Consider the following 57,671-nt stretch of genomic DNA (forward strand, 5'->3'; position numbering starts at 1 on the left):
GCCCCGTACGGGAGTGCGACGGCGCGAGGCGCGCGTCGGACAGGCGTGCGCCCCGGGCCAGAAAGTCACTCAGCGAAACAAGTCGATGACGCAATGGACTGGCGCCCGGCCGTCCGTGTCGTTTACTGTCGCCCGCACCGACCGGCCGGGCGCCCGACGGCTCCGGTGCGGGGGACTTCGTGTCGGACGGACACGCGCACGGCGAGGTGCGAGGGGGAGGACTGTGTTGCGGAGCGTCGAGCAGAAGCGGCAGGGGCCTGTGACCGGCGGTGGCGAGGACCCGCGCGTGACGGAGCTGCGCTCCGCCGTGTCCCGGTTGCGCCGCCGACTGGCCGCCCATCCCGGCGAGTTCGCCGACCGGACCATCGCCGAGGAGGAACTGGCCGCGGTGGCCGTCATGGCCGCCGACGGCATCCCCGAGATCCCCCGTCTGCGCCGCTCCCTCCTGCTCATCGCGGGCGCGATCGGCTCGGTGAGCGCGCTGTCCGCCGAACTGACGGAGGTCCGGCGGGCGGTGGATCTCTTCGGAGGGCCGGTCCGGGGCCAGGGCTAGGGTCCCACCCACGTCGATTCGCCCGCGTCGCGCGGGCGCGTGCCCCTTGCGCGGAGCCGGGTCGGCGAGCGCGGGGCAGGGGCAGGGGCCGGTGCGCCCGCTGCCCCGGGTTCACCCCGTCACGCGGGGCTCTGGCTGGCGAGCGCCTCGGACAGTTCCCCGGCGACCTGCTGGAGCACCGGCACGATCTTGTCCGTCGCCGCCTCCGTGACCCGCCCCGCCGGGCCGGAGATGGAGATGGCCGCGGCGGTGGGGGAGTCGGGTACGGGAACCGCCAGGCAGCGCACCCCGATCTCCTGCTCGTTGTCGTCGATGGCGAAGCCCTGCCGGCGCACGTCCTCCAGTGCCGCGAGGAACCCGTCGGGCGTCGTGATCGTCTTCTCCGTCGCGGCGGGCATGCCCGTGCGGGAGAGCAGGGCCCGCACCTCCTCGGGCGGGAACCCGGCGAGCAGGGCCTTGCCCACGCCGGTGGAGTGCGGCAGCACCCGCCGGCCGACCTCCGTGAACATGCGCATCGAGTGCTTGGAGGGCACCTGCGCCACGTAGACGATCTCGTCCCCGTCCAGCAGGGCCATGTTCGCCGTCTCGCCGGTCTCCTCGACCAGCCGCGCGAGATACGGCCGGGCCCAGGTGCCCAGCAGCCGGGAGGCCGACTCGCCGAGGCGGATCAGGCGCGGGCCGAGCGCGTACCGCCGGTTGGGCTGCTGACGCACGTACCCGCAGACCACCAGCGTGCGCATCAGGCGGTGGATGGTCGGCAGGGGCAGACCGCTGCTCGCGGACAGCTCGCTCAGGCCGACCTCGCCGCCCGCGTCCGCCATCCGTTCGAGCAGGTCGAAGGCGCGCTCCAGGGACTGGACGCCGCCGTTGGCGGAGGACCGGGCGGAGTCGGTGGTGCTGGCGCTGGACGTCGGCACGGCGCGTTCCTTTCGGGGCGGGCGGAAGGGCAGAAGCCTACCCGGCAGTCGGTTGACTCCCCGCTTGTACGTAGCTACGTTCTGCGTGCTGGAAGCTTAATTCCGCTTTGTGGAAACGTCCAGGAGTAGTCGCGAAAGGGCGCCGCCGCCAAGTGTGCCCTTGACGGCGCGAAAGAGGGAGTGAAGACTCCTTCAACAGAAAGTTGAATTTCGTTTCGCGGAAGTGCTGGAAGTAAGGGGTTCGGGTGTCCGACGCTGAACTGGTGCTGCGCTCGACGCGCGTCATCACCCCCGAGGGAACGCGTGCCGCATCCGTCGAGGTGGCCGACGGCACGATCACGGCCGTCCTCCCCTACGACGCGCCCGTACCGGAGAGCGCCCGCCTGGAGGACCTCGGCGACCACGTCCTGCTGCCCGGCCTGGTCGACACGCACGTGCACGTCAACGACCCCGGCCGCACCGAATGGGAGGGCTTCTGGACCGCCACCCGTGCCGCGGCCGCCGGTGGCATCACCACCCTCGTCGACATGCCCCTCAACTCCCTCCCGCCCACCACGACCGTCCCGCACCTGCGGACCAAGCAGCAGGTCGCCGCCGACAAGGCGCACATCGACGTCGGTTTCTGGGGCGGCGCCCTGCCCGACAACGTCAAGGAACTCCGGCCGCTGCACGAGGCGGGCGTCTTCGGCTTCAAGGCGTTCCTCTCGCCGTCCGGCGTGGACGAGTTCCCGCACCTGGAGCAGGGCCCCCTCGCCCGCGCCATGGCCGAGATCGCCGCCTTCGACGGCCTGCTCATCGTGCACGCGGAGGACCCCCACCGGCTGGCCTCCGCCCCGCAGCAGCCGGGCCCGAAGTACGCCGACTTCCTCGCCTCCCGCCCCCGGGACGCCGAGGACACCGCCATCGCCCGGCTGATCCGCGAGGCCAAGGCCCTCGGCGCGCGCGTGCACGTCCTGCACCTCTCGTCCAGCGACGCCCTGCCGATGATCGCCCAGGCCCGGGCGGAGGGCGTCCGCATCACCGTGGAGACCTGTCCCCACTACCTGACCCTCACCGCCGAGGAAGTCCCCGACGGCGCCAGCGAGTTCAAGTGCTGCCCGCCCATCCGGGAAGCCGCCAACCAGGACCTGCTCTGGCAAGCGCTCGCCGACGGCACCATCGACTGCGTCGTCACCGACCACTCGCCGTCCACGGCCGACCTCAAGACCGACGACTTCGCGACGGCCTGGGGCGGCATCTCCGGCCTCCAGCTCAGCCTGGCCGCGGTGTGGACGGAGGCCCGCAAACGCGGACACGGCCTCGAGGACGTGGTCCGCTGGATGTCCGCGCGCACCTCCGCACTGGTCGGGCTCGACGACCGCAAGGGCGCCATCGCGGTGGGTCGCGACGCCGACTTCGCCGTCCTCGCCCCCGACGAGACCTTCACCGTCGACCCGGTGGCCCTGCAACACCGCAACCGCGTCACGGCGTACGCGGGCAGGACCCTGCACGGCGTCGTGAAGTCGACCTGGCTGCGCGGGCAGCGCATCGTCGCGGACGGCGAGTTCACCGAACCGAAGGGGCGCCTCCTCACCCGGTCCCACTGAACACCTACCGGACACCCGAAAGGAAGACCTGATCATCGTGACGGCGATCCCCAGCTTCACCGGCGACGCGAACCCCTACGGAGGCGGCGACCCGTACGCGGACTACCGCACCGCCGACTTCCCCTTCACCTCGTACGCCGATCTCGCCGACCGGCGCCTCGGGGCCGGTGTCATCGCCGCCAACGACGAGTTCTTCGCCCAGCGCGAGAACCTGCTGGTGCCCGAGCCCGCCGAGTTCGACCCCGAGCACTTCGGGCACAAGGGCAAGATCATGGACGGCTGGGAGACCCGCCGCCGCCGCGGCGCCTCCGCCGGCCACCCCTGGCCGACCGAGGAGGACCACGACTGGGCGCTGGTCCGTCTCGGCGCCCCGGGCGTGATCCGCGGGATCGTCGTCGACACCGCGCACTTCCGCGGCAACTACCCGCAGGCCGTGTCCGTCGAGGGCACGTGCGTGCCGGGCTCCCCGTCGCCCGAGGAGCTCCTCGGGGACGACGTGAAGTGGACGACCCTCGTGCCGCGCACCGCGGTCGGCGGCCACGCGGCGAACGGTTTCGCCGTCGACGTCGAGCAGTGCTTCACGCACCTGCGGGTCAACCAGCACCCCGACGGCGGCATCGCCCGCCTGCGCGTCCACGGCGAGGTCGTCCCCGACCCCGCCTGGCTGGCGGCGCTGGGCACCTTCGACGTCGTCGCCCTGGAGAACGGCGGCCTGGCCGAGGACGCCTCCAACCGCTTCTACTCGCCCGCCTCCAACACCATCCAGCCGGGCCGCTCCCGCAAGATGGACGACGGCTGGGAGACCCGCCGCCGCCGCGACCGGGGCCACGACTGGATCCGCTACCGGCTGGCCGCCCAGGCGCAGATCCGCGCCCTGGAGATCGACACCGCCTACCTCAAGGGCAACAGCGCCGGCTGGGCGTCGGTATCGGTGAAGGACGGCGAGGACGGCGACTGGCAGGAGATCCTGCCCCGTACCCGCCTCCAGCCCGACACCAACCACCGCTTCGTCCTCCCGGCTCCGGCGGTCGGCACGCACGCGCGCGTGGACATCTTCCCGGACGGGGGCATCTCCAGGCTCCGCCTGTTCGGCTCTCTGACCCAGGAGGGCACCAACCGGCTGGCGGCCCGCCACCAGGAACTGGGTGGCTGACGCGGTCCCGCCCTGACCCGTGGGGCGCACCGGCCGGACAGCACCGGGTGCGCCCCACACTCTCACCGGCGGGTACGGCGCCGGCTCTCACCGGCGGGACAGTCTCCCGCCCGCGCTCTCACCGCCTTCACCTGCGGCGAAGGTGCTGTGCGACCCCGTTGCGCTCTCACGTGCGGGACAGCACCCCGCGCCCCACGTGTCGCACCGCACCGCGCGGCCCCGTAGGCTTCACGCCGCGTGCCCGCCGTCCACCGAGAACTCCGCCCCGGTCACGTACGTCGCCCCCGCCAGGTAGGCGACCATCGACGCCACCTCCTGCGCCGTCCCGAAACGCCCGAGGGCCGTCATCGCCGCCTGACCGGCCGCGAACGGCCCGTCCACCGGGTTCATGTCCGTGTCCGGCGTCATCGAGCGTGACCGGCAGCTCCGGGGCGGGCACGTCTACCTCGTTGGCGGTGTGCTCGGGCAGGAGGTCAGCGACGGCCGTCCGGATCGCGCCGCGGCTGACGCCGTGATCGCGGGCGAGGGCGGCGATGGAGCGGCCTTCGAGGTACGCAATGCGCACGTCGCCGGCCTTCGCGGCCACCACGGCGGGGCGGCGCCCTCCCTTGCTGCCCTTGGCCTCGGCGGCGCGCAGCCCGTCGTAGGTCAGCTCGCGCTGGAGGTCGCGCTGGAGTTCGCCGGCGGCGGCGAGGGTCTGCACCATGAACTTCACGGTGGACAGCAGCTCGCCGGTGCGCGGGTGGCGGGCGGTGAGGTCCATCGCGGAGAACGCCCCGTCGTGGATGCGTAGGGCGAGGCGGTCGCGGTGCAGGACGTCGAGCACGTCGAGGATGTGCTGGTTGCCGCGCACGAGACGGAACATTTCGGAGATGTGCACGGTGTCGCCCGGCCGGGCGTAGTCGAGGAGCGCGCGGAACTTCGGGCGCTGGAGGGGGTGGAGGCGGCTGGAGGTGCCCGGGTCCTCCTCGAAGACGACTGGGTCCTCGATGCCGGCCTCGTGAAGGACGAGGTTCTGCCGGGCGGCGGACTGCTGGTCGGTCGAGACCCGCTTGTAGACCAGGTTCGCCACTCGGGGCCCCTTACGTACGGAGGATCGGACCCTATCTGTCGTCAAACCCTGTCAGCAATCACCATCGGATCTGATTGGATTCGCGGCGCCGCGAACCCCCGGATTGCGGGGGTTCATTGGACGCGTCGCCCGCATGTCGTCAAACGATCGTTTGACGACAGGAGGAGAACGATGGAGACAAACGCCGCCCCGGTGTTCTCTGACATCGAAGTTGGACTGATTGCCATCGAAGCTGGACCCCGGTCAGAAGGTGCGAGGCGCCCTTTGCTGAAGCTGGCTTCTCAACAGGACCACACGGTGCGAGGCTGCTACTCGGGCCGGACCTGAGCGGCCTGCATGCCCTTCAGTCCTCGTTCGACGACGAAGGACACGGCCTGTCCCTCCTTAAGGCTCTTGAAGCCGTCGGCCTCGATCGCCTTGAAGTGGACGAAGAGGTCATCACCTCCGCCTTCGGGGGTGATGAAGCCGAACCCCTTCTCATCGTTGAACCACTTCACGGTGCCTTGCTGGCGATTACTCAATGTATTGCCGCTCTCTCTGAGGGTAGTGATTGGCTCTATCAGACCACGGCGTTCCCGCGCAGTTGAAGCGATCAGGCGCCTATGCCGAGACCTTGCCGTGGTCGGGCGGCGGCTGGCAGGACGTAGTAGTTGTCCAACTTCCCTGGCAATCGGTCCAGGTTCAATGTCAGGGGACACCCGGGCTGCCCCGGCGGCTGGCGCCCGTCCGTCTGTCCCCGCGTGAGCTCGCCCCGGGCGGTAGCGCGCCGGCCGTGCCTGCGGCGCACTGTTGGTTCTACTGCTTCGTGGCCCACTGCCGTTGCACCACGCGGGGACGGACCACATGGGAAGGGCATGTCAGATGGTGTAGCGCACGTAACGCTCGCCCTTGAACAGGTAGACGTCCTTTCCGCTGCCGGGGACGGCGCAGCCGGCCTGGAGGTTGTAGGCGAACTCGGTGTCGGCCAGTCGCGGCCAGCCGGTGATGATGTTCTGGACGCCGTTGCGGATCCGTTCGTTGCGGCAGTCGTAGCGCAGGTACTTGTCGCCTTTGAACAGGTAGACGTCGGTGGAGCTGCCGGGAACGCTGCAGGCGGCGTCGAGGTTGCTGGTGAAGTCTGTGCCCCTCAGGCCAGGCCAGCCGTCGGAGAGCCTGCCGATGCTGGCCCGCTCGTTGCGGCAGTCGTAGTTGACGTACTGGTCGCCTTTAAACAGGTAGACGTGGGTCGTGCTGCCCGGAATGAGGCAGGCGGCGTCGAGGTTGCTGGTGAAGGTTGTGCCCCTCAGGCCAGGCCAGCCGTCGGAGAGCTTCTTGGTGCCGTAGCCGATGTCCTCGCTGCGGCAGTCGTAGCGGACGTACTGATCTCCTTGGAACAGGTAGACGTCTGTGGCGCTGCCCGGAGCGAGGCAGGCGGCGTCGAGGTTGCGGGTGAAAGAGGAGCCGAGCAGCCCGGTCCAGCCGGTGGCGAGGAACTGGAAGCTCCCCTCCGGAGGAGGTCCCGGAGGGGTGTCGCCCGTGTACTTCACACTCAGGGCGAAGTGGCCCATCCCCGAGGAGCGGGCATTGAACTGCAGGGTCATGCGTCGGCCTTCGGTGTAGTACAGCGCCTTCAGATCCGATCGGTTGAGGGCGAAGCCGCGGGTGAGGACCATGTCGTCGTGGTTGCGCAGGGCTTCCCAGAACGTCGCCAGGAGGTCCATCGCGACGATCATGTAGCCGAGCATGTCCGCACCAGGGACGAAGTTCAGCGCGAAGTCGACCAGACTCAGCGAGTCGACGGCGTCCCCGAGCGCCTTCCCGAGCGCGGTGTACCACGTGTCGTTGGACTGGTCGGCCTCCCAGCATGTGATCATCAAGGCGCTGAGGTTGCCGGTGAAACTGGCATCGAAGAACGCCATCCTCCCGGTGCCATGTTCGCCGGGGATGGGGTAGTCGTTGTTGCCAGACACACTGCCTGTCTCGCCGGTGCGCGTGTGGAACTTGTAGTTGTGGGACTGACAGGCCGCGGTCCAGTAGATCTCGTCCCGTCCGCCCCACTGGTCGCCGGCCGCCTGGCGGCAGCGGAACCCGGCCCACTCCAGCTTCGCCCTGAACGGCGTGTTGGATGCCGCCTCATCCGTGGGCGCGCTGCCGTCTGTCTGTTCCTGAGCAGCGGTACCGAACTGGGCGCCGTCGAACAGGGTCAGGCCGTAGCCGTAGGCATCGGCTGCTTCGCTGAACGCATCCGTCTCCAACTGCTCCCCCGCCAGCAGGCGAGTGCGATTGACCCACGCGACGTTGGGCTGGTTGGCCGCCAGTTCCCCGACGGCCCGGATGCGCGCAGCGACGTCCTCGGGCGTGAACGGCTCGTCGAGGCCACGCCGCGCGACCGCCTGCGGCACTAGCGCCACCGTGCCGACATCCCGCTGCTCACGGTAGGCCCGCCCCAGCGCCCACACCTCGCCCTCCCCCAGCACACCGACCAGCGGCGCCAAGAACGACTGCTCCCACTCGGTCAGCTCCAGCCCCATCTCCGCGCGCGCCGCAGCGTGCAGCCATACCCCTGTCGCCACATTCGTTTCCGGGTTCTGGCGCCGCTGCCGCCGACGTGACGCGACAGCCGGCGCTCCCGCCAGCATCCGCCGCCACCGGTCCAAGCGCTCCTGCCCGCCCTCGACAGATGCTTGCCACGTACTGGTGTTTGCCGTCATCTGATCTCCATCTCGAAGCACTTCAGCCGCGGCATGAAGCCGCGTTCCGTATCGAACTGGGACGCATCCCCGTCTCGGACGAATCGACGGAAGCATCACTCGACTGAGCGGGCTCCCGCGGCGCATCCGGTCGTAGCCGACACCCTCGACTACGGTCTGCGCCGGCTCACTCTTCCGCGTCGTCGTCATCGTCAGGTGCAACCGCGTCAGGGTCCCGCAACGGACGCAGGGCGCCGGCAGCCGGCGTGGAGGCGGTGAAGCTGTAGCGGCCGAGCAGGTTCAGGTTGCGGTGCTTGAGGGGGGAAAATCGGGCGATGTCCTCGTCGCGGATCTCGTGTCCCCCGTCCTGCAGCTGGGCGACTGCGGCGCCGATGTACCTGGTGGTCCAGAGCACGATGGCGTTAAGGACCAGGCCGAGTGCGCCGAGCTGATCCTCCATCCCGTCCCGGTACGCCTGGTGGATGGTGCCGCGCTTGCCGTGGCACACGTCGCGGGCCAGCTTGTGGCGGGACTCCTGCACGGTGAGCTGCCGGTTCATCTGCCGCCGGTAGGTGTCGTCCACCGGGTCGACCACGCGCAGCAGGTGCTCGGTCTTGGCGATCCGCCCGTACTCCGCGAACGCCGCCCCCAGCGGGGTCGGACGCCCCTCACGTCCGAACATACGCAGCAGGTCGTAGGCGCGGACCTGATTGGTGACCAGAGAACCGGCGACCTTCAGCATGTCCGGCCAGTGCGTGATCACCTTGTTCAGGTTCACACGGTTGCGGGCCAGGTCCTCCACCACGCCGTAGGTGCCGGTCTCGACACCGGGCATCGTGGCCCGCCAGAACCGCTGGTCGTCCAGGTCGCGGAACCGCGGGCTGAAGTTGTAGCCGAGGATCTTGAACAGGCCGAACACCATGTCGGAGTACGAGGCGTTGTCGGTCGCCACCATCTCCGGCTTCACCCCGCCATCCAGGTTCAGCAGCGCGTCCAGGATGTGCAGCGAGTCGCGCGGGGTGCCGGGGACGACCATCTGCCCGATGCCCGCGACCTGGTCGTTGACGGCGTTGAGCCAGGTGATGCCGCGCTCGAACCCGAAGTACTTCGGCGACGGGGCGGCGGTGATGGTGCGCACCGGTACCTGGAAGCGCAGCCCGTCCACGGAGGCGAGCAGCCCGTCGCCCCAGTAACGCACGATCGGGATGTCGGCTTGGGCAGTGATGAGCCGCGCGTTCGCCGCGGCGATGGTGTCGGCGCGCAGGTAGTACTGGTCGACGTGCACGAGCCGGGCCCGGGTCAGGGCCTCGTAGCCGGGGTTGACCACCGGGGTCAGGCCGATGTTGCACGCCTCCGACACCAGCAGCGCGACCACCGAGGTGGGCAGGTCCTTCATCCGGGTGGTGCCGTCGCCGAGGTGGACGAAGGCATCGAGGAACCCGGTCCAGGCGTTCACCTCGAACAGCAGGTCCGGCAGGTCGATCTTCGGGAGCATCTTCTCGACCCGCTTACGCAGCCAGGTCAGGGACTTCGGCTCGCCGAGCGCGCCGAGCTTGTCGACGTTCAGCTTCACCCGCCCGTCGTCCTGCACCTCGATGGAGACCTTCGCCGCCGGCCCCGCTTCCTGAAGGCGTTCGGCGAGCTGCTTCCATCCGGCATCCAGGCCCCGCACCAGCTCCGCCAGGTGCTCCTGGACGGGAATGTCCAGGCTCAGGGCCGCCAGGACGTCCTCCTCGACCGCGTCCCAGTCGGGCCCGTCCAGCAGGCGGGCCCGCGGGTTGGACCAGCGGTGCGAGGGCGAGGCGAACACGTCGCGGTTGTTCAGGGCCCGGTGCAGCTGCTCCAGCACGCACACCACGTACGCGTCCCGGTCCACCGCACCCTGCGGCAGATCCGGATTGGCGTACACCGCCTTGCGCCACGCCGGCGGCACGAGCTTGTCGTCCACCTCGCGCGGCAGCAGCGGCTTGACCCCCACCTTCCGCCGCGCCAGCGCCGGAAGACCCCGGACCCCGGCCAGGACCCGCTTGCCCGCGCTCGCCGCGTCCAGCGCCTTCGACTCGCCCAGCAGCGCAAGGAACGGGCGGACCGTCGCGTACCGGTTCGCCGGCGCAGCCCGCATCGCCACGTCGGCCGAGTTCTCGTCCTCGGGCACCAGGGTCACCACGGTGGCCGCCGCACTCATCACGGCGGCACGCGGAGCGACCTCCTCCACCGCCGTCCACAGCGCGGCCACGTCCAGGTCCGCCTCCTGCTCCTCAACCAGCTCCAGCTCCTCGAAGAGCACCCTCGCCGCCCGCGCGAGCACCCGTGACGCCTTCTCCAGCTGCGGCAGCGTCGACAGCCGCTCCTTCTCCGTCTTGCGCTTCGCGGTGTTCAGCAGGCGGGTGGCCATGAGGACCTGGAACAGGTCCAGGGCCTCATCGATCGCCTTCGCCTCCAGGTGCCGCATCACCGCAGTGAGCATCGCCGTGCGCTTCGGCTCCGCCGCCCGCTCCAGCAGCGCCGCCTTCGACCCCAGCGCGTACCGGGCCAGCGCCGCCATCCGGTTCGGCGGGATCTGCGACAGCCTCAGCCGCCCGAGCCGGTACGCGCCGATCTCGTCCACCCGCTCCAGCGCACGGGCGAACGCCGTCCCCGTCGTCCGCGTCGGCGGCCGCCGCAGCCGCTCCAGCTCCGAGAACCGCGAGCCCTCCGGCGTCTTCAGCGTCGCCACCAGATCCCCGGGCAGCGCCGGGTCCGCGCGGCGGGCGGCCCCCGCGACAGTGGCGTGCAGCCGCTTGTCCGCGACCTTCCGCACCTCCGACACCTGCCGGGCCAGCACCGAGACGCCCGGCAGCAGCACCCGGTTGCGGCGCAGCCAGCCCACCGCGTGGTCGAACAGCGCCTTCGGGCCCTCGGCGTGCGTCCACGCCCGCCCGTGCAGGAAGGTGCGGAACCGCCGGGACCACTCCGCATCGTCGTACTCGTGGTACTCATAGGCGTCCCGGATCTCCCACGCGTGTTCGTACGCAGTCTTCGGCCGCTCGGTGTACCGCTTCACCACCGACGCATCCTCGATGCCGAGTTGCCCGGCCAGGTGCTCGACCACCGGCCACGGCGCGTCCAGCGGGTCGTCCGGGAGGAACCGGCCGATGTAGCGCACCGTGCACATCTGGAGCGCGAAGCCGAGCTGGTGGTGCGCGGAGCGTCGCAGCGCGATCAGATCGCGGTCGCCGTCGTCCAGGAAGAAGAACCGCTCCAGCTCGGGGCGGGTCGGCTCCTCGGCGAACTTCCCGTACGCCTCGGCCTGCTCATCAGTCAGAAACTCCACTGGCACGAGCGGACCGTAGCCAGCCCCGGCGCCCGTCCGGTGATCTTTCCGCGAACCTCAGTGGAGCCCACAGCCGGTGTGCTAGCCGACCATGATCGTTCTCAGCGCCAACCCCCGAGGCCGGTGTCGATCGGACCGGGAAGGACGAGGTTCGCCGTGATCCCGCGCCCGCCCAGCTCCCGGGCCAGGGCCTTGGTCAGACCGGCCAGAGCCGCCTTGCTCGTCGCGTACAGCGTCCCGCCGGGCCCCGGTACCCGCTGGGCCATGCAACTGCCGATCGTGATGATCCGCCCGCCCTCGGGCATCCGCGTGGCGGCCGCCTGAGAGGCCAGGAAGACCCCCCGCACGTTGACGCCGAGGACCCGGTCCACGTCCGCGAGCGACAGGGCGTCCAGCGGCCCGAGCACCCCCACGCCCGCGTTGTTGACCAGGATGTCGAGCCGACCCAGCGCCTCCGCCGCCGCGTCCACCACCCCGGCCGCCTCGTCGTCCCGCGCCGCGTCCGCGTGCAGCGCCACCGCCCGGCGCCCCAGCGCCTCCACGGTCCGTACGACATCCTGGGCCGCCTCCTTGCCGTTCACGTAGCCGACCGCCACGTCCGCGCCCTCGCGCGCCAGCCGCACCGCCGTCGCCGCGCCGATGCCACGGCTCCCGCCGGTCACGAGCGCCACCTTGCCGTCCATAGTTCCTTCAGAAGTCATGGGTCCATCCCAGCGGCCCCACGGCACTGACGCCGGCGGCGAACGGACGTCGACGTTCCCGGCCGCGCGGCGGAGGTTCCACGGCCCGGCACCCACCCGATGCGCCCCTACGCCATCCGTGACACCCGACCGGGGCACACCCGGCCGGAGCACACCCGATCCGACGCACATGCGGAACCTTTCCCTCCGCCTCCCGCGTTCTCCGGTCGTGACCCTTCAGCAAGAGATCGTCGGCAACGCCATGCAGATGGCGGTCGTCAGCCTGCAGCCCGGTCAGACGGTGTACTGCGAGGCCGGAAAGTTCCTGTTCAAGACCACGAACGTGACGATGGAGACCCGCCTGGGCGGCCCCTCGGGCGCGGGCGGGCAGCAGTCCCAGCCCGGCGGCAGCGGCTCGGGCGGCATGGGCGGGCTGCTGCGTCAGGCCATGGGCACGGCCATGCAGGCCGGTCAGCGCGCCCTCGCGGGGGAGTCGCTGGCGTTCCAGTACTTCACCACCCGGGGCGGCGAGGGCACCGTCGGCTTCGCGGGTGTGCTCCCCGGGGAGATGCGCGCGCTGGAACTGGACGGCACGCGCGCGTGGTTCGCGGAGAAGGACGCCTTCGTGGCCGCCGAGTCCACCGTCGACTTCGGCATCGCCTTCCAGGGCGGCCGCACCGGCCGGAGCGGCGGCGAGGGCTTCGTGCTGGAGAAGTTCACCGGTCGCGGGACGGTGATCATCGCCGGCGCGGGGAATTTCATCGATCTGAACCCGGCCGACTTCGGCGGCCGTATCGAGGTCGACACCGGCTGCGTCGTCGCCTTCGAGGAGGGCATCCAGTACGGCGTCCAGCGCGTCGGCGGCCTCAACCGGCAGGGTCTGATGAACGCCGTCTTCGGCGGCGAGGGCCTGTCCCTGGCCACGCTGGAGGGCAACGGCCGCGTCATCCTGCAGTCCCTCACCATCGAGAGCCTCGCCAACGCCCTGCGGAAGGCCCAGGGCGGCGACAAGCAGGGCCCGACGGGCGGGTTGTTCTCCACGAACGCCCAGTGAGCGGGCGTACGGACCGGTGATGAATCGCCGGCGCCGAGAGGGTGCGGGTCGGCGGGTGAACTCCTCGCGAACGCCCGGGGCTTCACAGGAAATTCTCCGGGCTTGTCATTGACATGCCAGCGTCTACGCGCGTCATCATGAGGGTCATGAATGTCCCCCCACGCGCCTCGCGGCTCGGCGCAGCAGCCGCCCTCCTGTCCGTCCTCCTCGTCGGCGGAACCGTCTCCGCGACCACGGCCGACGCGGCCCCCACCGCTGTCGGCGACATCTGCTACAGCGACCTTCCCTCCCAGGCCCACGACACGCTCGACCTGATCGAGCAGGGCGGCCCCTACCCGTTCGACCAGGACGGCACCGTCTTCCAGAACCGGGAAGGCGTCCTGCCGAGCAAGTCGTCGGGCTACTACCACGAGTACACGGTCATCACCCCGGGCTCCTCCACCCGCGGCGCGCGGCGGATCGTCACCGGTCAGCGGAACCAGGAGGACTACTACACGGCCGACCACTACGCGTCGTTCGACCTGGTCGACCACGGCTGCTGAGCCCTGACGCACACCGCGGGCCGGACGTCCGTCGGCACGTCAGACGGACTTCCGGCTCCCGGCCGCCGCGAACAGGGCGACGCCGAGCACGAGCAGCGTGACGCTCGCGTAGACCTCGTAGCCGTCGAGGAATCCGAGGCGCTGCACCAGGCCCCAGTGCCAGTCGGTGAACTCGTGCACCAGGCCCGCCACGCCCTGGACCAGGGCGAGGAAGCCGAGAATCTCCAGTACCTGCTTCATGTCACCAGCGTCGTCCCGCGGACCCCCCACGCACATCGGCCGCGGGACGAACCCCCAGGGCCGGAAGTACCCGCTCCACTGCCACGACGGCATCGAAAGTCTGCGCTGCGGCGACTTTGGTCGACGATCCCGTGCGAGGGCGGGTGCGCCGGGCCTGCGCTGCGTAGATTGGGCGATCGTGAGTGGTGACGACGCGGGGCACGCCTCCCCGGTACCGGCGGGGCAGACACCCGCGCCGTTCACCCGGCGCCGATGGTTCTTCCCGTCGGCCCTCCTGCACGACCTCGACCCCGACGCCGCGCGGGCCGGCCGGCGCCCCCGGCGTACCGCCCGCGACTGGGTCGTCGACTTCTCCTGCTTCCTGCTGGCCGTCCTGGTGGGCGCGATCGCCATGGAGGCGCTCGCCGACAACCCCCATGTGCCGAAGTCACTCGCCGTCGTCGACCAGGTGATCGGTGCGCTCGCCTGCGCGGCCGTCTGGCTCCGGCGCCGCTGGCCGCTGGGCCTGGCCGTGGCGCTGACCCCCGTCAGTCTCCTGTCGGACACCTCGGGCGGCGCCGGCCTCATCGCCCTGTTCACCCTGGCCGTGCACCGGCCCTTCCGGTACGTGGCCTGGGTGGGCGGCGTCAACGTGGCGCTGGTGCCGCTCTACTACTGGTTGCGCCCGGACGCGGACCTCCCCTACCTCGTGAGCGTTCCCTTCGCCGTGGTGCTCACCGTGGCGATCGTCGGGTGGGGCATGTTCGTCCGGGCCAAACGGCAGCTCATGGTGAGCCTCAGGGACCGCGCCCGGCGCGCCGAGACCGAGGCCCGACTGCGGGCCGAGCAGGCGCAGCGGCTCGCCCGTGAGGCCATCGCACGGGAGATGCACGACGTGCTCGCCCACCGCCTGACGCTGCTGAGCGTGCACGCGGGCGCACTGGAGTTCCGGCCCGACGCGCCCCCGGCGGAGACGGCGCGGGCGGCGGGCGTGATCCGGGAGAGCGCGCACGAGGCGCTCCAGGACCTGCGGGAGATCATCGGCGTGCTGCGCGCGGGCGAACCCGACGACACGGGTCGGCCGCAGCCGACCCTCGCGGCGCTGGACACGCTGGTCGCGGAGTCCCGCGAGGCCGGCATGAAGGTCGCCCTGGACCAGCGCGTCGAGGGCCCCGCCGGCGTCCCGCCCTCCGTCGGCCGCACCGCCTACCGGATCGTCCAGGAGGGCCTGACCAACGCGCGTAAGCACGCCCCCGGCACGGAGGTCCGGGTGACCGTCACCGGCGCACCGGGCACGGGCCTCACCGTCCTCGTGCACAACCCGCCGCCCGAGGGCGAGGTGCCGCCCGTCCCCGGCTCCGGGCAGGGCCTGATCGGTCTCACGGAACGGGCGACCCTGGCCGGGGGCCGGCTGGAGCACGGCCCCGCCCCGCAGGGCGGGTTCGAGGTGCGGGCATGGCTGCCGTGGGGGTGAGTATCCCTCGCAACCAGCAACCAGCAACCCGGAAAATCGCCGCTCGGCGTGCGGTGCGCCGGCCGTCCGGCCGTCCGGCCCTCAACCTCGCGCGGGGCGCCGGGCGTTGGCACCTCACGTCCGGGCCACGGCCCGGCCCGGTCGTGATTACGTAAGCCCCATGACTGCCATCAGACTGCTCCTCGTCGACGACGATCCGCTGGTGCGGGCCGGGTTGTCCTTCATGATGGGCGGCGCCGACGACATCGAGATCGTCGGCGAGGCCGCCGACGGAGCCGAGGCGGAGACCCTCGTCGACCGCACTCGCCCGGACGTGGTGCTCATGGACATCCGGATGCCGACGATGGACGGTCTCACGGCGACGGAGCGGCTGCGCGCCCGCGAGGACGCCCCCCAGGTGGTGGTGCTCACCACCTTCCACGCCGACGAGCAGGTGCTGCGCGCGCTGCGCGTCGGAGCCGCCGGGTTCGTCCTCAAGGACACCCCGCCGGCCGAGATCCTCGCGGCCGTACGCCGGGTCGCCGCCGGTGACCCGGTCCTCTCGCCCGCGGTCACCCGCCAGCTGATGCGGCACGCCGTCGGCACCGCCGCCGACACGCGCCGCACCCGCGCGCGGGACCGCCTCACCGTCCTCAACGATCGCGAGCGCGAGGTCGCCGTCGCGGTCGGCCGGGGCCTGGCCAACGCCGAGATCGCCACCACCCTCTACATGAGCGTCCCCACCGTGAAGACGCACGTCTCGCGCATCCTGGCCAAGCTCGACCTCAACAACCGGGTGCAGATCGCGCTGCTCGCCCACGACGCGGGGCTCCTGGAGGAGGAACAGGAAGAGCACTGACCTCCGGAGGATCTCGGCCCGTCCGCGTCAGGCGAGCCCCGGGATGCCACCGCCCGGGATCTCCGCCAGGTGTACCGGTCTGCGGTCGCGCCGTGACAGTTCGCACGCCTCCGCGACCCGCAGGGCCTGCAGCGCCTCGCGCCCGTCGCAGGGATTGGCCCGCTCGCCCCGGACGACCTCGACGAACGCGTTCAGCTCCGCTTCGTAGGCGGGTCCGAACCGCTCCAGGAAACCCGTCCAGGGCTTGTCCGCGGCCGGCGGCCCGGTCGGCTCGGTGGACGCGATCGGCGTACGGTCGTCCAGGCCGACCACGATCTGGTCGCGCTCCCCGGCGAGCTCCATGCGCACGTCGTAGCCGGCCCCGTTCATCCGGGTCCCGGTGAGCGTGGCGAGCGTGCCGTCGTCCAAGGTGAGGAGCGCGGCCGCGGTGTCGACGTCGCCCGCCTCGCGGAACATCCGGGGGCCGGCGTCGGACCCGGCGGCGTAGACGTCCGTGACCTCCCGGCCGGTCACCCAGCGCAGCACGTCGAAGTCGTGGATCAGCGTGTCCCGGTACAGCCCGCCGGACAGCGGCAGCCACGCGGCCTCCGGCGGCGCCTGGTCGCTGGTCAGGGCCCGCACGGTGTGCAGCCGCCCCAGCCTGCCGGACCGCACGGCCTCGCGCGCCCCCGTGTAGCCCGCGTCGAAGCGGCGCTGGAATCCCATCTGGAGAACCGTCCCGGCCGTCTCGACCTCGGCGATCGCGCTCAGGCTCCCCGGCAGATCCAGCGCGATGGGCTTCTCGCAGAACACCGGCAGACCCGAGCGTGCTGCCCGACCGATCAGTTCGGCGTGGGCCGACGTCGCCGTCGTGATCACCACGGCGTCGACCCCCCAGCGGAAGATCTCCTCCACGCCGGGCGCCGCCGTCTCACCCAGCCGGTGCGCCAGTTCCTGGGCCCTCGCGGGGTCCGCGTCCGTCAGGATCAGTGAGCCGACGTCGCGATGCCGACTGAGCGTGTTCGCGTGGATGGTGCCGATGCGGCCCGTGCCGATGACGCCGATGCGCATGAGAACAAAGTGCGTGCACATCCCGCTGCTGTCAATCGGCATGTCCGGACAATCTGACTACACGACTTCCCGTCAACAACGCACGGAGCTACGCTCGGCCCGTGCCGAAACCAGAAGTGGACCCGACCGTGCAGCTCGAGCTGAGCGTGGACCGCAGCTCCCCCGTGCCGTTGTACTTCCAGCTGTCCCAGCAGCTGGAGGCCGCGATCGAGCACGGCACGCTGACCCCCGGCAGCCTGCTGGGCAACGAGATCGAACTCGCCGCCCGGCTCGGCCTGTCCCGGCCGACCGTCCGCCAGGCGATCCAGTCGCTCGTCGACAAGGGCCTCCTCGTACGCCGCCGCGGCGTGGGCACCCAGGTCGTGCACAGCCAGGTCAAACGTCCGCTAGAACTCAGCAGCCTCTACGACGACCTGGAGGCGGCGGGCCAGCGCCCGGCCACCCGGGTGCTCGTCAACGAGCTGGTCCCCGCCTCCGCCGAGGTCGCGGCGGCACTCGGCGTCGCCGAGGACAGCGACGTCCACCGCGTCGAGCGGCTCCGTCTCGCCCACGGCGAGCCCATGGCCCACCTCTGCAACTTCCTGCCCCCCGGCCTCATCGACCTCGACACCGGCCAGCTGGAGACCACCGGCCTCTACCGTCTGATGCGATCGGCGGGCATCACCCTGCACAGCGCCCGCCAGTCGATCGGCGCCCGGGCGGCGACGACGGAGGAGGCGGACCGCCTGGCGGAGGAGACGGGCGCGCCCCTGCTGACGATGCAACGCGTCACGTTCGACGACACGGGCCGCGCAGTGGAATACGGCACACACACCTATCGTCCGACGCGTTATTCGTTCGAGTTCCAGCTGCTCGTACGGACGTGACGGTCATGCTGCTGAGGGGCGCGGGGAACTGCGCGACAAGCCCCCGTCGGCCCGCACTCGGCGAGGATCCGCACCACCCCTCTGCTCCGCACCCTGCGCCCTGGTGAGGCAGAATCGGCGGCGATGAGCACCTACCGCGACTTCACCGCCCCCATCGGCTCCCGCCGTGCCACGGCCCTGCGCACCGTCGGCACCCGGGAGCGCCGCTCGCACCTGACGGCCCCCCGCGTGCCCACGGTCGGCATCGACATCGGCGGTACGAAGGTGATGGCGGGCGTCGTCGACGCCGACGGCAACATCCTGGAGATGCTCCGCACGGAGACCCCGGACAAGTCCAAGAGCCCCAAGGTCGTCGAGGACACCATCGCCGAGCTGGTCCTGGACCTCTCCGACCGGCACGACGTGCACGCCGTCGGCATCGGTGCGGCCGGCTGGGTGGACGCCGACCGCAACCGCGTGCTGTTCGCCCCCCACCTGTCCTGGCGCAACGAACCGCTCCGCGACCGCCTGTCGGGCCGGCTCTCCGTTCCCGTCCTGGTGGACAACGACGCCAACACCGCCGCCTGGGCCGAGTGGCGCTTCGGCGCCGGCCGCGGCGAGGACCACCTCGTCATGATCACCCTCGGCACCGGCATCGGCGGCGCGATCCTGGAGGACGGCCAGGTCAAGCGCGGCAAGTACGGCGTCGCCGGCGAGTTCGGCCATATGCAGGTCGTACCCGGCGGCCACCGCTGCCCCTGCGGCAACCGCGGCTGCTGGGAGCAGTACAGCTCCGGGAACGCCCTGGTCCGTGAGGCCCGCGAGCTGGCGGCGGCCGATTCGCCGGTGGCGTACGGGATCATCGAGCACGTCAAGGGCAACATCGGCGACATCACCGGCCCGATGATCACCGAGCTGGCCCGCGAGGGCGACGCCATGTGCATCGAGCTGCTCCAGGACATCGGCCAGTGGCTCGGCGTCGGCATCGCCAACCTCGCCGCCGCCCTCGACCCCTCCTGCTTCGTGATTGGTGGTGGGGTCTCCGCCGCCGACGACCTGCTGATCGGCCCGGCCAGGGACGCCTTCAAGCGGCACCTCACCGGCCGCGGCTACCGCCCCGAGGCCCGCATCGTCCGGGCCCAGCTCGGCCCCGAGGCCGGCATGGTCGGCGCCGCCGACCTCGCCCGGCTGGTCGCCCGCCGCTTCCGCCGCGCCAAGCGCCGCCGTGTGGAGCGCCACGAGCGCTACGAGCGGTACACGCAGTCGCTCCGCAGTACCCAGGAGACGCCGTGACCGCCTCCCTGCCCCACCAGGGCCCCTGGCCCGACGAGCCAAACCGCCCGGCCGAGGACCGCCGCCACATGATCCGCCGCAGGTCCCTCACCCTGCTGATCATCGTGCTGCTCATCGGCATCCCGGCCGGCTACCTCGTGATCTCCGCGAACCAGAGCCGTGACAGCGGCAAGGACAAGGAGGCGAAGTACTCGGCCACCGGCCTCACCGAGGGCTGGCCCTCCAAGCTCCAGCGCCGGATCTACCAGGTGCCCGTCCCGCACCCCGCCTGGCACGTGGCGTACTACGAGACCAACAACTGGAAGACCAGCCGCCTCTACACCCAGTTCGAGACCAACGCGGCCGGCCTGGACGCCTACCTGACCGGCCTCGGCGTGACCCGCAAGGACCTGAAGCAGGGCCACATCACCATCGGCGCCCGCGACCGGAAGGTCACCGGCTGGAAGTTCGCCACGACCGACTCCTGGTACGGCTTCGTCCACCGGCAGAAGAACCCGGCGCCCACCCACGACGTGGTCGTGGACCTGTCCAACCCGGCGTACCCCTGGGTGTACGTCGTCGCCCGGACCGTGCCCTGACCCGGCCGCCGGAGCCGATTGTCAGACCCCGCCCGTAGAGTCGGAGACAACTGATCCGACACGCGGGGCGGGAGGTGACAGGACGTATGGGAGAGACGGTTTCGACGACCGGGCGGGCGGAGGACACGGCGGTCCCGGTCCGGCTCCCGGCCGTCTTCCTGCCCGCACCCCTCCCGCGCGAGGGGCACATCGCCTTCTGGGACCCCGAGGGCGAGCCCCTGCCCGCCCGGGAGCCGGGCGCCGAGCACACCGGGCACACCGCGGAGACGGAGCTGACCGTCGTACGACGGCACGGCGCCACCGGCGTCCGGCGGCGCACCACCCCCGCGCTGACCCTCCCGCTCGACGCCGCCCTGCCGCTCCTCGTGCGCGCCCGGCACGACCCCGCGGCCCACCCCGCCACGGCCTGCTGGGGCGCGGCCGCCCTGCACGCCCTGCGGCTGGCCGCCCGCGGCCGGCTGCTTCCCGGCCTGACCGCCACGGGCCACGACGCCTGGCGCGCCGGCCCTCTCGACCCGGACGACATCGCCCACCTGCGCGCGGTGGCTGCCGCCCTGCCCTACGAGGGCCACGCCGTGCCGCTGCCCGGCCCCGGCCCGATCCGGCTTCCCGAACCGGAAGCGCTGGTGCGGGCCTTCCTCGACGCCGTGGCCGACACCCTGCCCCGCACCCCGGCCGCGCCCCACACCTCCGGCCGGCCCTTCGCGGCCCGAGAGGCCCAGCTTCTGCCCGCCGCCCACGACTGGGCCGCCGAGGTCGCCGCCGGCATGGACGCCGGCGTGCGGATCTCGCTCCGCCTGGACCTGTCGGCCTACGACCTGTTCGACGACGCCTCCGACGGTGGGGCCCGCAGCGCCGGCGCGGCGATCGTCCAGGTGCACAGCCTGGCCGACCCCACCCTCGTGGCCGACGCGGCGGCCCTGTGGGCGGGTGCGGCCGACGACGCCTTCGGCTCCCGGGCGCGGGTGGACGCGGCCCTCGCCGTCCGCCGCGCGGCCCGTGTCTGGCCGCCGCTCGACCGGCTCGCCGACCAGGACGTGCCCGACGTGCTGGCCCTGACCGAGGACGAGCTGAACGATCTGCTCGGGGTCGCGGCGACCCGGCTCGCCGCGGCCGGCGTCGCCGTGCACTGGCCGCGCGACCTCGCGCAGGACCTGTCCGCCGCGGCGGTGGTCCGCCCGGCCCCCGGGTCGGCGACCGACGGCACCGGCTTCTTCGAGAGCGAGGACCTCCTCCAGTTCCGCTGGCAGCTGGCGCTCGGCGGCGACCCGCTCACCGACGCCGAGATGGACGCCCTCGCCGAGGCGCACCGCCCGGTCGTCCGGCTGCGCGACCAGTGGGTGCTGGTCGACCCGGTGCTGGTGCGCAAGGCCCGCAAGCGGGACCTGGGGCTGCTCGACCCGGTCGACGCGCTGTCCGTCGCCCTCACCGGCACCGCCGACGTGGACGGCGAGACGGTCCAGGCCGTCCCCGTGGGCGCGCTGGCCGCCCTGCGCGACCGTCTGACCGCGGGAATCCGCCCGGCCCAGCCGCCCCCGGAGCTGAGGGCCACCCTCCGGGACTACCAGCTGCGGGGCCTGGCCTGGCTCGACCTGATGACCTCCCTCGGCCTCGGCGGCTGCCTCGCCGACGACATGGGCCTCGGCAAGACCGTCACCCTCATCGCCCTGCACCTGAAGCGGGCTCGCAGCGAACCCACGCTGGTCGTCTGCCCGGCCTCCCTGCTGGGCAACTGGCAGCGGGAGATCACCCGCTTCGCCCCCGGCGTGCCCGTCCGCCGCTTCCACGGCCCGGACCGCAGCCTCGACGGCCTGGACGGCGGCTTCGTCCTCACCACCTACGGCACCATGCGCTCGGCGGCCCCCGCCCTCGCCGAGCGCACCTGGGGCATGGTCGTGGCCGACGAGGCGCAGCACGTCAAGAATCCCTACTCGGCCACCGCGAAGGCGCTGCGCACCATCCCGGCCCCCGCGCGCGTGGCGCTCACGGGCACGCCCGTCGAGAACAACCTCTCGGAGCTGTGGGCCCTGCTCGACTGGACCACCCCGGGCCTGCTCGGCCCACTGAAGTCCTTCCGCGCCCGGCACGCGCGCGCCGTGGAGAACGGCGAGGACGAGGAGGCCGTGGAGCGCCTGGCCCGCCTGGTGAGGCCCTTCCTGCTGCGCCGCAGGAAGTCCGACCCGGGCATCGTGCCCGAGCTGCCGCCCAAGACGGAGACCGACCACCCGGTGCCGCTCACCCGCGAACAGGCCGCGCTGTACGAGGCGGTGGTCCGCGAGGGGATGCTCGCCATCGAGACGGCCGAGGGCATGCCCCGCCGGGGCCTGGTGCTGAAGCTGCTCACCTCGCTGAAGCAGATCTGCGACCACCCCGCGCTGTTCCTCAAGGAGGAGCACACCGCTGCCGCCGGCGACCGGCTCGCCGCCCGCTCCGGGAAGCTGGCCCTGCTGGACGAGCTGCTGGACACGCTGCTCGCCGAGGACGGGTCCGCCCTCGTCTTCACCCAGTACGTCGGGATGGCGCGCCTGATCACCTCCCACCTGGCCACCCGCGCCGTCCCGGTCGACCTCCTCCACGGCGGTACGCCGGTCCCCGAGCGGGAGCGCATGGTGGACCGCTTCCAGGCCGGTTCGACGCCGGTCCTGGTGCTGTCGCTCAAGGCGGCCGGCACCGGCCTGAACCTCACCCGGGCGGGACATGTCGTGCACTTCGACCGCTGGTGGAACCCGGCCGTCGAGGAACAGGCGACCGACCGCGCCTACCGCATCGGGCAGACCCAGCCGGTGCAGGTCCACCGCCTCATCACCGAGGGCACCGTCGAGGACCGCATCGCCGAGATGCTCCAGTCCAAGCGGGCCCTGGCCGACGCGATCCTGGGCTCGGGCGAGTCCTCCCTCACGGAGCTGACGGACCGGGAGCTGTCCGACCTGGTGTCCCTGCGGAGGTCGTCATGACGCCCAGCCCGGCCGACGAGGCCCGCCGCGCCCTCCGGGAGGCCAGGGAGCGGGCGGCCCGGGACCCGGCCCGTCCGGAGCCGTCCCCGGCCGGGGGAGCCGCCGGCCAGGAGGCGCCCAGGCCTGCGGACGTGGCACGCGAGGCGCTGCGCAGGGCGGTGTCCGAGCAGCGGCGGGGGACGGGGGGCCCGGCGGCCGGGGCAGAAGCGGCGGAAGACGCCGATGACCGGCAGGACGCCGGCACCTTTGAGGCCGGCGGAGCGGTGGAGATCAGCGATTCCTCCGAGGCCACTGCCGATCAAGGGGACCATGCCGCGGACGTCGCACGCGAGGCACTGCGCGCGGCACGGGACGACGCGCGCCGGGCCCGGGAGGAGACCGAGCGGGAAGGCGCCCGCCGCAGGCGCCGGGCCCGGCAGAGCGCCGTCGACGAGAGGGCGGCGGCTGCGCGGCGGGCCGGCGCGGACGCCCCCGGCCGGGGCGCGCATGACCTACGGCAGGTGCTGTCCGACGCGTTCCGGATGCCGAGCCCGCCGGACGCGCCGTCGGACGACCGTGAACAGACGGCCGGGCAGGAGGACCGATCCCCTCGCATGACCGACCTGCTTCACGACCTGCCGAGCGCGGATACGCCGCACGGCGCGCACCGTGCCCCGAGCCCGGCGGTCCGGCGCGAGCCCTCACTCGCTCCGGCCGGGTCCAGCCACCCGGCGCCCCGAGACCCGGTCCCTGCCCCGTCCACGATCTCCGCGACCCCCACCCCCCTGCCCCCTGGATCCCCCCGCTCCATGGCCGCCCCCACGCGCGATCACGAACTCCGACGCACCTTCCCGCCCCTCCCGCCCCGGGACGGTGACCGCTTCGCCGAGAGCTGGTGGGGAAACGCCTGGGTCGGGGCGCTGGAGCAGGGCGCGCTGGACGTGAAGCGGCTGGAGCGCGGGCGGGGGTACGCGGGACAGGGCCATGTCGACGCCATCACCGTGACGCCCGGACTGGTGCTGGCCTACGTCCAGGGCAGCCGCCCCCGCCCGTACCGCGTCCAGGTGCACCTGCGCACGCTCGACGACACCGACTGGGACCGGTTCCTGGACGCCGCCGCCGAACGCCCCGGGCACATCGCGGCGCTGCTCGACAAGGAGATGCCCCAGTCGCTCGCGGAGTGCGGGGTGCCGCTGCTGCCCGGCCCCGGCGAGTTGGAGCCCCGGTGCAGCTGCCCCGACCGCGGTCACCCCTGCAAGCACGCGGCCGCCCTCTGCTACCAGACGGCGCGGCTGCTGGACGCAGACCCCTTCGTCCTGCTCCTCCTGCGCGGCCGGGGCGAGCGGGAGCTGCTCGACGCGCTGTCCCGGCTGAGTGCCACCCGCGCCGCGCGCGCCGCGCAGGACAAGGGCCCGGCGCCCCTGCCCGGCGTTCGGGCCACCGAGGTCCTCGCCTCGCGCGCCCTTGCGCCCCTCCCCGCCCCGCTGCCTCCGCTCGCGCATCCCGAGCAGCCGCCGGCCTATCCGGCGGCGCCCGGTGGCCCGGACCCCTTCGCTTTGGACCAACTGGCCACGGACGCCGCCGCCCGCGCCCACGCCCTGCTCGGCACCGGCCGTGACCCGGTCGGGCAGCTGACCTTCTGGCAGGACGCGGTCCGTCTGGCCGCCGCCCGCCCCGGGTCCGGACTCACCGCCGGTACCCGGGCGCTCTACGCCTCCCTCGCCTCCGCGGCGGGCCGCACCCCATCGGAGCTGGCCCGCGCGGTAGCCGCCTGGCGTCAGGGCGGACTGGAGGGCCTCGCCGTACTGGAGGAGCCGTGGGACCCGCCTGCCGGCCGGTTCGACCGTGCCAGGCCCCTGCTCCTCGCAGCCGACCTGCCCGCCTTCCGGCCCTGGCGCAACCACCTCACCCACCCCCAGGGCCACGTCCAGCTCCGCCTCGGCCGCGACGGCCTCTGGTACGCCTACGAGTCCGAGCCGGGCCACGACGACTGGTGGCCGAGAGGCACCCCGGACCTGGACCCGGTCGGCGCCCTCACCGGCCTCGGCCTGCCCGGTGGCTGGTGAGGCCGTCGCTCAGTGGTCGGAGTAGCTGAAGTCGCCCACGGTCCAGGCGTTGACGTCTTCGATCGCAACCCGGTACATCCCGCCCGTCTCCGGGATCCCCACCGTGCCCTGCAGGATCCGGGCGACATGGAAGTGGAGATGCGTGGGCGGCCCGTCCTCCTTCACGGGGGCGTCGAAGACGGCGGCGAATTCGCCCAAGCGGGCGGAATCCGTCAGCACATCCGACACCCTTTGCCGCCACACCGCTTCGGCGGCCAGCCGACCGGTGATGACAGCACCACCGGTGACGACGGTCAGGGACATCTGGTTGCTCCGGCCGGACTCCACCAGGGCGGCAACGGCAACCAGCAGCTGGTCAGGCTTTGACATGCGTGGGATTATATTCGCCGCCCTTCGGCTGCTTGCCCGGTGACGCCAGCGGGCGAGGAGAGCGCTGACGCTTCTGGATCGGCGCGGTCGGCGGGGTCACGCCCAGCCCGACGTGCTGCGCGGCGGTGCCGCCGAGCACGCCGGACGGCCGTTCCGGCCTTCCGGGGCCACTGCTGACTCCCGTGCCCGGCCGCGATGCCGGCGAGACCGTGACCGGTCCCCGGGGCCGGGCGCCGGGGACCGTGGCTCAGGCGTCGATGATGACGGGGATGATGAGGGGCCTGCGGCGATGGGTGCGGAACGCCCAGTTCGCCACTGCGCGGGCGACGAGTTGTTCGAGCTGGTGCGCGTCCCCGACGCCCTCCTCGGCCGCTGTGGCCAGGGTCTTCTCGATGACGGGGATGACGGGTTCGAACGTGGCGTCGTCGTGGACGAAGCCTCGGGCCAGGAAGTCGGGAGCCTCGGCGAGGGCGCCGGTGTCCGCGTCGACGATGGCCACCACCGTGACCACGCCTTCCTCCGCGAGGGTGAGGCGGTCCTTGAGGGACGCTTCGGTGGCGCCGCCGACTTCCATTCCGTCGACGTAGACGTTGCCGGCGGGGACCTTGCCGGTGACGGACGCGCGCCCGTCGACGAGGTCCACGACGACGCCGTCCTCGGCGATGACGACCCGCTCGGGGTCGACGCCGGTACGGATGGCGAGGTCGCCGTTGGCCCGCAGATGGCGCCATTCGCCGTGCACGGGCATGACGTTGCGGGGCTTGACGATGTTGTAGCAGTAGACCAGTTCGCCGGCGCTGGCGTGACCGGAGACGTGCACCTTGGCGTTGCCCTTGTGGACGACATGGGCGCCCCACCGGGTGAGTCCGTTGATCACCCGGTAGATGGCGTTCTCGTTGCCGGGGATCAGCGAACTGGCGAGCAGGACGGTGTCGCCCTTGCCGATGCGGATGACGTGGTCGCGGTTGGCCATCCGCGACAGCGCGGCCATCGGCTCGCCCTGCGAGCCGGTGCACACCAGAGTGATCTTGTGGTCCGGGAGCTTCTCCAGCTCCTTGGTGCTCACGATCAGACCGGACGGGACCTTCAGATAGCCCAGGTCACGGGCGATGCCCATGTTGCGGACCATCGACCGGCCGACGAAGGCGACCTTGCGGCCGTGCTGGTGGGCGGCGTCCAGGACCTGCTGGATGCGGTGCACGTGGCTGGCGAAGCTGGAGACGATGACCCGACGCGGCGCGGTGCGCATCACCTGCTCGATCGCCGGGTTCAGCTCCCGCTCCGAGGTGGTGAAGCCGGGCACTTCGGCGTTGGTGGAGTCGGTGAGGAACAGGTCCACGCCCTCCTCGCCGAGGCGGGCGAAGGCGCGCAGGTCGGTGATGCGCTCGTCGAGGGGGAACTGGTCCATCTTGAAGTCGCCGGTGTGCAGCACCATCCCGGCGCCGGTGCGGATCGCGACCGCGAGGCTGTCGGGGATGGAGTGGTTGACCGCTACGAACTCGCAGTCGAAGGGGCCGAAGCGCCGCCGTTCGCCCTCCCGCACCCGCACCGTGCGCGGCCGGATGCCGTGTTCCTTGAGCTTGGCCTCCAGGAACGCCAGCGTCAGCTTGGAACCGACGACGGGAATGTCGCGCCGCTCACGCAGCAGGTACGGCACGCCGCCGATGTGGTCTTCGTGGCCATGGGTGAGGACGATGGCCACGATGTCGTCCAGCCGGTCCCGGATCGAGGTGAAGTCCGGCAGGATCACGTCCACGCCGGGCTGGGTCTCCTCGGGAAACAGCACACCGCAGTCGACGATGAGCAGTTTGCCGGAGTGCTCGAAGACGGTCATGTTGCGGCCGATCTCACCCAGGCCGCCCAGGGCGATGACGCGCAGTCCTCCTTCGGGGAGAGGAGGGGCGGCCTTCAGTTCGGGGTGTGGATGACTCATACCCTGACGTTACCCGTGGAGCGGGACGGCATGATCCGTTGCTTGTGTGATCTCTCTGTTGCAGCGGGTGAGACGGCAAGGTTGCAGTGGGTGAGACGGCGAGGCCGCGCCAGGGAATCCTGAGGGGACATCGGTGCGACATACTTTCCCGACTTTCCCGATGAGTTCACGCACTTCCCCGATCGGCCGGCCGATCACGATACGGAGGGCGGTCGCGCGGGACGCCAAACGGCTCACGCGGCTCGTGCGCGGCTCGGGTGCCTACAGGGGTGAGTACGCAGCCGCAGTCGAGGGCTACCGGGTCGGTCCCGATTACATCGAGGCCCACCGGGCCCCGTTCAGCCGTCGACGGTGATGAGTCAGGAGGCCGGGTCCTCGGGTTCTACTCGCTCGTCCTCGCTCCACCGGAGCTCGATCTGCTGTTCGTCGCCGACGATGTGCAGGGACGGGGTATCGGAGGACTGCTCGTTGCGCACATGCGGTCCGAGGCCCGTGCCGCCGGGCTCGACCGTGTCAAGGTCGTGTCGCATCTTCCCGCCGAGGACTTCTACCATCGCGTCGGCGCCGTGCGGACCGGGACCGCGCTCGCGTGCCCACCCGCCGTGCCGTGGGACCGTCCCGAATTCGAGTTTCGCATTCCTCCGGCATGACGCGGTGTGGCGCCGGACCTCGCGTCGCCTCAACCAGGGTGACGACCGGCACCGACGCTCGTCGTGAGGCCGCCCCAGGCCCCCCACTCAGGGTGGGCGCTGTCGATGAACCTGCCGCGCTGGCAATCGGGGCGAAGCGGCATGACAGGGGTGTAAGACACTAGCCTCGGGTCATGGTGACGCGTACCCGGCTGTATCACGACGGCACTCTGGTCCTGGAGGACTTCCCCGTCAGCGACGTCCCTGCGCATCTCGCTGATCCGGCGTCGGTCCTGTGGCTGGACCTGTACCGGCCCGGAGCCGCTGCATTCACCATGCTCGGCCAGGAGTTCGGCATCCACGAACTTGCCCTGGAGGATGCCGCTCAGCGTGGGCAGCGGCCGAAGGTCGATCGCTATCGGACCCACGAGTTCCTCAGCACCTACGCCGTGACCGTGAGCCCGGACGGTGCGGAACTGACGTACAGCGAGATCGCCGTATTCCTCACCAGCCAGGCGATGATCACCGTCCGCGAGGACGACGGTTTCGACATCGAGGGCGTCGTCGCCCGCTGGGACGAGAGCCCGGACCTGGCCGGCCACGGCGTCGGATTCCTGTTGCACGGCCTGCTCGACCATCTCGTGGACGGACACTTCGCCGCGGTCCGGCAACTGGACGACAGCATCGAGGAACTGGAGGGTCTGCTCTTCGTGGCCGGGCGCCGTGAGATCGAAGCCGTGCAGCGCCGGGTTTTCGCACTGCGTAAGTCGCTCGTCCAGCTCCGCCGCGTCGTGCTCCCGATGCGCGAGGTGGTCAACACTCTCATGCGCCCCGGCCTGCACCTGATCACCGACCCTCTCGTCCCGTACTACCAGGACGTCTACGACCATGTGCTGCGTGCCACCGAGTGGACGGAATCGCTGCGGGACCTGGTGGCCTCGGTCATGGAGACGAACCTCTCGGTCCAGGCCAACAGCATGAACCTGATCATGAAGAAGGTGACGAGCTGGGCCGCGATCATCGCCGTACCCACCGCGATCACCGGCTACTACGGGCAGAACCTCCCCTATCCCGGTTTCGGCCGCGAGTCCGGATTCGTCACCTCCGCCGCCGTCATCGTGCTCCTGTCCGCCCTGCTGTATCTGACGTTCAAACGCAAGGACTGGCTCTGACCGGCATCGGCACCGGCGACCAGGCCGGTCCCGAAGGCAGGAAACCGCCTGGTCGCCCCAGGCTTCTCGGGCCGGTGAGCGGAGTAGTGTGAAGACACCGGGAGTTCTTCGCGCACCGGCTCCGCTGCGGGTGCCGTTCCCGGTGATCGACAGCGCCGGGCCGCACCCACGAGCCCGGGGACAGGTCCGCGCCATGGCCGTGACCATTGACCGTACGACATCGAGAAGGCGCACGCCGCCCCTGGCGGCCCGGCTGTCCCTGACGCCCGCGCCGGGCGGGCTGGACGGCATGTGGTGGCCCCGATCCCGTGCCCTCACCCGTGAGCTGCCGTCCTTGACGGCCGCACTGGGCGATCTCTGGGGCCGTATCACGGGTGTCACCGTGCACCCGGCCCACTGGCCCGTCCTGCCGCACTGGGTGTCCGACGCCGGGCGCACCGTGCAGGTGGGTTGGTCCACCGAGGAGCAGGATCCGCACAGACTCACTCTCTTCTCCGCTGACGGACGGCGGGACGTGCTGGTGATTCCGCCGGAAACCGGTGCGGCTGCCGGTGCGCGGCTGATGGCCGGCGGCGGCGTCGATGTCCCGGCGCGGGAGCAAGCAGCACAATGGATCGACGCCCGAAGAGAAGAAGCTTGGGAGACCGACGGGGGAGCGGGCCGACCGTCGTCCCTGCCCCGGCCCATCGGCTCGACGAGACCTTCGCCCGGCGGAGGTGAGATCCCGTGCTTGTGATCGCCGTGACCGTACTCCTCGTCCTGATCGCCGTCGGAGTCGTTCTGATCCACCAGCTCAACCGCCAGCACGACGAACGGATCGCTGCCTTCCACTACAGCGATGCTCTGCCGGGGATCGGGCGTCGGTCCCGGAGGCACCGTCGGTCGCCGGCGGACGCGAGCGTTCCGACGGACCCCACCGCGACGGCGGCCGCCTATGACAGCCACTTCGGCCCGACCGCGGGCGGCAGAGGAAGGCGTGTGACGCTGACGCGCCAGGGGATCCGGCAGAGGGAGGCGGAAGAGGAGGAGCGTGGCTGAGTCGCCGCGTCGGCTCCTCGGACCGAAGTGAACCTTCGCAAGGATGGTTCCTGTCGGATTGCTCCCTTTGGCGTAACGTGGAAAGCGGGTCGGCGCACGCTCACGTGCAATGACCCGGAAGGGCGGCTCCGGCGGGTCTACGCCGGAGCCGTTGCCCTGTGCGGACGGGCGGACATCATGGCCGACTCAGGCACCCCCGACCACCTCCCCCGGCCACTGCCGGACGCCGTTCACCGGTCGGTGAGACCGGGGACGGCCCTGCTGCGGTTGGAGACGACGCGGATCGGCTCCCCGTCGGCATGGACCTAGATGCGGGCGAACTTCTCGGTCTGCTGGGCGAATGCCTGAGCCATGGTGGCTCTGACCGTGGGCCTGGTGTCGCGGATCGTGTCCAGGTAGTCGTCGGTGGTGGGGGTGGTCCGGGTTCCGGTGTCGAACGTGAGCTCGAACTGGGCCTGGGAGACGGTTCGCGCCGCATGGGCGATGTCAGCGGGGGTGAACCCCTCGCTGGCGGACGCGAGCACCGCACTGTCGGCCTGCGCCCCCGCTCGGGCCAGGTAGCTCTCCCACAGTGCGGTCCTGGCGGTGTGGTCGGGAGGGCCGATCGGGAGTACGTAGTCGAAGCGGCCGTGGCGCAGGAACGCGGAGTCGAGCATGCTGACGTTGTTCGTGGCGCAGACGAGCAGCCGTCCGTCCTGGCTACGGAACCGGACGATCGCTTTGAGCAGTTCGTTGACGACACCGACTGCGGTCGCGTCCGCGCCGCCGCGTTCGCCGGCGATCTCCTCGACCTCGTCGATGAAGACGAGGACGTGCTCGAGCCGGGCGATCTCGTCGAAGCGCCGGTTCAGCCCGGTGGCCAGGCCGTACTCGGCGGCCAGACGGGCGGGGAACAGTTCGAGGAAGGGCCATCCCAGGCGGCTGGCGATTGCGTGCGCGAACGTGCTCTTGCCCGTCCCGGGCGGGCCGAACAGCATCACCGCCCGTGGCAGTTCCACTCCGTGCTGGGCGGCCAGTTCGGGATGGGCCAGCGGCAGGACCAGGCGCCGCTCGATGAGCTGTTTCTCCCGTTGCATGCCTGCGACCTTCTGCCACAGTCCACCTGGCGGCAGCTCCGCTCCGAGCGAGGACAGCGTGTCGGCCGACTGCGCAGTCACCGGCCCGCGCTTTTCGAAGAAGACCAGCCCGGGGCGGGCGCCGAAGTCGCAGTTGCGCAGGGCGGTGGCACCGGTCTCACCCTCGGGCAGGACGGCGTGCACCGCTCGGACGCCGGAGGCGAAGAGCCGTTGCTCAAGGGCGGTGACCAAGGCACTGCCCAGCCCGCGCCGCCGCCAGCCGGGCGCCATGCAGATGCGCAGGATCCATGCCCGTTCGCCCTCCACCCTGCTCACCGCGGCGCCGATCAGCACGTCGTCGGCCGTGGCCACCACAGCCGGATGGCGGGCCTGGAGAGCCGTCACGGCGTCCGAGAGCGGGAAGAGCGGCGGCACCTCGGTCGTGCCGCTCTCCACGTCGACGCGGATCAGCGCTTCGAGATCGTCCTGGGTGTAGTCCCTCACCCGCCAACCCGTCATGATCAGCTCCGCGTGTTCGGCCGTACTCCCATCATCAGCTGACACCCGGAGGACGCGCGCGACCGGCGTCGGCCGCGGGTCCGCTCTGGTGGCACGGATCGCTCGCCCGCACCATCACCGCGGGTGCGCGGTGATGGCGCGGACCGTAGGCGGGTCGTGCTGCGCGTGCCCGCTGTCGAGCCGGTGGATCACGAATGCCGCCACTGCGATGAGGACCAGGAGGACGCCGGTCGTCAGGAAGTGTTCACGGCGGCTGTCACATGCCGATGATCAGGCGACTGACGCGACCGGTCCGTGCCGGAACGGCCGCAGAGGAGGGGCCGCTCACGTACCTTCCTGCCTCGTCCGGTTCGAGCGGCCGGCCGGCAGCGGAGACGGCACGCCGGGTCTCGTCCGCGGCGATGAGAGCGCTTGCGGTCAGCGGGGGACCCTCGTAGTCGGACGCGGCGGCCATCAGATGGGCCGCGGACTCCGCCCCGGTCTCGGGTGGGACGACCAGCAGGTCCCAGCGGCCGGTTCCGTAGGAGAGCAGCAGCAGCTTGTGCGGGTCGATTTCGGGGGTGAACCAGCCGACCTTGACGACGTGGCCGCCCACGGCGATCCGGTGCGGGATGACCGGCCAGTACTTTGGGTTGACGGCGATGCGGGTGATGCGGCCCCACAGGGGGTCCAGCACATCGGTCAGTGCGGGCAGCTCGCTCGGCAGGTCCCGGGAGCGGGGCCACCAGGCGCCGTCCAGGAGGCCGTGCGAGGCACCGTCGGTCTTCAGCGCGAGACGCGCGGCCGGGGCTGCGGCGGGCTCGGGGCGTGGCAGGGGGTCGTGCAAGGTCGCCGACATGATGCGGACCCGTCTCCGAGCCGCCCTCGTGGGGACCCGGGTTTCATCGTTCGCCGAGAACGACCCGGCGTGGAAGCCGGTGTGCGAAATGCCCTCGGTGCTGTCAACCGTACTCCGTACACGCCGGGGCGGTTGCGGGGGCGATGCCGCGTCGGTGAAGCGGCTGTCGAAGGCGATATGCCGCCCGCGAGGAATTCAAGTCGCTCAGACCGGTTGCCACTCGCCCCGCGTTACAGGGGCGTCTGTGAGACGTGAGAGGGTCTGGGGCGTGAGTGAGACACCGTCGAACACCCTGCAATACCGCTTTGACGGGCCAGAAGAGGCCCCGGTCCTGATCCTGGGCCCCTCACTGGGTACCACCTGGCACATGTGGGACCGCCAGATCCCCGAGCTGACCAAGCAGTGGCGCGTCTTCCGGTTCGACCTGCCCGGCCACGGCGGAGCTCCCGCGTACCCGGCGGGCTCCGTGGGTGACATCACCACGCGGCTGCTGGCCACCCTCGAAGGGCTCGGCGTGCAGCGCTTCGGCTACGCGGGCTGCGCGCTCGGCGGCGCTGTCGGCATCGAACTGGCCCTGCGCCACCCCGAGCGGCTCGCCTCGCTCGCCCTGATCGCCGCCTCGCCCCGCTTCGGCACGGCCGACGAGTTCCGGCAGCGTGGCGTGATCGTCCGCACCAACGGCCTCGACCCGATCGCCCGTACCGCCCCGGAGCGCTGGTTCACCGGCGGGTTCGCCGCCGCACAGCCCGCGATCACCGAATGGGCCGTGCAGATGGTGCGCACCACCGACCCCGGCTGCTACATCGCCTCCTGCGAGGCGCTCGCCTCGTTCGACGTCCGCCCCGAACTCGGACGCGTCGGCGTCCCGACCCTGGTCCTGGTCGGATCGGACGACCAGGTCACCGGCCCCGCCGAGGCCCGCACGCTGGTCGCCGGCATCCCGGACGCCCGCCTCGCCGTCGTCCCGGGCGCCTCCCACCTGGTCCCGGTGGAGCAGCCCGCGGCCGTCACCGACCTGCTGGTGCGGCACTTCTCCACCGCCTGGCAGCCCGCGTACGAGACCTCCACCGGCCAGACCGCCCTGCCCCAGGCCGCCCTCAAGCCGGTCCTGTCTCCCGCCCCGCCGCAGCCCCCGCAGACGGGACCCGTCGCCGAGATCGCCCCGGTCGCCGTAGCGCCGCAGGTCCAGGGGCGGCCCGACCCCTACGACGCCGGGATCAAGGTCCGCCGCGAGGTTCTGGGCGACGCCCACGTCGACCGGGCGCTCGCCCAGGCCGACGACTTCTCCGGCGACTTCCAGGAGCTCGTCACCCGCTACGCCTGGGGCGAGATCTGGCACCGCCCCGGCCTCGACCGGCGCACCCGCAGCTGCGTCACCCTCACCGCCCTGGTCGCGGGCGGTCATCTGGACGAGCTGGCCTTCCACACCAGAGCCGCCCTGCGCAACGGCCTCACCCCGGGCGAGATCAAGGAAGTGCTGCTCCAGGCGGCCGTCTACTGCGGTGTCCCGGCCGCGAACAGCGCGTTCAAGGTGGCCCAGCAGGTGATTCGCGAGGAGACCACGCCCCAGGAGTGAGCCCGGGGGAGGGGCGGAGGCAGGATGGACTCATGAAGCTCACGAAGAAGTCGCACGCCTGCGTCCGGCTGGAGAAGGACGGCCGGACCCTCGTCCTCGATCCCGGTGGGTTCAGCGAGGAGGACGCCGCACTCGGCGCGGACGCGATCCTCGTCACCCACGAGCACCCCGACCACTTCGACGAGTCCCGGCTGCGGGCCGCGATGGAGCACAACCCGGCCGCCGAGATCTGGACCCTGAAGGCGGTCGCGGAGAGGATCTCGTCCGCCTTCCCGGGCCGCGTGCACACCGTCGGCCACGGCGACGCCTTCACCGCCGCCGGTTTCGACGTCCAGGTCCACGGCGAACTCCACGCGGTGATCCACCCGGACATCCCCCGCATCACCAACGTCGGCTACCTCGTCGACGGCGGCAAGGTCTTCCACCCCGGCGACGCCCTCACCGTCCCGGACCACCCGGTGGAGACGCTGATGCTCCCCGTCATGGCCCCCTGGAACAAGATCTCCGAGGTCATCGACTACGTGCGCGAGCTGAAGCCGCAGCGCGCCTACGACATCCACGACGCCTACCTCACCGACCTGGCCCGGCCCGTCTACGACCGGCAGATCGGGCAGCTCGGCGGCTCGGACCACCTGCGGCTGACGCCCGGGGAGTCCGCCGAGGTCTGACGGGGCCCGGCGGCGTTGTCAGACCCGCCGGGTAGGTTGTGGGGCATGCGCATCGCGACCTGGAACGTGAACTCGATCACCGCCCGCCTGCCGAGGCTCCTGGCCTGGCTGGAGAGCAGCGGCACGGACGTGCTGTGCCTCCAGGAGGCCAAGGTCGCCGAGGAGCAGTTCCCCGCGGAGCAACTGCGCGAGCTGGGCTACGAGTCGGCGGTCCACGCGACCGGCCGGTGGAACGGCGTGGCGGTGCTCTCCCGCGTCGGTATCGAGGACGTCGTCAAGGGCCTGCCCGGCGACCCCGGCTTCGACGGCTCGGTGGAACCCCGCGCCCTCTCGGCGACCTGCGGCCCGCTCCGCGTCTGGTCGGTCTACGTGCCGAACGGCCGTGAGGTGGACCACCCCCACTACGCCTACAAGCTCCAGTGGTTCGAGGCGCTCAAGGCCGCCGTCGCCGGTGACGCCGCGGGCAGCCGCCCCTTCGCGGTGATGGGCGACTACAACGTGGCGCCGACGGACGACGACGTCTTCGACCCCGCCTTCTTCGAGGGCTCCACCCACGTCACCGCCGCCGAGCGTGCCGCCCTGGCCTCCCTGCGCGAGGCCGGCCTGTCGGACGTGGTTCCGCGGCCCCTGAAGTACGAGCAGCCGTTCACGTACTGGGACTACCGCCAGCTCTGCTTCCCCAAGAACCGCGGCATGCGCATCGACCTGGTGTACGGCAACGCGCCCTTCGCCAAGGCCGTCAGCGACGCGTATGTGGACCGTGAGGAGCGCAAGGGCAAGGGCGCCTCCGACCACGCGCCCGTGGTCGTGGACCTGGACGTCTAGGGCCGCAGCAGCTCCAGCTCGACGGAGTCCGCAAGGGCAGCCAGCCCCGCGTCGCCCGGATGCAGATGGTCCCCGCTGTCATGGTCGGGGAGCATCCGGGCCGGCCGCTGTGGATCACGGACCACCGCGTCGAAGTCGAGCACCCCGTCGAAGACCCCGCCGGAGCGGATCCACTCGTTCACCACGGCCCGCTCGGCGTCGACGGCGGGGGTGCACCGCGCCTCGCCCTCGCAGGGCAGGATCGTCGCCGCGAGCATCCTCAGCCCCCGGGCGTGCCCCCGCGCCGCGAGCTCGCGCAGCCCCGTGATCAGCTGCTCCGCCGACGTTCCCCACCGCAGGTCGTTGACGCCCTCGAAGACGACGGCCGTCCGCGCCGACGGCTGCGCCAGGACGTCCCGGTCGAAGCGGTGCAGGGCGCTCACCCCGGCCGTGTCCGTGGACACCCCGTCGCCGGGGTACCGGTCGGTGACCACGCGGTTGCCCGAGACGCCCAGGTTCAGCACGCCGTAGCGCGGGACGGCGCTCTGCTGCAGGAGCCGGGCGGCCAGGACGTTCGGCCAGCGCCGGTTGGCGTCCGGCGTGGACTTGTCGCCGTCGGTGATCGAGTCGCCGAGCAGCACCACGGACCCGGGCCCGCCGCTCACGTCGACCCCGGCGAGCAGCGGCCAGCGGGTGATCACCGAGGTGTACGCCCCGGCGGAGCCGTCCGCCGTGTGATCGCCCGGCTCGCTGACGTAGGAGCGCTGCTGCGCGAGCCCGTGCACGGGCGCCGCGGCCACCGTGCCGGGCAGGTGGAAGCTCACCAGCAGATCGGCGTCCGCCGGGACGGGGAACCCGAGTGGATCGCTGTAGGCCTGGCCCCCGGCCGGGATCGAGACGCCCGCCGCACCGCCGAAGGCCAGCGCCGCCGGAGCGCCCCGGGGGGCGGCGCCCGAGTCGCGCACCGCGACCGTGGCGCTCCCGATCCGTACCGGTGCCGACGCGAAGGTGTTGTCGAACCGCACCCGCACCCGGGGACCGCCGGCCGATGTGTGCACGACCAGCCGCAGCGTCCGGTCCGACCACGGCCCCACCGCGGCGTACCCGCCCGTGGCCGTCGTCCAGCTGCCCGTCCAGCCCCGCGTGGCGGACCGCACCGACACCGCGAAGACGTGCAGCCCGGCCGCGCGCGGAAGCCGGACCGAGGCCACCGCACGCCCCGGCACCAGCGGCACCGTCACGACGTACAGGCGGGCCTGCTCGGTGAGTTGGCCGCCCGGCGTGTTGATGTGCGGCAGGGCTACCGCCTTGCTCGCGAGCGGACCGGTGCGCCAGTCCGGGGCGGTCAGCCGGTAGCGGGAGCGGGAGCCGTCCGCGTACCCGACCGTCCCCGGGCCGCCCACCTCCGTGCCTCCGGTGCCCGCCACCAGGAAGGCGAGGGCGTCACCCCACCCCGTGACCCGGACGTCCTGCCCGGCGGCGCGCACGTTGTCCGGCTCGCCCGGCTGCCGCTGCGGCCAGGACAGCCGGGCGCCCTGCACCGTGAGGGCGCGGCCGGGCGTCCAGCCCGCGGCGGTCAGGTCCCGCGCCGACAGGGAGGCCCCGGACCCGTCGAAGTCGGCCTCCGCGGGCCGGCTGTCGTCGCTGACGGCCACGTTGTCGAACAGCCGCTCCAGCGGCGTGCCGAGTGCCTCCCCGGCATGAAACGGCGCGGCCCGTCCCACCGCGACGGCCCGGGCGGACACCGCCGGGACCAGCGAACCGCACAGGGCCAGGACGACCAGGATCCCCCGGACACATCGGCGCACGGCCGACTCCTCCCACTCAGCGACACACGACGCGACAACCCCGAACGCAGGGACGGAACCGAAGAGACAACGACAGCCGAGACGCACGGCGCACGGTGAAGTTAGGGAGACGGGAGTGACCCGTCAACGCGCGTCGCGTGAACTCGGCCTGAACTCGACCGGGATCGGCGGGCCCGCGCGCCCTGTGGTGCGTACGGCGGTACGAATGACACGCTGGGAGTATGAACATCCCTTTCCTGGGCCACCGGCGCCAGAAGGTCGGGTTCCCCGATCCGGCGGGCATCGCGGAACTCCTCGCCGAGTGTGAGCTGCTGCGCTCCCAGGCGTCCCGGGCGGGGGTCCGGCTGGACGACACCGCGGCCTCGCTGGAGGCGCTGGACCAGCTCCTGCCGCGCTGGCGGGACGACGAGGAAACCCTGACCTGGCTGGGCAACGACGCCGGTCTCTACCTGGGCAGTGTCATCGTGCGCACGGTGCCGGGCGCAGCCTGGGAGATCCGTCCCGACGGCCAGCCCGTCGTACGACTGGACTCCGGCCGCGAGTTCGACGTGGTCGCATCGGGCCACGAGTGGGCCGCGTACGGGGTGCCCGAGCTGTCGCAGCTGTACGCGGAAGTCGCCGAGTCATGAGGCACCTGGCCAGAAGCTTTGGCCCAAAGTCCGACGTAAATACGGCTAATGATCGAAAAGTGCGTGTCGCCCGCCACGTTCGATCTTGCCTGGATACGTTGCGGCAACCACCACACAGCTGAGAGTGAGTAGGGCTGGGTATGGCCGTCGAACCGCTGATCGAGCTGCGTGACGTCAACAAGCACTTCGGGGAGCTGCATGTCCTGCAGGACATCAACCTCACTGTCGGCCGGGGGGAGGTGGTCGTGGTCATCGGCCCCTCGGGGTCGGGCAAGTCGACCCTGTGCCGGGCGATCAACCGGCTGGAGACCATCGAGTCCGGGCAGATCGTCCTCGACGGGCAGCCGTTGCCGGAGGAGGGCAAGCCCCTGGCCCGGCTGCGCGCCGATGTCGGCATGGTCTTCCAGTCGTTCAACCTCTTCGCCCACAAGACCGTGCTGCAGAACGTCTCCCTGGGGCAGATCAAGGTTCGCGGGCGCCGCAAGGAGGACGCCGACAAGCGCTCCCGGGAGCTCCTCGACCGGGTCGGCGTCGCCAACCAGGCGGACAAGTACCCGGCGCAGCTCTCCGGCGGTCAGCAGCAGCGCGTGGCCATCGCCCGCGCCCTGGCCATGGAGCCCAAGGCGATGCTCTTCGACGAGCCCACCTCGGCCCTCGACCCGGAGATGATCAACGAGGTGCTGGAGGTCATGAAACAGCTCGCCCGCGAAGGCATGACCATGATCGTCGTCACACACGAGATGGGCTTCGCCCGCTCGGCCGCCAACCGCGTGGTCTTCATGTCCGACGGCAGGATCGTCGAGGACCGCACACCGGACGAGTTCTTCACCAACCCGAGCAGCGACCGCGCCAAGGACTTCCTCTCCAAGATCCTCAAGCACTGAACGGGCAGGCACCGGACGGCTCATCGGATCGGACCTCGACTACGATGTGCCCTTCATCCCTGTCGGAGAGGGGGACTTCGCCGAAGGCCGCCGATCCCGCCAGGGGGAGCAGACCGCCCGCCCGGTCCACGGGGCATTCCCACCGGGTGCGGCCCCCACGGCCCGAAGGCCACGGGGGCAGGCGGTTCACATCGGCCAGGCCCGTCCGGCGGCAGCCGGAGATCACTGCTCGCGCAGCGGAACCGACACGTACGACGGGTCGTTCGCCGGCGAGGAGAAGGTCAGCTGCGCGCCGGACGGGTTGTGCTCGATGTAGAGCGGGTCGACCGTGTCGACGACCAGGGCGAGGCGATGCCCGGCCGGGACGTCGTAGGCCGTGGAGTACAGCTCCAGGTCGACGCCGAACGGCTTTCCGGGGGTGCGCCCGTGGAAGGTGTACGGCGCGTGGGTGACCAGCTTGCCGAGGCCGAGCGGCCCCACGTCGTACAAGTAGGCGACGAGGGTGCCGCTCTCCTTGGTCGGGGTGAGCGTCGTGTGCAACGTCGTCGTTCCGCGCACCTGCTGGGCCGTGGCCGACTTCTCCGACTGCCACACGGCGGCCCAGCGGCGGGGGAGCAGCGGGATCGAGGCCATCGGCGGCAGCTGGGCCACCTGGTCGAGGATGCTGGACAGGAAGACGACACCGCCGTCCGCCCCGGAGTTCACGTTCGCGCGGATCGTCTGCGAGCCTCCGAGGGCGATCTTCCGGTCCGCCGCGCCGGCCGACTTCCAGTCCGGGTAGCCCTCGTAGCCGCCCGTGGAACGGGACTTGAGCTGGACGGGCTGCTCACGGTCGATGCCGTTGTCCTCGCCCCTGAGGTAGTGGTCGAACCAGCGCCCGGTGTCCTTCCACACGTCGTTGGGCAGTCCGAACAGGCCGGTCAGCTCGGCGGTGGCGTGGTCGCCGGGCCGCATCTCCAGCCGCTTCGGGCCGGTCAGCTTCTCGTAGAAGTCGGCGTACTGGTTGGGCGGGAAGACGCTGTCGCCCCAGGCGTTGGCGAGCATGATCGCCGCGCCGTTGTCGTTGATCCGGTCGACGTAGGTCGCAGCGGAACGTTTCTTCCCCCAGGCGACGAGCTCCGGCTCCTTCGCCAGGTTGGAGCCGTAGAAGTCGTCGAACGTCTGCCGCAGTTCCGCGCTCTGGCGGCCCGTCACCACGCTCGCCCCGTCCAGCAGGGCCGCGGCCTGGAGGTGCTGGGTGCGCCCGGAGTAGATGGAGCCGATCAGGTCGGCCCAGCCGCTGAGTGAGGCGACCGCCCTGACCCGCTTGTCGTGCGCGGCGGTGAGCAGGCTGATGCCCGCGCCGTAGGAGACGCCCGCCATGCCGATGTGCCCGGCGTCCGCGGGGGTGTGGGCGAGCGCCCAGTCGATGACCTTCGACGCGTCGGCGACGTCGGGAGGGCCCGCCACTTCTATCTCGCCGCCCGACTGCCAGAAGCCGCGCACGTTGTAGGTGACGACGACGTACCCGGAATCGGCGAGCTTCTGTGCCTGGGCCAGGTACTCGACCTGGGGCAGACCCCAGCTCGTGGGCATGACGAGCAGCGGGTAGCGGTCGGTGCCGCGGGCTCCGGCCGGGGTGACGACGTTGGCCTTGAGGACGGTGCCGCCGTCGCCGGCGATGTCGACGAAGCGGACCGGGTTCGGGGCCGCCTGCGCGGTGGGGGCGAACCCGAGGACGGTGCCGGCGACCAGGGCCGCCGAGACGGTACCCACAGTGGTGGTGCGCAGAGCCTTGCGGTGGTGTCCCACGGGTCACTCCTCACTCGTGTCAGTGCAAAGTGACCGAACGGTAACCGCGGCCTCTTACCAGAGGTAACCCGTCGGTAAGTTACGTGCGAGTAACGATTGTTGAGCCGTGGAGGAGTCTAGGAGGCGCGGTGTGTGTTGCGTGGAACCGGCGTCGCCGCAGCGGGCGGTGCGGTCTGCGCCGCGCGCGTCACGTCCTCCACCAGTTCGACGACGTCCGGACCGTACGCCTGCGAGTTGATCACCTTGAGCAGCAGGACGAACGAGCCGGTGCCGTACTTGCGGCTCAGACGCTCGTGGTTGCGGGCGAGGTAACGGGTGGTGGCCTGGTTGGTGATCGACGTCTGGCCGCAGAAGAGGAAGACGGGACGGGTGTTCCGGCTCCGGTCCGCGGTGAGCCGGGCGAGCAGCGCGTACTCCTCCTTGCCGTGGTCCACGCGGTAGCGCTCGGTCCCGACCTGGAACGCGCCCCGGTCCGGGCCCGGTTCGGAGTCGACGTTCACCCGCACACCCGGCAGCAGGGAATCCAGGTGGGCCGCCATCCGCCGGTTGGACGCCGGCCCGCCCACGCAGAACTCGGTGCGCTCCCCGAAACCCTGGCGTGCCGTGTCGTGCGGAAGTATCTGCGCGTGGGCGTTGCAGTCCTTGATCAGCGCGGCGAGTTCGAGCAGCGCGAACACGTCGAAGCGCATCACCGCGAACTCCGGTCCGGCCGCGCCGCGGTTGACCACCAGCAGGGACTCGGAGTTGTCCGGGAGCCCGAAGAACTGCTGCTTCCGGCGCAGCCTGCGCTTCCACAGGTAGGTGCGGGCCACCCAGCCGAGCGCGGCACTGATGCCCGCCGCGACCACCCCTAGAACGATGTTGCGCACGTCGTCATTCATGGGCGCGCATGCTAGCGGGCCCGACGCACCGGTGTTCGACGCCTGCCTGACGCGACCATGGCGATGAATTAAGCTGCGCGGACGGCCTTTGACTGGAGGTGCGGATGCGTCGCCCTGTCGCACGGAATCTGACGGTCCTGGCGGTTTCGGCCGCCGTGGTGGTGTCGGTGGGAGCGGCGGCGCCGCCATCCGCCGCGCCGGACACCGGCGGTGGGAAAACCCCGCTCGCCGTCGGCTACGGCGGCGCCGTCTCGAGTGTCGACCCGGACGCCTCCGCCGCCGGGATCGAGGTCCTGAAGAAGGGCGGCAACGCCGTCGACGCCGCCGTCGCCACGGCCGCCGCGCTCGGCGTCACCGAGCCCTACTCCGCCGGCATCGGCGGAGGCGGCTACTTCGTGTACTACGACGCCAAGTCCCGCACCGTACGCACCATCGACGGCCGCGAGACCGCGCCGCTGAGCGCCGACAAGAACCTCTTCGTCGAGAACGGCAAGCCCCTCGCCTTCGCCGACGCCGTCAGCAGCGGCCTGAGCGTCGGCACCCCGGGGACGCCCGCCACCTGGCAGACCGCACTCGACCAGTGGGGCAGCAAGCGGCTCGCGAGCGTCCTGAAGCCGGCCGAGCGGCTGGCGCGGGACGGTTTCACCGTCGACGAGACGTTCCGCTCGCAGACGGCGTCCAACGAGACCCGCTTCCGCTACTTCCCGGACACCGCCGAGCTGTTCCTGCCGGGCGGACAGCTTCCCGTCGTCGGCTCCACCTTCAAGAATCCCGATCTCGCCCGCACCTACGCGGAGTTGGGACACAAGGGCGTCGACGCGCTCTACCGCGGCCGCCTCGGCCGGGACATCGTCGACACGGTCAACAAGCCGCCGGTCGATCCCGGCTCGGGCTGGAACGCCCGCCCCGGCGACCTGACCGCGAAGGACCTGGCCACCTACCGCACCAGGCTCCAGGCGCCCACCAGGACCTCCTACCGGGGGCTCGGCGTCTACTCCATGGCGCCGTCCTCCTCCGGGGGCACGACGGTCGGTGAGGCGCTCAACATCCTGGAGCGGACCGACCTGTCCAAGGCGAGCAAGGCGAAGTACCTGCACCGCTTCATCGAGGCGAGCCGGATCGCGTTCGCGGACCGGGGGCGCTGGGTGGGGGACCCCGCCTTCGAGGACGTGCCCACGAAGGAACTGCTGTCGCAGCGGTTCGCCGACTCGCGCGAGTGCCTCATCAAGGACGACGCGGTGCTCACGAGTCCCGTGGCGCCGGGGGACCCGCGCAACCCCGCACGCTGCGGCTCGGGGGGCAAGGCGGCTCCCACGACGTACGAGGGTGACAGCACCACGCACCTGACGGTGGCCGACAAGTGGGGCAACGTCGTCGCCTACACCCTCACCATCGAGCAGACCGGCGGCAGCGGGATCACCGTCCCCGGGCGGGGCTTCATCCTCAACAACGAGTTGACGGACTTCTCCTTCACCCCGGCGAACCCGGCCGTGCACGACCCGAACCTGCCGGGGCCCGGCAAGCGGCCGCGGTCGTCCATCTCGCCGACGATCGTGCTCGACCGGCACGACCGGCCCGTGGTGGCGCTGGGGTCGCCGGGTGGCGCGACGATCATCACGACCGTTCTGCAGACGCTCACCGGGTTCGTCGACCGGGGGCTGCCGCTGGTCGACGCGATCGCGGCGCCCCGGGCCAGTCAGCGGAACGCCGCGCAGACCGAGCTGGAGCCCGGGCTGTACGACAACGCCGAGTTGAGGAAGCAGCTTGAGGCGATCGGGCACTCCTTCAAGGTCAATCCGGAGATCGGTGCGGCCACGGGTGTTCAGCGGCTGCCGGGCGGTAAGTGGCTGGCAGCCGCGGAGACCGTGCGGCGGGGTGGCGGGTCGGCGATGGTGGTGCGGCCTGTGCGCTGACGCCGTGTGCGGGGGCGTGGGGGCTGGTCGCGCACACGCGGCGGAGCCGCAGATCGCCACAGCCCCGCGCCCCTAACGGGGCGCTGCGGGACTCTGCGTCCGGAACATGAGTTTCCCGTCCTCCACGTCCACCGTCACCCCGGCGCCCTCATCGACCCGGCCGTCCAGCAACAGGCGTGACAGTTCGTTGTCCACCTCGCGCTGGATCGTGCGGCGCAGCGGGCGGGCGCCGTACTCCGGCTGGTAGCCGCGGTCGGCCAGCCATTCCACGGCCCGGTCGGTGAAGGTCACCGTGACGCCCTTGTCCTGCACCAGGGACCGGGTGCGGTCCAGCAGGAGGTCGGTGATCCGGCGCAGCTGCTCCGTGGTCAGCTGGCGGAAGACCACGATCTCGTCGATGCGGTTGAGGAACTCCGGGCGGAAGTGCTCGCGCAGCGGGCGCAGGATCTGCTCGCGGCGGGCCTCCTCGTCCGCGTCGGCGCCGCCCGCCGCGAAGCCCGTCGTGGCACCCCGGCGGGTGATCGCCTCGGAGCCGAGGTTGCTCGTCATCACGATGACCGTGTTGCTGAAGTCCACCGTGCGGCCCTGGGAGTCGGTCAGCCGGCCGTCGTCGAGGACCTGGAGCAGGATGTTGAAGACGTCCGGGTGGGCCTTCTCCACCTCGTCCAGCAGGAGCAGCGAGTACGGGTGACGGCGCACGACCTCGGTGAGCTGGCCCGCCTCCTCGTGGCCGACGTAGCCGGGCGGGGCGCCGACCAGCCGGCTGACGGTGTGGCGCTCCTGGTACTCGCTCATGTCGAGCCGGACCATGCGGTCCTCGCTGCCGAACAGTGACTCGGCGAGCGCCCGGGCCAGTTCGGTCTTGCCCACGCCCGTCGGGCCGAGGAACAGGAAGCTGCCGATCGGACGGTCGGGGGCCGCGAGCCCGGCGCGGGAGCGCAGCACGGCGTCCGAGACGACCCGCACGGCCTCGTCCTGGCCGATCACCCGCTGATGCAGATGTTCCTCCAGGCCCAGCAGGCGGTCCTTCTCCTCCTGGGTGAGGCTGCTGACCGGGATGCCGGTCTGCCGGGACACCACCTCGGCGATCGACTCGGCCCCGACCACCAGGTCCTGGCCCTCGTCGACCTCGCTGTCGCCTCCGGCCTCGGTGATCCGCTGCTTCACGTCCACGATGCGGTCACGCAACTGGGTGGCCTGCTCGTACTGTTCGTCCGCGACGGCCTGGTCCTTGTCCCGGGTCAGCTGCTCCAGCTCCCGCTCCAGGGCCCGTACGTCCGTGCCCTTGGTCCGCGCCCGCAGCCGCACCCGGGCACCGGCCTGGTCGATCAGGTCGATCGCCTTGTCGGGCAGGCGGCGGTCCGAGAGGTAGCGGTCCGACAGCTCCACGGCGCTCACCAGCGCCTCGTCGGTGTAGCGGACCTGGTGGTGGGCCTCATAGCGGTCCTGGAGACCGCGCAGGATCTCGATCGCGTCCGACGCCGTGGGCTCGGGCACCATGATCGGCTGGAAACGGCGGGCCAGCGCCGCGTCCTTCTCGATGCGGCGGTACTCCTCCAGCGTGGTGGCGCCCACGATGTGCAACTCACCCCGGGCGAGGGCCGGCTTGAGGATGTTGCCGGCGTCCAGCGAGCTGCCGTCGCCGCCACCGGAACCTGCGCCCACCACCGTGTGCAGCTCGTCGATGAAGATGATCAGCTGGTCGGAGTGGGCGCGGATCTCGCCCACGATGTTGTTCATGCGCTCCTCGAAGTCACCCCGGTAGCGGGTCCCCGCGACGACGCCCGTGAGGTCCAGGGCGACCACGCGGCGCCCGATCAGCACGTCGGGCACGTCCGCCTCGGAGATGCGCTGCGCCAGCCCCTCCACGATGGCCGTCTTGCCGACGCCCGCGTCACCGATCAGCACCGGGTTGTTCTTGCCGCGCCGGGAGAGGACCTCGACGGTCTGCTCGATCTCCTGGTCCCGGCCGATCACCGGGTCGATGCGGCCGTGGCGGGCCAGCTCGGTGAGGTCGCGGCCGTACTTGTCGAGGGTCGGCGTGTTCGTGGCGCGCGGACGCTCGGACGGCGGGGCCTCCGGCGCCTCGGGTGGCTCCGAGGGGGCGAAACGGGCCGCGTTGAGGATGTGCCCGGCAGCGGAGTCGGGGTTGGAGGCCAGGGCGCTCAGGACGTGCTCCGGGCCGATGTAGCCGTAACCGCGGGCCCGTGCCATGTCGTGCGCGTCCAGCAGCGCCCGCTTGGCGGCCGGGGTGAGGGACAGGGCGGTCGGCGGCGGGGCGTCGTCCGGGGTGTGCTGGGCCGGGCCCGACCGGTCGTCGATCTGCGACGCGAGCGAGTCGGGGTTCGCACCGGCCTTGGTGAGCAGGGTCCGGGTGGGCTCCGTGGCGAGTGCCGCCCGCAGCAGATGCTGGGTGTCGAGGTCCCGGCTGCCGTGCTCGGCGGCGTACTGGGCGGCGCCGCGGACGAGCTCCCGGGCCGGCTGGCTCAGCAGCCGGCCGAGATCGATCTGCCGGGGACCGGGACGCGGTCCGCCGAAGAAGCGTGCGAGGAATTCTCCGAAGGGATCCGAGCCGTAGCCCTCCGGGCTGGTGAAGCCGCTGCTCATGGGCCTTCCGTTCCCGGCGTCCCCGGCGCGCGGGCGGGGGACGCCCTCGCTGGTCGACGTGCCGGGGTCGGGTAACCCGGGTGGCAGCCGGTTACACCTGGGGCGCGCTCGTAGAACACCTTCGCACGATCGTCGACGAGGGGCACCTTCGGGGCGTATCGGGACTAACGGGGCGGGCCCGGGGCGCGGGTCTAGCGGGCCGTGAGGATCCTCGGCCCGGATTCCGTGATCGCCACCGTGTGCTCGGCGTGGGCCGCGCGGGAGCCGTCGTTCGTCCGTAGGGTCCAGCCGTCGGGCGCCGCGTGGAAGTCGTCCGTGCCGCCCGCGATGACCATGGGTTCGATGGCCAGCACCATGCCGTGCCGCAGCCGCATGCCGCGCCCCGGGCGGCCCTCGTTCGGCACCCCGGGGTCCTCGTGCATCCGGCGGCCGATGCCGTGGCCCCCGAAGCCGTCCGGAATGCCGTAGCCGGCGCCCCGGCACACCGTGCCGATCGCGTGGGCGATGTCGCCGATGCGGTTGCCGACGACGGCCGCCCCGATTCCGGCCGCGAGGGCCCGCTCGGCGGTCTCGATCAGGCGGAGGTCCGCCGCGTGCGGGGTGCCGACGACGAAGCTGAGCGCCGAGTCACCGACCCAGCCGCTCAGTTCGGCGCCGAAGTCGATGGAGACGAGGTCGCCGTCACGCAGGCGGTAGCGGCCCGGGATGCCGTGCACGATCGCGTCGTTGACCGAGACGCACAGGACGGCGGGAAAGGGGGTCGGTGCGAAGGAGGGGTGGTACCCGAGGAAGGGCGAGCTCGCGCCCGCCTCGCGCAGGACGCCGTGCGCCACCTCGTCCAGTTCCAGCAGGGGGACGCCCACGCCGGCGGCCTTCTGTACGGCCGTCAGGGCACGGGCGACGACCTGGCCCGCTTCGTACATCGCGTCGATAGAAGTGTCTGTCTTCAGCTCCACCATGCCAATTACTATACCGGTATTAGAATGGGGGCATGGTGCGCACCCCTCTCACCCCCGAAGAGCGCGAACGCGGCGAGCGGCTCGGCCGGCTGCTGCGTGAGGCGCGTGGCGGCCGGAGCATGACGGAGATCGCGGCGAGCGCGGGCATCTCCGCGGAGACCCTGCGGAAGATCGAGACCGGGCGGGCCCCGACCCCGGCCTTCTTCACGGTGGCCGCGCTGGCCGGGGTCCTCGGGCTGTCCATGGACGACCTGGCCGGGCAGTGCACGCCGGTGCCCGTCTGAGGCTCTTGCGCCACGCGTGAAAACTCCCCGTAGCACTCCGGTAACACGACTGGTGTTGCCTACGGGCAAACAAGCTCCGGTCTCACGGGAGTTGAGCGATGGCGGCGGATCAACTCCCGGCTGAAGTCGGGGAGTTCGCGACCTACCTGGACGGTCTGCTGGCACGCCTCGACCCCTCCGGCGGCTGGTGCGCCGTGTTCTGGCGGCGCGACCCGGAGGGGATGCGGGCCTGCCTCGACGGGCGGGAGATGCCGCCCTGGGACGTGGTCGAGGCGCTGCTGCAGGACCTCGCCGGGCAGTACGGCCCGGGGGGAGCCGGCCTGGAGACGCACCGAGCCCGCGCCCTGCACGCCACCGCGCTCGCCGCGTACGACACCCTGCCCGGGGGCCGCGACGCCCTCGGTGACCGCCTCGACGTCATGCTCCGCGAACAGAGGTACGCCGCCGAACGCCAGGCCGCCCTCGCCCGCCGCCTGGCCTCGGCCACGACCCGCGAACAGGCGGACGCCTTGCGCGTGGACCTGGCCTGGGCCCGGGACGATCACGAGCGGGCCGGTGCGCGGTGTGCGGAACTCCGGGCGCGGATGGCCTACGTGGACGGGCGTGAGCGGGGTGCGCCCCCGGCGGCGTGGGGCACCGCCGAGAGAACACAGGGCGGCGGGGCGGCATCGTCGTCCCCTGATGACCCGCCCGGCCCCGCAAGACCCTCGGCCGCGATCGATGCCGCCGGCCGGCAAGACACCTGGCAGGCCACCCGGAGCGACACCGGGCGCGACACCCGCCAGGCCACCAGAAGCGACACCCGCCAGGACATTCGAAGCGGCACCAACCACGACGCCCGAAGCGACGCCCGGCACGACACGCGCCAGGACCCCCGAAGCGACACCGGGCACGTCACCCGGTACGGCACGGCCGCCCCCGAACCCCCGGCTCCTCGACCCGCCACCGTCCCCAAGCAGCGCAAGCGCCGTCGGGGCGGCGCCCGCTTCGCCGGGATGGCGGATGAGGAAGCCGCAGCCGCACCCGTCGTCGTGCCGCCTTCAGCCGAGCCTCTCCTGCCCACCCTGCCCGCGCCCGCCCCCACGACCACCGGCCGCACCCTGCGCGGCGCGCGCTTCGCCGGGGCCGCCGAGGAGGCGGCGGCGGAGCACCCGGTGCGGGAGGGCGGCGCGGTCGGGGCCGACGACCGGGCCGAGGCCGCAAGGACCGTGGAGGCGCTGGCAAGGTTGCGCGCAGAGGGGCGCAGTGGGGAGGCACACGCGCTGCTGGCCGAGGTCGCCTCGTGGGAGCCCGGCCGGTTTCCGCTGCTCGCGGAGCGGCTGCACCTCGCCGGGCTGGACGCAGACTGGCAGACCCTGCTGTGGGAGGCAGCCTCGCTGCCCGCCGGACGGCTGGTCGCCGCCGCCGACGCGCTGGTCGAGGCCGGACGGGCGGCTGACGGCCGGCAGATGCTGCGGCAGGGGGTCGCACGGCCGCCGGCCGATCTCGGCCGGGCGGTCCTCGGCCTGGTCGCCGAGGGGCGTCACCGCGAGGTGCGCGTCCTGCTCGACGCGTATGTCAGGGCCCGCACCCCCGAGGAGGCCGCCCGCAGCGCCGAGCCCGATCCGCAGCGCCTCGTGCCGCTCCTGCTGGGGGCCGCCCAGGGCGTGTCGGACGAGCGCCGCTGGGATCTCGTGCACGCCCTGCGGGTCGCCGGATTACCCGCCTGACCGGCGACGTCGCGCCCCGGGCGACTCACCCACAGGAGTGCGAATCGCGCAATGCCCCGCGGGTTGGCGACGATGGTCTTGGCAACCCCGTGCCAGAGGCTTACGTTCGTGGCTCTACGGCCCGCTTCTACGGGCGTAGAGGCGCAGACGTCGCGTCGAAGGAGCAGCTCATGGCCAACGTCGTACGTGCCGCCCTGGTCCAGGCCACCTGGACCGGCGACACCGAGTCCATGGTGGCGAAACACGAGGAGCACGCCCGAGAGGCGGCCCGCCGGGGCGCGAAGATCATCGGATTCCAGGAGGTCTTCAACAGCCCCTACTTCTGTCAGGTAGAGGAGCCGGAACACTACCGCTGGGCCGAGCCCGTCCCCGACGGGCCGACCGTACGGCGGATGCGGGCGCTCGCCCGCGAGACCGGCATGGTGATCGTCGCGCCGGTGTTCGAGGCGGAGCAGCCCGGCTTCTACTACAACACCGCGGCCGTGATCGACGCCGACGGCACCTACCTCGGCAAGTACCGCAAGCACCACATCCCGCAGCTCAAGGGCTTCCGCGAGAAGTTCTACTTCAAGCCCGGGAACCTCGGCTGGCCCGTCTTCGACACGGAGGTCGGCAGGGTCGGCGTGTACATCTGCTACGACCGCCACTTCCCGGAGGGCTGGCGGCAGCTCGGCCTCGCCGGAGCCCAGCTCGTCTACAACCCCTCCGCGACCCACCGGAGCCTGTCCTCCCACCTGTGGCGGCTGGAGCAGCCCGCGGCGGCCGTCGCCAACGGGTACTACATCGCCGCGATCAACCGCGTCGGTCAGGAGGAGTACGGCGACAACGACTTCTACGGCACGAGCTACTTCGTCGACCCGCGCGGGCAGTTCGTCGGGGACGTCGCCAGCGACAGCAAGGAGGAGCTCGTGGTCCGGGACATCGACCTCGACCTCATCGAAGAGGTGCGGCAGACGTGGGCCTTCTACCGCGACCGCCGCCCCGACGCCTACGAAGGGCTGGTGCAGCCGTGACCAACGACCTCCTGGGCCGCCACCGGGCCGTCCTCCCCGACTGGCTCGCCCTCTACTACGAGGAGCCCCTCGAGATCACCCACGGCGAGGGCCGCCACGTCTGGGACGCCCAGGGCAACCGGTACCTCGACTTCTTCGGCGGCATCCTCACCACCATGACGGCGCACGCGCTGCCCGAGGTGACCAAGGCGGTGAGCGAGCAGGCCGGGCGGATCATCCACTCCTCGACCCTCTACCTCAACCGCCCGATGGTCGAACTCGCTGAGCGCATCGCCCAGTTGAGCGCCATCCCGGACGCCCGCGTCTTCTTCACCACGTCCGGCACCGAGGCCAACGACACCGCCCTGCTGCTGGCCACCGCCTACCGGCGCAGCAACACGATCCTGGCCATGCGCAACAGCTACCACGGGCGCTCCTTCAGCGCCGTCGGCATCACCGGCAACAGCGGCTGGTCCCCGACGTCGCTCTCCCCGCTCCAGACGCTGTACGTCCACGGCGGCGTGCGCACCCGTGGCCCGTTCGCCTCCCTCAGCGACGACGCCTACATCGCGGCCTGCGTCGACGACCTCAAGGACCTGCTCGGCCACACCCGCGCGCCGGCCGCGCTGATCGCCGAACCCGTCCAGGGCGTCGGCGGCTTCACGGCCCCGCCGGACGGTCTCTACGCCGCCTTCCGCGAGGTGCTGCACGAGCGCGGCATCCTGTGGATCGCCGACGAGGTGCAGACCGGCTGGGGCCGCACCGGCGAGCACTTCTGGGGCTGGCAGGCCCACGGCCAGAGCGGACCGCCCGACATCATGACCTTCGCCAAGGGCATCGGCAACGGCATGTCCATCGGCGGGGTCGTCGCCCGCGCCGAGATCATGAACTGCCTCGACTCCAACAGCATCTCCACCTTCGGCGGCACCCAGATCACCATGGCGGCGGGCCTCGCCAACCTCAACTACCTCCTGGAACACGACCTCCAGGGCAACGCCCGGCGCGTCGGCGGACTGCTCATCGAGCGGCTGCGCGCCGTCGCCGCACACGTCCCGGCCGTGCGGGAGGTACGCGGCCGCGGGCTGATGATCGGCATCGAGATCACGAAACCGGGGACCGACGAGGCCGATCCGCGGACCGCCGCGGCCGTGCTGGAGGCGGCCCGCGAGGGCGGCCTGCTGATCGGCAAGGGCGGCGGGCACAACACCAGTGCGCTGCGCGTCGCCCCGCCGCTGTCCCTCAACGTCGCGGAGGCCGAGGAGGGCGCCGCGATCCTCGAAAACGCTCTGCGGAGCATCCCGTAGCAGTGCACTGAGCAAGGGACCCGCCATGACCATCACCCTGGATTCCCTGGAGCCCGCCCTGTCGGTGCGGCAGGTCCTCGCCCTGGAGCGGGTACTCGCCGGGGAGCCCGAGGTGGTGGCCGGCGCGGGACACCTCGACCGGCCCGTGCGCTGGGTGCACGTCGCCGAGGCCGCAGACGTCGGCGTGATGCTCAGCGGCGGCGAGATGGTCCTCACCACCGGCGTGCTGCTCGCCGGCGACGAGGACAAACAAGCCGAGTACGTCCGCTCCCTGCACCGCGCCGAAGCCGCCGCCGTCGTCCTCGGACTCGGCCGCGCCTTTCCCGCGGCGCCGGACGTGATGCGCAGGGCGGCCGAACGCTGCGGGCTGCCGATGGTCGTCCTGCACCGGCCCTTCCCCTTCGCCGACCTGACCGAGGAGGTCCAGTCGCGGCTCGTGCGGCGCAAGTTCGCCGCCGTCAGCCTCTCCGAGGCCGTCCGCACCGAACTCACCGCCCTCATCACCGCCGGCGCACCCCTGCAGCGCCTGCTCGACGAGGTCGCCCGGCACAGCGGCTGCCCGGTCGTCGTCACCAACCTCGCCCACCGCGTCCTCGGCACGGCGGGGGAGCGGCCCGCGGTGGACGACGTGCTGCGCGACTGGGAGCGCATCGCGCGGCAGGCCGGAGGCACCGAGGGCGACGGCTGGATCCGCGCCGAACTGGGCGGACGCGGGGAGCGGTGGGGCCGGGTCGTGCTGTGCGGCTACCGCGGCGACACCGCCACCGGACGGCTGCTGGCCGACCGCGCCGCCGAGGCCCTCGTCCTGCACCGCATGCTCGGCGGCGGCGCCGCGTGCTCCTGGGAGGAGCAGTCCGCGCAGGGCCTGCTGACCGACCTGGTCAGCGGCGTCGTACCGGCACGGCAACTGCTGCCGCGGGCCCGGGCGGCCGGTCTGCCCGTCAACCGGCGCACCTTCGTGCCCCTGGTCGTCCGCGACGGCGATCCCGCCCGGCTCGAACGCCTCCTGCGGCTGCTCGGCCTGCCCGGACTGGTCGCCGAACTCGCCGACGGGGCCACCGCCGTGCTGCTGAGCGTCCCCCGGGACCAGGACGCGGGCGCTCTCGCCGCGCACTTCGCGACCCGGCTGCGCACCGAGTCCGGCCCGGACCACACCGTCGTCGCCGCGGCCGAACCCCGCGCCGCCTGGGACGACGTGCCCACCGGACTGCGCGAGGCGCAGCACGTGTCGGACGCCGTGGCCGACTCCTGCGCCGTCCTCGACCTCCCCCCGGTGGTGCGCTTGAAGGACGTCCACCTGCGGGGCCTGATCCGGCTGCTGCGCGACGACCCGCACGTGCAGTCCTTCGCGGAGCGGGAACTGGACGGGCTGCTGGGCGAGAGCGACGAGGACCTGCTGTCGGTCCTGCGCACCTATCTGGCCACCGGCCGCAACAAGTCCCGCACGGCGCAGCTCCACCACGTCTCCCGGCCCGCCCTCTACCGCCGCCTGGAGTCCATACAGGTCCGCCTGGGGGTGGACCTCGACGACTTCGAGCAGGCCGCCTCGGTGCACATCGCACTCCTCGCGCACGACGCGCAACAACAGTGAAACACGCAACCACCTGGGAAAACGGCGGTGAAACATGGGTCCGCACCAGAGTGACACGGTGACACGCCGCACCCCCTCGGACGTGACACGGTGCAACTCAAAGACGACCACGCGACTTCCTAGGCTCACGGCACACCGAGCGACCGGAGGTCCCGATGAGCCAAGTGATCCGTGCCGCCGTCTTCCAGACCGCCTGGACGGGCGACAAGGAATCGATGATCCAGGTCCACGAGCAGGCGGTCCGCGACGCGGCCGCTCAGGGCGCTCAAGTCCTCTGCTTCCAGGAGCTGTTCTACGGTCCGTACTTCTGCCAGGTCCAGGACCCGGCCTTCTACGAGTACGCCGAGCAGATCCCCGAGGGCCCCATCGTCCGGCGCTTCCAGGCCCTGGCGAAGGAACACGGCATCGTCCTGGTGCTGCCGATGTACGAGGAGGAGCAGCCCGGCGTCCTCTACAACACCGCCGCCGTGATCGACGCGGACGGCTCCTACCTCGGCAAGTACCGCAAGACGCACATCCCCCAGGTCAGGGGCTTCTGGGAGAAGTTCTACTTCCGCCCGGGCAACAGCGGCTGGCCCGTCTTCGACACGAAGGCCGGCCGCGTCGGCGTGTACATCTGCTACGACCGCCACTTCCCGGAGGGCTGGCGGGCACTGGGCCTCGCGGGTGCCGAGATCGTCTTCAACCCCTCGGCCACCTCCCGCGGCCTGTCCGGCTACCTCTGGCAGCTGGAGCAGCCGGCGGCGGCCGTGGCCAACGAGTACTTCGTCGGCGCGATCAACCGGGTCGGTGTCGAGGAGTACGGCGACAACGACTTCTACGGCACGTCGTACTTCGTGGACCCCGAGGCCCAGTTCGTCGGCGAGGTGGCCAGCGACAAGGAGCCCGAACTGGTGGTGAGGGACCTGGACATGGCCAAACTCCGCGAGGTCCGCGACCGCTGGCAGTTCTACAGGGACCGGGCGCCGGGGGCGTACGGGCCACTGACAGCACCCTGAGAAACCTAGGGGCGCGGGGAACTGCGCGACCAGCCACGAACAACCGCCACGTGCACACCGTGAGGAGCGACCGATGACCCGTACAGTCATTCGCGGCGGCCTGGTGATCACCGCCTCCGACGAGATCCACGCCGACGTCCTGATCGAGGACGGCCGAATCGCCGCCCTCGCGACCTCCCACACCCCCACCGCAGAGGCCTTCACCGCCGACCGCACCATCGACGCCACCGGAAAGTACGTCATCCCCGGCGGCGTCGACGCCCACACCCACATGGAGCTGCCCTTCGGCGGCACCTTCGCCTCCGACACCTTCGAGACCGGCACCCGCGCCGCCGCCTGGGGCGGCACCACGACGATCATCGACTTCGCCGTGCAGAGCGTCGGACACAGCCTGCGCGAGGGGCTCGACGCCTGGCACGCCAAGGCCGACGGCAACTGCGCGATCGACTACGGCTTCCACATGATCGTCTCCGACGTCAACGAGCACACCCTCAAGGAGATGGACCATCTGGTCGAGGAGGGCATCACCTCCTTCAAGCAGTTCATGGCCTACCCGGGCGTCTTCTACAGCGACGACGGCCAGATCCTGCGCGCCATGCAGCGCTCCGCCGAGAACGGCGGCCTGATCATGATGCACGCCGAGAACGGCATCGCGATCGACGTGCTGGTGGAGCAGGCCCTGACCCGCGGGGAGACCGACCCCCGCTACCACGGGGAGGTCCGCAAGGCGCTCCTCGAAGCGGAGGCCACCCACCGCGCCATCAAACTCGCACAGGTGGCCGGCGCCCCCCTCTACGTCGTGCACGTCTCCGCGACGGAGGCCGTCGCCGAGCTGGCCCGGGCCCGCGACGAGGGGCTGAACGTCTTCGGCGAGACCTGCCCGCAGTACCTGTTCCTGTCCACCGACAACCTCGCCGAGCCGGACTTCGAGGGCGCCAAGTACGTGTGCAGCACCCCGCTCAGGCCGAAGGAGCACCAGGCCGCACTGTGGCGGGGCCTGCGCACCAACGACCTCCAGGTCGTCTCCACCGACCACTGCCCCTTCTGCTTCACGGGCCAGAAGGACCTCGGCCGCGGCGACTTCTCCAAGATCCCCAACGGCCTGCCGGGCGTGGAGAACCGTATGGACCTCCTCCACCAGGCGGTCGTCGACGGGCACATCTCGCGCCGCCGCTGGATCGAGATCGCCTGCGCGACCCCGGCCCGGATGTTCGGCCTGTACCCGAAGAAGGGCACCATCGCGCCGGGCGCCGACGCCGACGTCGTCATCTACGACCCGCACGCCGAGCAGGTCATGTCGGCCGAGACGCACCACATGAACGTCGACTACTCGGCCTACGAGGGCAAACGCACCACCGGCCGGGTCGAGACGGTGCTCTCGCGCGGCGAACCCGTCATCACCGAGCGGGAGTACACCGGGCACGCCGGGCACGGTGTGTTCACCCCGCGTTCCACCTGTCAGTACCTCAACTAGGAGTGGCGCAGATGGACTTCGGACTCGTCCTGCAGACCGACCCGCCGGCCTCGCGGGTGATCAGCCTGATGAAACGCGCGGAACGGAACGGCTTCACGTACGGCTGGACCTTCGACTCCGCCGTGCTGTGGCAGGAACCGTTCGTGATCTACAGCCAGATCCTGGCCAACACCACGTCCCTGAAGGTCGGTCCGATGGTGACCAACCCGGGCACCCGCACCTGGGAGGTCACCGCCTCCACCTTCGCCACCCTCAACGACATGTTCGGCAACCGCACGGTCTGCGGCATCGGCCGCGGCGACTCCGCGATGCGGGTGGCCGGCCGCAAGCCCAACACCCTGGCCCGCATCAGCGAGGCCATGAAGGTCATCCGGGATCTCGCCGGCGGGCGGGAGGCCGACCTCGGCGGCGGCACCGTCGTCCGTTTCCCATGGATCAAGCCCAGCGCCGAACTGCCGGTGTGGATGGCCGCCTACGGCCCCAAGGCCCTGAAGATGACCGGCGAGGAGGCGGACGGGTTCATCCTCCAGCTGGCCGACCTCTATCTCACCGAGTACATGGTCAAGGCCGTGAAGGACGCGGCCGTCGCGGCCGGCCGGGACCCCGCCGCGGTGACCGTCTGCGTGGCCGCACCGGCGTACGTCACCGAGGACGACTCGCCCGAGGCACTCGCCCACGCCCGCGAGCAGTGCCGCTGGTTCGGCGGCATGGTCGGCAACCACGTCGCCGACCTCGTCTCCAAGTACGGCGAGCACTCCGCCGCCGTCCCCGACGAACTCACCGACTACATCAAGGCCCGCGAGGGCTACGACTACTCCCACCACGGGCGCGCCGACAACCCGGACACCCAGTTCGTGCCCGACGAGATCGTCGACCGGTTCTGCCTCATCGGCCCCGTCGAGAAGCACATCGAGAAACTTCGGGCGCTGCGCGCGCTCGGCGTGGACCAGTTCGCCGTCTACGACATGCACGACGCGCAGGAGGCCGTGATCGAGGCCTACGGCTCCCAGGTGATCCCGGCCGTCAACGGCTGACCTCCTCCCGCGCACCACCCCTGTGAACTCCCCCTTCCCAGCGGCTCGGGAAGGGGGCCCAGGACGCTCCCGAGCGCACCCCCCATCGGCTCACCGCACGGCCTTTCCCGTCCCACCTCCCCTGATTGGCCCGGCCCATGACCGATACCGCTCCCACTGCCCCACCGCCGACCGCCCAAGTCACCCTCGCCGACGGCCGGGTGGAGATCGCCCCGGGCGCCCCCGCCCCGACCGGCCCCTACGCCAACGAGGACCTGCTGCCGGTCCCGGTCGACAAGCGCACCTGGACCACGTACAACTTCTCCGCCCTGTGGGTCGGCATGGCCCACAACACGGCCTCCTGGACCCTCGCCTCCGGGCTCATCGCCGTCGGCATGGACTGGAAGCAGGCGGTGCTCACCATCGCCCTGGCCAACGTGATCGTGCTGATACCGATGCTGCTCACCGGGCACGCCGGGCCCAAGTACGGCATACCCTTCCCGGTCTTCGCCCGGGCCTCCTTCGGCATCCGCGGCGCCAACCTGCCCGCCGTCGTCAGGGCGCTGGTGGCCTGCGGCTGGTTCGGCATCCAGACCTGGATCGGCGGCGAGGCCATCTACTTCCTCGCCGGCAAGCTCATCGGCTCCGGCTGGACGGACGCCGCGAAGGCCGGCGGCTACGCCTGGACGATGTGGCTGTCCTTCGCGATCTTCTGGGCGCTCCAGGTCGTCATCATCTACCGGGGCATGGAGACGATCCGCCGCTTCGAGAACTGGGCGGCGCCCTTCGTGCTCGTCGGCGCGTTCGTGATGCTGTGGTGGATGAGTGACAAGGCGGGCGGCTTCGGCCCGCTGTTCGACCAGCCCTCCAAGCTCGGCTGGGGTGCCGACTTCTGGAAGCTGTTCGCCCCCGCCCTCATGGGCATGATCGGCTTCTGGTCGACGCTGTCGCTGAACATCCCCGACTTCACCCGCTACGGCAGGAGCCAGAAGGCGCAGACCCGGGGCCAGGCCCTCGGCCTGCCGACCACCATGACCCTCTTCGCCTTCCTGTCGGTGATGGTCACCTCCGGCTCCCAGGCCGTCTACGGAGAGGCCATCTGGGACCCGGTCCAGCTCGCCGCCAAGACCGACAACACGGTGGGCCTGCTCTTCGCCCTGGTCACCGTGCTGGTGGCGACGCTGTCCGTCAACGTCGCGGCCAACCTGGTCTCCCCGGCGTTCGACTTCTCCAACATCGCGCCCCGCCGCATCAGTTTCCGGGCCGGTGCCCTCGCCACCTGCGTCCTCGGCGTGCTGATCTTCCCCTGGAAGCTGTACTCCGACCCACAGGGCTACATCTTCACCTGGCTCGGCCTGGTCGGCGGCCTGCTCGGCACCGTCGCCGGCATCCTCATCG

At 71.5% G+C, this 57,671-nt stretch carries 45 protein-coding genes and 4 pseudogenes (1 of these 49 only partly in view); 31 read left to right on the top strand and 18 right to left on the bottom strand.

The features are described from left to right. Nucleotides 1-223 precede the first annotated feature (223 nt). Nucleotides 224-553: a DUF5955 family protein gene (locus AB0B29_RS31440; RefSeq protein WP_362245063.1), complete on the top strand. Its 330-nt coding sequence runs from the start codon at nucleotides 224-226 to the stop codon at nucleotides 551-553. A 119-nt stretch (nucleotides 554-672) separates the two neighbouring features. Here the strand turns inward: AB0B29_RS31440 and AB0B29_RS31445 are convergent, their stop codons facing one another. Further along, nucleotides 673-1,470, bottom strand: coding sequence for an IclR family transcriptional regulator (locus AB0B29_RS31445; protein ID WP_362245065.1), 798 nt, complete (start codon nucleotides 1,468-1,470; stop codon nucleotides 673-675). Nucleotides 1,471-1,715: 245 nt separating this feature from the next. Here AB0B29_RS31445 and allB point away from each other — a divergent pair, with 245 nt between their 5' ends. Together allB and alc are read left to right on the top strand one after the other, a co-directional pair. Further along, a complete protein-coding gene (gene allB, locus AB0B29_RS31450; protein WP_362245067.1) occupies nucleotides 1,716-3,056 on the top strand; it encodes an allantoinase AllB in 1,341 nt (446 codons plus the stop codon). A 37-nt stretch (nucleotides 3,057-3,093) separates the two neighbouring features. After that, the gene (alc, locus tag AB0B29_RS31455; RefSeq protein ID WP_362245069.1) at nucleotides 3,094-4,209 is read left to right on the top strand and encodes an allantoicase; all 1,116 of its coding nucleotides are present in this window, start codon (nucleotides 3,094-3,096) and stop codon (nucleotides 4,207-4,209) included. Between the two features lie 228 nt (nucleotides 4,210-4,437). Here the strand turns inward: alc and AB0B29_RS31460 are convergent. The 6 genes and pseudogenes from AB0B29_RS31460 to AB0B29_RS31485 form a co-directional block, all read right to left on the bottom strand. Further along, nucleotides 4,438-4,611 (bottom strand): annotated as a pseudogene (locus AB0B29_RS31460) (SDR family oxidoreductase); the annotation flags it as partial. Between the two features lie 220 nt (nucleotides 4,612-4,831). Further along, a pseudogene (locus AB0B29_RS31465) lies at nucleotides 4,832-5,281 on the bottom strand (recombinase family protein); the annotation flags it as partial. A gap of 308 nt (nucleotides 5,282-5,589) precedes the next feature. After that, a complete protein-coding gene (locus AB0B29_RS31470; protein ID WP_184762055.1) occupies nucleotides 5,590-5,802 on the bottom strand; it encodes a cold-shock protein in 213 nt (70 codons plus the stop codon). Between the two features lie 336 nt (nucleotides 5,803-6,138). Then, nucleotides 6,139-7,971 (bottom strand): hypothetical protein, encoded by a 1,833-nt coding sequence (locus AB0B29_RS31475; protein WP_362245071.1) that lies wholly within the window; start codon nucleotides 7,969-7,971, stop codon nucleotides 6,139-6,141. A gap of 166 nt (nucleotides 7,972-8,137) precedes the next feature. Further along, nucleotides 8,138-11,269, bottom strand: a complete 3,132-nt coding sequence (locus tag AB0B29_RS31480; RefSeq protein ID WP_362245073.1) for a Tn3 family transposase — start codon at nucleotides 11,267-11,269, stop codon at nucleotides 8,138-8,140. 110 nt (nucleotides 11,270-11,379) lie between these two features. Further along, nucleotides 11,380-11,964, bottom strand: a pseudogene (locus AB0B29_RS31485) (SDR family NAD(P)-dependent oxidoreductase); the annotation flags it as partial. A gap of 208 nt (nucleotides 11,965-12,172) precedes the next feature. Here AB0B29_RS31485 and AB0B29_RS31490 point away from each other — a divergent pair. Together AB0B29_RS31490 and AB0B29_RS31495 are read left to right on the top strand one after the other, a co-directional pair. Next, nucleotides 12,173-12,997 (top strand): AIM24 family protein, encoded by an 825-nt coding sequence (locus AB0B29_RS31490; RefSeq protein WP_362245075.1) that lies wholly within the window; start codon nucleotides 12,173-12,175, stop codon nucleotides 12,995-12,997. Between the two features lie 146 nt (nucleotides 12,998-13,143). Beyond that, the gene (locus tag AB0B29_RS31495) at nucleotides 13,144-13,539 is read left to right on the top strand and encodes a ribonuclease (protein ID WP_362245077.1); all 396 of its coding nucleotides are present in this window, start codon (nucleotides 13,144-13,146) and stop codon (nucleotides 13,537-13,539) included. 39 nt (nucleotides 13,540-13,578) lie between these two features. Here AB0B29_RS31495 and AB0B29_RS31500 read toward each other — a convergent pair whose 3' ends face one another. Continuing rightward, nucleotides 13,579-13,779, bottom strand: coding sequence for a hypothetical protein (locus AB0B29_RS31500; RefSeq protein ID WP_362245079.1), 201 nt, complete (start codon nucleotides 13,777-13,779; stop codon nucleotides 13,579-13,581). Between the two features lie 178 nt (nucleotides 13,780-13,957). Between AB0B29_RS31500 and AB0B29_RS31505 the strand changes: the two genes are divergently transcribed. Both AB0B29_RS31505 and AB0B29_RS31510 read left to right on the top strand, forming a co-directional pair. Then, nucleotides 13,958-15,232 carry a sensor histidine kinase gene (locus AB0B29_RS31505; protein ID WP_436845925.1) on the top strand — a complete coding sequence of 425 codons (1,275 nt, stop codon included), beginning with the start codon at nucleotides 13,958-13,960 and terminating at the stop codon, nucleotides 15,230-15,232. A gap of 160 nt (nucleotides 15,233-15,392) precedes the next feature. Further along, the gene (locus AB0B29_RS31510) at nucleotides 15,393-16,070 is read left to right on the top strand and encodes a response regulator transcription factor (protein WP_362245081.1); all 678 of its coding nucleotides are present in this window, start codon (nucleotides 15,393-15,395) and stop codon (nucleotides 16,068-16,070) included. 27 nt (nucleotides 16,071-16,097) lie between these two features. Here the strand turns inward: AB0B29_RS31510 and AB0B29_RS31515 are convergent, their stop codons facing one another. Beyond that, a complete protein-coding gene (locus tag AB0B29_RS31515) occupies nucleotides 16,098-17,120 on the bottom strand; it encodes a Gfo/Idh/MocA family protein (RefSeq protein ID WP_362245327.1) in 1,023 nt (340 codons plus the stop codon). 128 nt (nucleotides 17,121-17,248) lie between these two features. Between AB0B29_RS31515 and AB0B29_RS31520 the strand changes: the two genes are divergently transcribed. From AB0B29_RS31520 to AB0B29_RS31540, 5 genes are all read left to right on the top strand, one after another. Next, on the top strand, nucleotides 17,249-17,986 hold the full coding sequence (locus AB0B29_RS31520) for a GntR family transcriptional regulator (protein WP_362245329.1): 738 nt from the start codon (nucleotides 17,249-17,251) through the stop codon (nucleotides 17,984-17,986). A 123-nt stretch (nucleotides 17,987-18,109) separates the two neighbouring features. Continuing rightward, complete coding sequence (locus AB0B29_RS31525; protein ID WP_362245083.1) at nucleotides 18,110-19,258, top strand: ROK family glucokinase; 1,149 nt, start codon at nucleotides 18,110-18,112, stop codon at nucleotides 19,256-19,258. Further along, nucleotides 19,255-19,836 (top strand): sugar kinase, encoded by a 582-nt coding sequence (locus AB0B29_RS31530; RefSeq protein ID WP_362245085.1) that lies wholly within the window; start codon nucleotides 19,255-19,257, stop codon nucleotides 19,834-19,836. The genes AB0B29_RS31525 and AB0B29_RS31530 overlap by 4 nt, the downstream gene beginning before the upstream one ends. Nucleotides 19,837-19,922: 86 nt before the next feature. Continuing rightward, on the top strand, nucleotides 19,923-22,790 hold the full coding sequence (locus AB0B29_RS31535) for a DEAD/DEAH box helicase (RefSeq protein WP_362245087.1): 2,868 nt from the start codon (nucleotides 19,923-19,925) through the stop codon (nucleotides 22,788-22,790). Next, nucleotides 22,787-24,835: an SWIM zinc finger family protein gene (locus AB0B29_RS31540; protein WP_362245089.1), complete on the top strand. Its 2,049-nt coding sequence runs from the start codon at nucleotides 22,787-22,789 to the stop codon at nucleotides 24,833-24,835. The genes AB0B29_RS31535 and AB0B29_RS31540 overlap by 4 nt, the downstream gene beginning before the upstream one ends. 9 nt (nucleotides 24,836-24,844) lie before the next feature. Here the strand turns inward: AB0B29_RS31540 and AB0B29_RS31545 are convergent, their stop codons facing one another. Together AB0B29_RS31545 and AB0B29_RS31550 are read right to left on the bottom strand one after the other, a co-directional pair. Continuing rightward, nucleotides 24,845-25,204, bottom strand: coding sequence for a hypothetical protein (locus AB0B29_RS31545; protein WP_362245091.1), 360 nt, complete (start codon nucleotides 25,202-25,204; stop codon nucleotides 24,845-24,847). A 247-nt stretch (nucleotides 25,205-25,451) separates the two neighbouring features. Continuing rightward, nucleotides 25,452-27,137 carry a ribonuclease J gene (locus AB0B29_RS31550; RefSeq protein ID WP_362245093.1) on the bottom strand — a complete coding sequence of 562 codons (1,686 nt, stop codon included), beginning with the start codon at nucleotides 27,135-27,137 and terminating at the stop codon, nucleotides 25,452-25,454. Between the two features lie 160 nt (nucleotides 27,138-27,297). On the opposite strand from AB0B29_RS31550, the pseudogene AB0B29_RS31555 reads away from it, so the two are divergent. From AB0B29_RS31555 to AB0B29_RS31570, 4 genes and pseudogenes are all read left to right on the top strand, one after another. Beyond that, a pseudogene (locus tag AB0B29_RS31555) lies at nucleotides 27,298-27,787 on the top strand (GNAT family N-acetyltransferase). Nucleotides 27,788-27,960: 173 nt separating this feature from the next. After that, nucleotides 27,961-28,938, top strand: coding sequence for a magnesium transporter CorA family protein (locus tag AB0B29_RS31560; RefSeq protein WP_362245095.1), 978 nt, complete (start codon nucleotides 27,961-27,963; stop codon nucleotides 28,936-28,938). 193 nt (nucleotides 28,939-29,131) lie between these two features. Next, nucleotides 29,132-29,674: a DUF5994 family protein gene (locus AB0B29_RS31565; protein WP_362245097.1), complete on the top strand. Its 543-nt coding sequence runs from the start codon at nucleotides 29,132-29,134 to the stop codon at nucleotides 29,672-29,674. Continuing rightward, a complete protein-coding gene (locus AB0B29_RS31570) occupies nucleotides 29,665-29,976 on the top strand; it encodes a hypothetical protein (RefSeq protein WP_362245098.1) in 312 nt (103 codons plus the stop codon). Before AB0B29_RS31565 ends, AB0B29_RS31570 begins: the two co-directional genes overlap by 10 nt. Nucleotides 29,977-30,281: 305 nt before the next feature. On the opposite strand, the gene AB0B29_RS31575 is transcribed toward AB0B29_RS31570, so the two are convergent. Together AB0B29_RS31575 and AB0B29_RS31580 are read right to left on the bottom strand one after the other, a co-directional pair. Then, nucleotides 30,282-31,550: an ATP-binding protein gene (locus tag AB0B29_RS31575; protein WP_362245100.1), complete on the bottom strand. Its 1,269-nt coding sequence runs from the start codon at nucleotides 31,548-31,550 to the stop codon at nucleotides 30,282-30,284. A gap of 256 nt (nucleotides 31,551-31,806) precedes the next feature. Continuing rightward, nucleotides 31,807-32,388 (bottom strand): DUF5994 family protein, encoded by a 582-nt coding sequence (locus AB0B29_RS31580; protein WP_362245102.1) that lies wholly within the window; start codon nucleotides 32,386-32,388, stop codon nucleotides 31,807-31,809. A 268-nt stretch (nucleotides 32,389-32,656) separates the two neighbouring features. Here AB0B29_RS31580 and pcaDC point away from each other — a divergent pair, with 268 nt between their 5' ends. From pcaDC to AB0B29_RS31595, 3 genes are read left to right on the top strand one after another with little or no spacing between them, the layout of a single operon-like run. Then, a complete protein-coding gene (gene pcaDC, locus AB0B29_RS31585) occupies nucleotides 32,657-33,964 on the top strand; it encodes a bifunctional 3-oxoadipate enol-lactonase/4-carboxymuconolactone decarboxylase PcaDC (RefSeq protein ID WP_362245104.1) in 1,308 nt (435 codons plus the stop codon). Between the two features lie 32 nt (nucleotides 33,965-33,996). Continuing rightward, on the top strand, nucleotides 33,997-34,632 hold the full coding sequence (locus tag AB0B29_RS31590) for an MBL fold metallo-hydrolase (protein WP_362245106.1): 636 nt from the start codon (nucleotides 33,997-33,999) through the stop codon (nucleotides 34,630-34,632). Nucleotides 34,633-34,677: 45 nt separating this feature from the next. Further along, the gene (locus AB0B29_RS31595; protein WP_362245108.1) at nucleotides 34,678-35,457 is read left to right on the top strand and encodes an exodeoxyribonuclease III; all 780 of its coding nucleotides are present in this window, start codon (nucleotides 34,678-34,680) and stop codon (nucleotides 35,455-35,457) included. Here the strand turns inward: AB0B29_RS31595 and AB0B29_RS31600 are convergent. Continuing rightward, nucleotides 35,454-37,244 carry an SGNH/GDSL hydrolase family protein gene (locus AB0B29_RS31600; protein ID WP_362245110.1) on the bottom strand — a complete coding sequence of 597 codons (1,791 nt, stop codon included), beginning with the start codon at nucleotides 37,242-37,244 and terminating at the stop codon, nucleotides 35,454-35,456. The two genes, AB0B29_RS31595 and AB0B29_RS31600, sit on opposite strands and share 4 nt — an antisense overlap. 221 nt (nucleotides 37,245-37,465) lie before the next feature. On the opposite strand from AB0B29_RS31600, the gene AB0B29_RS31605 reads away from it, so the two are divergent. Both AB0B29_RS31605 and AB0B29_RS31610 read left to right on the top strand, forming a co-directional pair. Beyond that, complete coding sequence (locus tag AB0B29_RS31605) at nucleotides 37,466-37,873, top strand: DUF6278 family protein (protein WP_362245112.1); 408 nt, start codon at nucleotides 37,466-37,468, stop codon at nucleotides 37,871-37,873. A gap of 140 nt (nucleotides 37,874-38,013) precedes the next feature. After that, nucleotides 38,014-38,757 carry an amino acid ABC transporter ATP-binding protein gene (locus AB0B29_RS31610; RefSeq protein ID WP_362245114.1) on the top strand — a complete coding sequence of 248 codons (744 nt, stop codon included), beginning with the start codon at nucleotides 38,014-38,016 and terminating at the stop codon, nucleotides 38,755-38,757. A 222-nt stretch (nucleotides 38,758-38,979) separates the two neighbouring features. Here AB0B29_RS31610 and AB0B29_RS31615 read toward each other — a convergent pair whose 3' ends face one another. Further along, nucleotides 38,980-40,548, bottom strand: coding sequence for an alpha/beta fold hydrolase (locus AB0B29_RS31615; protein ID WP_362245116.1), 1,569 nt, complete (start codon nucleotides 40,546-40,548; stop codon nucleotides 38,980-38,982). A gap of 116 nt (nucleotides 40,549-40,664) precedes the next feature. Next, complete coding sequence (locus AB0B29_RS31620; protein WP_362245118.1) at nucleotides 40,665-41,429, bottom strand: hypothetical protein; 765 nt, start codon at nucleotides 41,427-41,429, stop codon at nucleotides 40,665-40,667. A gap of 104 nt (nucleotides 41,430-41,533) precedes the next feature. Between AB0B29_RS31620 and ggt the strand changes: the two genes are divergently transcribed. Then, entirely contained in the window at nucleotides 41,534-43,342 is a 1,809-nt protein-coding gene (ggt, locus tag AB0B29_RS31625; protein ID WP_362245120.1) for a gamma-glutamyltransferase, read from the top strand. A 72-nt stretch (nucleotides 43,343-43,414) separates the two neighbouring features. Here the strand turns inward: ggt and AB0B29_RS31630 are convergent, their stop codons facing one another. Both AB0B29_RS31630 and map read right to left on the bottom strand, forming a co-directional pair. Continuing rightward, nucleotides 43,415-45,949, bottom strand: coding sequence for an ATP-dependent Clp protease ATP-binding subunit (locus tag AB0B29_RS31630; protein WP_362245122.1), 2,535 nt, complete (start codon nucleotides 45,947-45,949; stop codon nucleotides 43,415-43,417). Between the two features lie 191 nt (nucleotides 45,950-46,140). Further along, nucleotides 46,141-46,908 carry a type I methionyl aminopeptidase gene (map, locus tag AB0B29_RS31635; protein WP_362245124.1) on the bottom strand — a complete coding sequence of 256 codons (768 nt, stop codon included), beginning with the start codon at nucleotides 46,906-46,908 and terminating at the stop codon, nucleotides 46,141-46,143. Between the two features lie 32 nt (nucleotides 46,909-46,940). On the opposite strand from map, the gene AB0B29_RS31640 reads away from it, so the two are divergent. The 9 genes from AB0B29_RS31640 to AB0B29_RS31680 all read left to right on the top strand — a co-directional run. After that, the gene (locus AB0B29_RS31640) at nucleotides 46,941-47,192 is read left to right on the top strand and encodes a helix-turn-helix domain-containing protein (protein WP_362245126.1); all 252 of its coding nucleotides are present in this window, start codon (nucleotides 46,941-46,943) and stop codon (nucleotides 47,190-47,192) included. Nucleotides 47,193-47,290: 98 nt separating this feature from the next. Continuing rightward, the gene (locus tag AB0B29_RS31645; RefSeq protein ID WP_362245128.1) at nucleotides 47,291-48,901 is read left to right on the top strand and encodes a hypothetical protein; all 1,611 of its coding nucleotides are present in this window, start codon (nucleotides 47,291-47,293) and stop codon (nucleotides 48,899-48,901) included. Nucleotides 48,902-49,071: 170 nt separating this feature from the next. Beyond that, on the top strand, nucleotides 49,072-49,914 hold the full coding sequence (locus AB0B29_RS31650) for a nitrilase-related carbon-nitrogen hydrolase (protein WP_352101202.1): 843 nt from the start codon (nucleotides 49,072-49,074) through the stop codon (nucleotides 49,912-49,914). Continuing rightward, nucleotides 49,911-51,197: an aspartate aminotransferase family protein gene (locus tag AB0B29_RS31655; protein WP_362245130.1), complete on the top strand. Its 1,287-nt coding sequence runs from the start codon at nucleotides 49,911-49,913 to the stop codon at nucleotides 51,195-51,197. The genes AB0B29_RS31650 and AB0B29_RS31655 overlap by 4 nt, the downstream gene beginning before the upstream one ends. Before the next feature lie 25 nt (nucleotides 51,198-51,222). Beyond that, on the top strand, nucleotides 51,223-52,788 hold the full coding sequence (locus AB0B29_RS31660) for a PucR family transcriptional regulator (RefSeq protein WP_362245132.1): 1,566 nt from the start codon (nucleotides 51,223-51,225) through the stop codon (nucleotides 52,786-52,788). Nucleotides 52,789-52,943: 155 nt separating this feature from the next. After that, complete coding sequence (locus AB0B29_RS31665; RefSeq protein WP_362245134.1) at nucleotides 52,944-53,786, top strand: nitrilase-related carbon-nitrogen hydrolase; 843 nt, start codon at nucleotides 52,944-52,946, stop codon at nucleotides 53,784-53,786. Nucleotides 53,787-53,859: 73 nt separating this feature from the next. After that, complete coding sequence (gene hydA / locus AB0B29_RS31670) at nucleotides 53,860-55,260, top strand: dihydropyrimidinase (RefSeq protein ID WP_362245136.1); 1,401 nt, start codon at nucleotides 53,860-53,862, stop codon at nucleotides 55,258-55,260. Between the two features lie 11 nt (nucleotides 55,261-55,271). After that, nucleotides 55,272-56,294 (top strand): TIGR03842 family LLM class F420-dependent oxidoreductase, encoded by a 1,023-nt coding sequence (locus tag AB0B29_RS31675; RefSeq protein ID WP_362245138.1) that lies wholly within the window; start codon nucleotides 55,272-55,274, stop codon nucleotides 56,292-56,294. A gap of 137 nt (nucleotides 56,295-56,431) precedes the next feature. Next, nucleotides 56,432-57,671, top strand: partial view of an NCS1 family nucleobase:cation symporter-1 gene (locus AB0B29_RS31680; RefSeq protein ID WP_362245140.1) — the 5' portion only. It continues 281 nt past the right edge of the window; 1,240 of the gene's 1,521 nt are visible here — the first part of the coding sequence; the start codon lies at nucleotides 56,432-56,434; its stop codon lies off the right edge, out of view.

The organism is Streptomyces tibetensis, from assembly GCF_040647715.1.
GTDB lineage: Bacteria > Actinomycetota > Actinomycetes > Streptomycetales > Streptomycetaceae > Streptomyces > Streptomyces tibetensis_A.

Bases quoted from the DNA above. Each gene is read 5' to 3' on its own strand.
- AB0B29_RS31580 (WP_362245102.1), bottom strand. From the start codon at position 32,388: ATGTCGGCGACCTTGCACGACCCCCTGCCACGCCCCGAGCCCGCCGCA.
- map (WP_362245124.1), bottom strand. From the start codon at position 46,908: ATGGTGGAGCTGAAGACAGACACTTCTATCGACGCGATGTACGAAGCG.
- AB0B29_RS31510 (WP_362245081.1), top strand. From the start codon at position 15,393: ATGACTGCCATCAGACTGCTCCTCGTCGACGACGATCCGCTGGTGCGG.
- AB0B29_RS31675 (WP_362245138.1), top strand. From the start codon at position 55,272: ATGGACTTCGGACTCGTCCTGCAGACCGACCCGCCGGCCTCGCGGGTG.
- ggt (WP_362245120.1), top strand. From the start codon at position 41,534: ATGCGTCGCCCTGTCGCACGGAATCTGACGGTCCTGGCGGTTTCGGCC.
- AB0B29_RS31500 (WP_362245079.1), bottom strand. From the start codon at position 13,779: ATGAAGCAGGTACTGGAGATTCTCGGCTTCCTCGCCCTGGTCCAGGGC.
- AB0B29_RS31535 (WP_362245087.1), top strand. From the start codon at position 19,923: ATGGGAGAGACGGTTTCGACGACCGGGCGGGCGGAGGACACGGCGGTC.
- AB0B29_RS31545 (WP_362245091.1), bottom strand. From the start codon at position 25,204: ATGTCAAAGCCTGACCAGCTGCTGGTTGCCGTTGCCGCCCTGGTGGAG.
- AB0B29_RS31645 (WP_362245128.1), top strand. From the start codon at position 47,291: ATGGCGGCGGATCAACTCCCGGCTGAAGTCGGGGAGTTCGCGACCTAC.
- AB0B29_RS31650 (WP_352101202.1), top strand. From the start codon at position 49,072: ATGGCCAACGTCGTACGTGCCGCCCTGGTCCAGGCCACCTGGACCGGC.
- AB0B29_RS31495 (WP_362245077.1), top strand. From the start codon at position 13,144: ATGAATGTCCCCCCACGCGCCTCGCGGCTCGGCGCAGCAGCCGCCCTC.
- AB0B29_RS31630 (WP_362245122.1), bottom strand. From the start codon at position 45,949: ATGAGCAGCGGCTTCACCAGCCCGGAGGGCTACGGCTCGGATCCCTTC.
- AB0B29_RS31575 (WP_362245100.1), bottom strand. From the start codon at position 31,550: ATGACGGGTTGGCGGGTGAGGGACTACACCCAGGACGATCTCGAAGCG.
- AB0B29_RS31550 (WP_362245093.1), bottom strand. From the start codon at position 27,137: ATGAGTCATCCACACCCCGAACTGAAGGCCGCCCCTCCTCTCCCCGAA.
- AB0B29_RS31640 (WP_362245126.1), top strand. From the start codon at position 46,941: ATGGTGCGCACCCCTCTCACCCCCGAAGAGCGCGAACGCGGCGAGCGG.
- AB0B29_RS31560 (WP_362245095.1), top strand. From the start codon at position 27,961: ATGGTGACGCGTACCCGGCTGTATCACGACGGCACTCTGGTCCTGGAG.
- AB0B29_RS31515 (WP_362245327.1), bottom strand. From the start codon at position 17,120: ATGCGCATCGGCGTCATCGGCACGGGCCGCATCGGCACCATCCACGCG.
- AB0B29_RS31660 (WP_362245132.1), top strand. From the start codon at position 51,223: ATGACCATCACCCTGGATTCCCTGGAGCCCGCCCTGTCGGTGCGGCAG.
- AB0B29_RS31540 (WP_362245089.1), top strand. From the start codon at position 22,787: ATGACGCCCAGCCCGGCCGACGAGGCCCGCCGCGCCCTCCGGGAGGCC.
- AB0B29_RS31620 (WP_362245118.1), bottom strand. From the start codon at position 41,429: ATGAATGACGACGTGCGCAACATCGTTCTAGGGGTGGTCGCGGCGGGC.
- AB0B29_RS31590 (WP_362245106.1), top strand. From the start codon at position 33,997: ATGAAGCTCACGAAGAAGTCGCACGCCTGCGTCCGGCTGGAGAAGGAC.
- AB0B29_RS31565 (WP_362245097.1), top strand. From the start codon at position 29,132: ATGGCCGTGACCATTGACCGTACGACATCGAGAAGGCGCACGCCGCCC.
- hydA (WP_362245136.1), top strand. From the start codon at position 53,860: ATGACCCGTACAGTCATTCGCGGCGGCCTGGTGATCACCGCCTCCGAC.
- AB0B29_RS31665 (WP_362245134.1), top strand. From the start codon at position 52,944: ATGAGCCAAGTGATCCGTGCCGCCGTCTTCCAGACCGCCTGGACGGGC.
- AB0B29_RS31525 (WP_362245083.1), top strand. From the start codon at position 18,110: ATGAGCACCTACCGCGACTTCACCGCCCCCATCGGCTCCCGCCGTGCC.
- AB0B29_RS31610 (WP_362245114.1), top strand. From the start codon at position 38,014: ATGGCCGTCGAACCGCTGATCGAGCTGCGTGACGTCAACAAGCACTTC.
- AB0B29_RS31605 (WP_362245112.1), top strand. From the start codon at position 37,466: ATGAACATCCCTTTCCTGGGCCACCGGCGCCAGAAGGTCGGGTTCCCC.
- AB0B29_RS31475 (WP_362245071.1), bottom strand. From the start codon at position 7,971: ATGACGGCAAACACCAGTACGTGGCAAGCATCTGTCGAGGGCGGGCAG.
- AB0B29_RS31595 (WP_362245108.1), top strand. From the start codon at position 34,678: ATGCGCATCGCGACCTGGAACGTGAACTCGATCACCGCCCGCCTGCCG.